The 57,671-nt window shown below is 34.0% G+C and carries 46 protein-coding genes (1 of these 46 running past the window's edge); 33 read left to right on the top strand and 13 right to left on the bottom strand.

Annotated features, from left to right (window positions below; translation table 11 throughout):
- The first annotated feature begins 477 nt into the window (after positions 1 to 477).
- The 20 genes from ACF91D_RS09555 (at position 478) to ACF91D_RS09650 (ending at position 24,169) form a co-directional block, all read left to right on the top strand.
- Positions 478 to 711: a hypothetical protein gene (locus ACF91D_RS09555; RefSeq protein ID WP_119624421.1), complete on the top strand. Its 234-nt coding sequence runs from the start codon at positions 478 to 480 to the stop codon at positions 709 to 711.
- Positions 712 to 1,099: 388 nt separating this feature from the next.
- Positions 1,100 to 1,273 carry a hypothetical protein gene (locus tag ACF91D_RS09560; RefSeq protein ID WP_157946388.1) on the top strand — a complete coding sequence of 58 codons (174 nt, stop codon included), beginning with the start codon at positions 1,100 to 1,102 and terminating at the stop codon, positions 1,271 to 1,273.
- A gap of 248 nt (positions 1,274 to 1,521) precedes the next feature.
- Positions 1,522 to 2,268, top strand: a complete 747-nt coding sequence (locus tag ACF91D_RS09565; protein WP_107527881.1) for a glycerophosphodiester phosphodiesterase family protein — start codon at positions 1,522 to 1,524, stop codon at positions 2,266 to 2,268.
- A 291-nt stretch (positions 2,269 to 2,559) separates the two neighbouring features.
- Positions 2,560 to 3,000 (top strand): NAD(+)--rifampin ADP-ribosyltransferase, encoded by a 441-nt coding sequence (gene arr / locus ACF91D_RS09570; protein WP_107527880.1) that lies wholly within the window; start codon positions 2,560 to 2,562, stop codon positions 2,998 to 3,000.
- A gap of 202 nt (positions 3,001 to 3,202) precedes the next feature.
- Positions 3,203 to 4,144: a mechanosensitive ion channel gene (locus ACF91D_RS09575; protein ID WP_042740504.1), complete on the top strand. Its 942-nt coding sequence runs from the start codon at positions 3,203 to 3,205 to the stop codon at positions 4,142 to 4,144.
- Between the two features lie 624 nt (positions 4,145 to 4,768).
- A complete protein-coding gene (locus ACF91D_RS09580; protein WP_107527879.1) occupies positions 4,769 to 5,227 on the top strand; it encodes a MarR family winged helix-turn-helix transcriptional regulator in 459 nt (152 codons plus the stop codon).
- A 472-nt stretch (positions 5,228 to 5,699) separates the two neighbouring features.
- The gene (locus tag ACF91D_RS09585; protein ID WP_107526857.1) at positions 5,700 to 7,343 is read left to right on the top strand and encodes an alpha-keto acid decarboxylase family protein; all 1,644 of its coding nucleotides are present in this window, start codon (positions 5,700 to 5,702) and stop codon (positions 7,341 to 7,343) included.
- 265 nt (positions 7,344 to 7,608) lie between these two features.
- Positions 7,609 to 8,184 (top strand): PadR family transcriptional regulator, encoded by a 576-nt coding sequence (locus ACF91D_RS09590; protein ID WP_107526858.1) that lies wholly within the window; start codon positions 7,609 to 7,611, stop codon positions 8,182 to 8,184.
- A 30-nt stretch (positions 8,185 to 8,214) separates the two neighbouring features.
- Positions 8,215 to 9,336: an FAD-dependent oxidoreductase gene (locus tag ACF91D_RS09595; protein WP_107526859.1), complete on the top strand. Its 1,122-nt coding sequence runs from the start codon at positions 8,215 to 8,217 to the stop codon at positions 9,334 to 9,336.
- A 253-nt stretch (positions 9,337 to 9,589) separates the two neighbouring features.
- A complete protein-coding gene (locus ACF91D_RS09600; protein ID WP_107526860.1) occupies positions 9,590 to 10,462 on the top strand; it encodes a squalene/phytoene synthase family protein in 873 nt (290 codons plus the stop codon).
- Positions 10,463 to 10,597: 135 nt separating this feature from the next.
- Positions 10,598 to 11,671, top strand: a complete 1,074-nt coding sequence (locus tag ACF91D_RS09605; RefSeq protein ID WP_107512151.1) for a GntR family transcriptional regulator — start codon at positions 10,598 to 10,600, stop codon at positions 11,669 to 11,671.
- A gap of 422 nt (positions 11,672 to 12,093) precedes the next feature.
- The gene (locus tag ACF91D_RS09610; protein ID WP_107526861.1) at positions 12,094 to 13,725 is read left to right on the top strand and encodes a xylulokinase; all 1,632 of its coding nucleotides are present in this window, start codon (positions 12,094 to 12,096) and stop codon (positions 13,723 to 13,725) included.
- On the top strand, positions 13,694 to 14,389 hold the full coding sequence (locus ACF91D_RS09615; RefSeq protein WP_042740496.1) for an L-ribulose-5-phosphate 4-epimerase: 696 nt from the start codon (positions 13,694 to 13,696) through the stop codon (positions 14,387 to 14,389). The genes ACF91D_RS09610 and ACF91D_RS09615 overlap by 32 nt, the downstream gene beginning before the upstream one ends.
- Before the next feature lie 13 nt (positions 14,390 to 14,402).
- The gene (gene araA / locus ACF91D_RS09620) at positions 14,403 to 15,824 is read left to right on the top strand and encodes an L-arabinose isomerase (RefSeq protein WP_042740495.1); all 1,422 of its coding nucleotides are present in this window, start codon (positions 14,403 to 14,405) and stop codon (positions 15,822 to 15,824) included.
- A gap of 55 nt (positions 15,825 to 15,879) precedes the next feature.
- Positions 15,880 to 17,286 carry a sugar porter family MFS transporter gene (locus tag ACF91D_RS09625; RefSeq protein WP_107526862.1) on the top strand — a complete coding sequence of 469 codons (1,407 nt, stop codon included), beginning with the start codon at positions 15,880 to 15,882 and terminating at the stop codon, positions 17,284 to 17,286.
- Between the two features lie 186 nt (positions 17,287 to 17,472).
- On the top strand, positions 17,473 to 18,624 hold the full coding sequence (locus ACF91D_RS09630; protein ID WP_107512147.1) for an ROK family protein: 1,152 nt from the start codon (positions 17,473 to 17,475) through the stop codon (positions 18,622 to 18,624).
- Between the two features lie 149 nt (positions 18,625 to 18,773).
- Entirely contained in the window at positions 18,774 to 20,096 is a 1,323-nt protein-coding gene (gene xylA, locus ACF91D_RS09635) for a xylose isomerase (protein ID WP_107526863.1), read from the top strand.
- A gap of 5 nt (positions 20,097 to 20,101) precedes the next feature.
- Positions 20,102 to 21,592, top strand: a complete 1,491-nt coding sequence (xylB, locus tag ACF91D_RS09640) for a xylulokinase (protein WP_107526864.1) — start codon at positions 20,102 to 20,104, stop codon at positions 21,590 to 21,592.
- 18 nt (positions 21,593 to 21,610) lie between these two features.
- Positions 21,611 to 22,999, top strand: coding sequence for a D-xylose transporter XylE (gene xylE / locus ACF91D_RS09645; protein WP_042740490.1), 1,389 nt, complete (start codon positions 21,611 to 21,613; stop codon positions 22,997 to 22,999).
- 180 nt (positions 23,000 to 23,179) lie between these two features.
- Positions 23,180 to 24,169, top strand: a complete 990-nt coding sequence (locus ACF91D_RS09650) for a Gfo/Idh/MocA family protein (RefSeq protein ID WP_107526865.1) — start codon at positions 23,180 to 23,182, stop codon at positions 24,167 to 24,169.
- 133 nt (positions 24,170 to 24,302) lie between these two features.
- Here the strand turns inward: ACF91D_RS09650 and larC are convergent, their stop codons facing one another.
- The 5 genes from larC to ACF91D_RS09675 form a co-directional block, all read right to left on the bottom strand.
- Entirely contained in the window at positions 24,303 to 25,511 is a 1,209-nt protein-coding gene (gene larC, locus ACF91D_RS09655; protein WP_107526866.1) for a nickel pincer cofactor biosynthesis protein LarC, read from the bottom strand.
- Positions 25,505 to 26,287: a nickel pincer cofactor biosynthesis protein LarB gene (gene larB, locus ACF91D_RS09660; protein WP_107526867.1), complete on the bottom strand. Its 783-nt coding sequence runs from the start codon at positions 26,285 to 26,287 to the stop codon at positions 25,505 to 25,507. The genes larC and larB overlap by 7 nt, the downstream gene beginning before the upstream one ends.
- Positions 26,288 to 26,309: 22 nt before the next feature.
- Positions 26,310 to 27,140, bottom strand: coding sequence for an ATP-dependent sacrificial sulfur transferase LarE (gene larE, locus ACF91D_RS09665; RefSeq protein WP_371130092.1), 831 nt, complete (start codon positions 27,138 to 27,140; stop codon positions 26,310 to 26,312).
- Positions 27,141 to 27,162: 22 nt separating this feature from the next.
- Positions 27,163 to 28,422, bottom strand: a complete 1,260-nt coding sequence (larA, locus tag ACF91D_RS09670; protein WP_107526868.1) for a nickel-dependent lactate racemase — start codon at positions 28,420 to 28,422, stop codon at positions 27,163 to 27,165.
- Between the two features lie 71 nt (positions 28,423 to 28,493).
- Positions 28,494 to 29,630: a glycerate kinase gene (locus tag ACF91D_RS09675; RefSeq protein ID WP_107526869.1), complete on the bottom strand. Its 1,137-nt coding sequence runs from the start codon at positions 29,628 to 29,630 to the stop codon at positions 28,494 to 28,496.
- Between the two features lie 132 nt (positions 29,631 to 29,762).
- Between ACF91D_RS09675 and ACF91D_RS09680 the strand changes: the two genes are divergently transcribed.
- Positions 29,763 to 30,842, top strand: coding sequence for a CdaR family transcriptional regulator (locus ACF91D_RS09680; protein ID WP_107526870.1), 1,080 nt, complete (start codon positions 29,763 to 29,765; stop codon positions 30,840 to 30,842).
- 189 nt (positions 30,843 to 31,031) lie between these two features.
- On the opposite strand, the gene ACF91D_RS09685 is transcribed toward ACF91D_RS09680, so the two are convergent.
- Entirely contained in the window at positions 31,032 to 32,429 is a 1,398-nt protein-coding gene (locus ACF91D_RS09685; protein WP_107589118.1) for an amino acid permease, read from the bottom strand.
- A gap of 1,105 nt (positions 32,430 to 33,534) precedes the next feature.
- Between ACF91D_RS09685 and ppdK the strand changes: the two genes are divergently transcribed.
- From ppdK to ACF91D_RS09700, 3 genes are all read left to right on the top strand, one after another.
- On the top strand, positions 33,535 to 36,168 hold the full coding sequence (gene ppdK / locus ACF91D_RS09690) for a pyruvate, phosphate dikinase (RefSeq protein WP_107526841.1): 2,634 nt from the start codon (positions 33,535 to 33,537) through the stop codon (positions 36,166 to 36,168).
- On the top strand, positions 36,161 to 36,976 hold the full coding sequence (locus ACF91D_RS09695; RefSeq protein ID WP_107526842.1) for a pyruvate, water dikinase regulatory protein: 816 nt from the start codon (positions 36,161 to 36,163) through the stop codon (positions 36,974 to 36,976). The genes ppdK and ACF91D_RS09695 overlap by 8 nt, the downstream gene beginning before the upstream one ends.
- 102 nt (positions 36,977 to 37,078) lie before the next feature.
- Positions 37,079 to 37,501: a VOC family protein gene (locus tag ACF91D_RS09700; protein ID WP_107526843.1), complete on the top strand. Its 423-nt coding sequence runs from the start codon at positions 37,079 to 37,081 to the stop codon at positions 37,499 to 37,501.
- Positions 37,502 to 37,582: 81 nt separating this feature from the next.
- Here ACF91D_RS09700 and ACF91D_RS09705 read toward each other — a convergent pair whose 3' ends face one another.
- On the bottom strand, positions 37,583 to 38,128 hold the full coding sequence (locus tag ACF91D_RS09705) for a helix-turn-helix domain-containing protein (protein ID WP_107526844.1): 546 nt from the start codon (positions 38,126 to 38,128) through the stop codon (positions 37,583 to 37,585).
- A gap of 88 nt (positions 38,129 to 38,216) precedes the next feature.
- Here ACF91D_RS09705 and ACF91D_RS09710 point away from each other — a divergent pair, with 88 nt between their 5' ends.
- The 6 genes from ACF91D_RS09710 to ACF91D_RS09735 all read left to right on the top strand — a co-directional run bounded on the left by ACF91D_RS09710 (position 38,217) and on the right by ACF91D_RS09735 (position 47,393).
- Complete coding sequence (locus ACF91D_RS09710; protein WP_107526845.1) at positions 38,217 to 39,401, top strand: CynX/NimT family MFS transporter; 1,185 nt, start codon at positions 38,217 to 38,219, stop codon at positions 39,399 to 39,401.
- 152 nt (positions 39,402 to 39,553) lie between these two features.
- Positions 39,554 to 41,038 carry a cardiolipin synthase gene (gene cls / locus ACF91D_RS09715; protein ID WP_119624423.1) on the top strand — a complete coding sequence of 495 codons (1,485 nt, stop codon included), beginning with the start codon at positions 39,554 to 39,556 and terminating at the stop codon, positions 41,036 to 41,038.
- A gap of 560 nt (positions 41,039 to 41,598) precedes the next feature.
- On the top strand, positions 41,599 to 42,984 hold the full coding sequence (gabR, locus tag ACF91D_RS09720; RefSeq protein WP_119624424.1) for a MocR-like transcriptional regulator GabR: 1,386 nt from the start codon (positions 41,599 to 41,601) through the stop codon (positions 42,982 to 42,984).
- A 106-nt stretch (positions 42,985 to 43,090) separates the two neighbouring features.
- On the top strand, positions 43,091 to 44,404 hold the full coding sequence (gene gabT / locus ACF91D_RS09725) for a 4-aminobutyrate--2-oxoglutarate transaminase (protein ID WP_107526847.1): 1,314 nt from the start codon (positions 43,091 to 43,093) through the stop codon (positions 44,402 to 44,404).
- 76 nt (positions 44,405 to 44,480) lie between these two features.
- Complete coding sequence (locus ACF91D_RS09730) at positions 44,481 to 45,857, top strand: NAD-dependent succinate-semialdehyde dehydrogenase (protein ID WP_107526848.1); 1,377 nt, start codon at positions 44,481 to 44,483, stop codon at positions 45,855 to 45,857.
- A gap of 147 nt (positions 45,858 to 46,004) precedes the next feature.
- Positions 46,005 to 47,393, top strand: coding sequence for an APC family permease (locus ACF91D_RS09735; RefSeq protein ID WP_107526849.1), 1,389 nt, complete (start codon positions 46,005 to 46,007; stop codon positions 47,391 to 47,393).
- Positions 47,394 to 47,674: 281 nt separating this feature from the next.
- On the opposite strand, the gene ACF91D_RS09740 is transcribed toward ACF91D_RS09735, so the two are convergent.
- On the bottom strand, positions 47,675 to 48,565 hold the full coding sequence (locus ACF91D_RS09740; RefSeq protein ID WP_042740466.1) for a fructose bisphosphate aldolase: 891 nt from the start codon (positions 48,563 to 48,565) through the stop codon (positions 47,675 to 47,677).
- Between the two features lie 122 nt (positions 48,566 to 48,687).
- Positions 48,688 to 49,407 (bottom strand): class I SAM-dependent methyltransferase, encoded by a 720-nt coding sequence (locus ACF91D_RS09745; protein ID WP_107526850.1) that lies wholly within the window; start codon positions 49,405 to 49,407, stop codon positions 48,688 to 48,690.
- Between the two features lie 532 nt (positions 49,408 to 49,939).
- Between ACF91D_RS09745 and ACF91D_RS09750 the strand changes: the two genes are divergently transcribed.
- The gene (locus ACF91D_RS09750; protein ID WP_107526851.1) at positions 49,940 to 51,562 is read left to right on the top strand and encodes a BCCT family transporter; all 1,623 of its coding nucleotides are present in this window, start codon (positions 49,940 to 49,942) and stop codon (positions 51,560 to 51,562) included.
- Between the two features lie 427 nt (positions 51,563 to 51,989).
- Here ACF91D_RS09750 and cudC read toward each other — a convergent pair whose 3' ends face one another.
- On the bottom strand, positions 51,990 to 52,547 hold the full coding sequence (cudC, locus tag ACF91D_RS09755; protein WP_107526852.1) for a choline uptake/conversion transcriptional regulator CudC: 558 nt from the start codon (positions 52,545 to 52,547) through the stop codon (positions 51,990 to 51,992).
- Positions 52,548 to 52,734: 187 nt separating this feature from the next.
- On the opposite strand from cudC, the gene betB reads away from it, so the two are divergent.
- Positions 52,735 to 54,225 (top strand): betaine-aldehyde dehydrogenase, encoded by a 1,491-nt coding sequence (gene betB, locus ACF91D_RS09760; RefSeq protein WP_042740462.1) that lies wholly within the window; start codon positions 52,735 to 52,737, stop codon positions 54,223 to 54,225.
- 62 nt (positions 54,226 to 54,287) lie between these two features.
- Complete coding sequence (betA, locus tag ACF91D_RS09765) at positions 54,288 to 55,973, top strand: choline dehydrogenase (RefSeq protein ID WP_107526853.1); 1,686 nt, start codon at positions 54,288 to 54,290, stop codon at positions 55,971 to 55,973.
- A gap of 204 nt (positions 55,974 to 56,177) precedes the next feature.
- Here betA and ACF91D_RS09770 read toward each other — a convergent pair whose 3' ends face one another.
- From ACF91D_RS09770 to ACF91D_RS09780, 3 genes are all read right to left on the bottom strand, one after another.
- The gene (locus ACF91D_RS09770; protein WP_042740460.1) at positions 56,178 to 56,525 is read right to left on the bottom strand and encodes a MerR family transcriptional regulator; all 348 of its coding nucleotides are present in this window, start codon (positions 56,523 to 56,525) and stop codon (positions 56,178 to 56,180) included.
- Positions 56,526 to 56,605: 80 nt separating this feature from the next.
- Positions 56,606 to 56,935, bottom strand: a complete 330-nt coding sequence (locus ACF91D_RS09775; protein WP_107526854.1) for an ROK family protein — start codon at positions 56,933 to 56,935, stop codon at positions 56,606 to 56,608.
- A 15-nt stretch (positions 56,936 to 56,950) separates the two neighbouring features.
- Positions 56,951 to 57,671 carry the 3' portion of an SDR family oxidoreductase gene (locus ACF91D_RS09780; protein ID WP_107526855.1) on the bottom strand. 38 nt of this gene lie beyond the right edge of the window, so only the last 721 of its 759 coding nucleotides appear in the window; its start codon lies off the right edge, out of view — the gene reads right to left on this strand; it ends in the stop codon at positions 56,951 to 56,953.

Here is a 57,671-nt window from a genome sequence, read left to right on the forward strand (position 1 = left end):
CTCTCTACGTCAATTTGACGCCAGAGATAGGCGACTCCATATAATTATATCATCTATATCTTTTGCAATATATCCACTTCCTATCATTAGCTTATATTACTTCAATTTAAAATCCACAAAACCCACTTTAACTAGTAATTAAACAACAATATTGTATGAATAGGTTAGTAAACGACTTGATCTCTATTTTTTCCGCAACACATAATTAAACATTTGTTAGCTAGTAGGGTAACTCTAATATTTCAATCCACTAAATAGTTACTTGATTTTTGAATTGTTATAAACACAAATTATCCACATCTCAATAGTTTATGGACAATATTTATTTTGTTAAAATATGTTGTGAAAATCAATATCTATTCATTCTATTGATTTGATATTTATATTGATAATAACGGCTTTATAGCCTATCGAAGAACACTTAAAAGTATATTCTTTTAGCAAAATGAAATTGCTATTAAAAGGGGATGATCTTTTTTGAAAAGAGAAGAACATAGTTTTTTAAGTATGATAATCAATATATTTGCTGGAATTTTAGTCTTTATTGCTGTTTTACTTTCGTTTATGAATTCGAATAATAGTCAGTTACCAACATTACTAGCACTTTTAGGTTTTACAATAATGTGTATTCCATCTATTTTGAAAAATAAAATAAGTGGTTGGATATTTGGAATTTTAGGATTAATACTTGTTATTTTAATGTTGATTTAATTTTATTGTTACACCAACATTTTGAGTTGATAAATTTTGGTTTTGAACTATTAGTGGTTAACGAGTTGCATGTTAGATATAAAATAAATCGCAACTGCAAAGAGTTTAAACAGTTTAGTTTTAGAGTGAGTGCACCTGAATATAAAAATTTAGAAAGATTGGTTGAAATCTTTGATATGAGTGTCTGATTTTTGTAAAGAGGACGATAAATGGAAAGTTTTTGAAGACTCACCACTTTGATCAGGTGACACGATAATCGATTGTCAAAGATGTTATTGGTTGAAGTACATATGTGCATAAGTTTACTAAATATTGTAATCATTACGAAACACTAAATTATGAAGATTTGAATTTAATATTAGGCTTCGAGAGAAAGGCTGAATAATGTATGGAAAAGAATCTAGAGACCATAACTAGTGTGATTATTTTAGTAGTAATTATTTTAGTTGCTATTTGGAGTATCTATGTTGGTTCTTATAAAAATTTATTGATTTTATTAATCCTAGCAGTTGTTAATCTTTATTATTTATATAAAGCTAAACGAGATAATGATAATAACTAAATTATTCAATACAAAATCGCCATATGAAAGATGATTTTATATTAGTATAAATATAAAAGAGATTTAATACATTTCGGAATAGCATCTCTATTTTGAGACTGATAATTTATTTCAATATTATTTATTGGAGAAAGTGTATTTGCGCATACAGACAGTATATATGATAACTAAGCAATCGCATTTATTTTGATTATTTGTATTATCATGTTTATCATGATTATAAATAATATATTGAAGGAGTAGAATCTATGTTTACGATATATGGTCACAGAGGTTTACCGAGTAAGGCACCTGAAAATACACTTGCTTCATTCAAAGAAGCTGCTTCTACACCAGGTTTGAAATGGGTGGAATTAGATGTAGCTATTACGAAAGATGAACAATTAATTATTGTGCATGATGATTTTTTAGAGAGAACTACAAATCATAAGGGTGAAATAACGCAGGTTACATATGACCAAATTAAATCTGCTTCAGCTGGCAGTTGGCATAGTACGGAGTTTGAAAATGAAAAGATTCCTACATTTGATGATGTGATTACATTTGCCAATGAAACGCATATGAATATAAATGTTGAATTGAAGGGGGTTTCTGGTTCAGACGGAACACGTTTGTCTGAAAGTATGGTGCAACAAGTTGCTAAGAAACTTGCTTCTCTTGAAGATGGCATTGATGTGATGATATCAAGCTTTAACATACCGTTATTAAAACTCGCGGAAACATACATGCCACAGTACCGTAGAGCAGTTATATTTAAGGCGGTTGCCTTTAAAGCAGATTGGAGAACAATTTTGGATTTCTGTGGATCTAAGATTGTTAATATTGAAGATGCGAAATTGACGCAAAATCGTGTTGAAATGATTCGTAATGCTGGATTTGATTTGAATGTTTGGACAGTAAATAAAAAAGAACGTGCCAATCAACTTGCGAATTGGGGCGCTACAGGTATTTTTACTGATAAAGCTGATGCGATGATACACTTAGAAAGAGATTAATGACAAGATTGGAAGAATAGATGTATTTAACAGAAACAGCAACTAGTTAATTTAATTAAGTCGATTTAGTTAGATTTAATAACAAAACCCTTAGATGAATTTGAACATTCATTTAAGGGTTATTTTTATAAAATAATATGTAGTGATGTACTAAATTAAGATGCAAGCATTGAATATTTATGATTACCTTTGCTTTCATTATACGCTAAAAATTGTTATAGAAAAAGGCTATTAGTTTTTACGTAATCGTTTTATACTCATTATCGAATAAAAATGAGGGAGTGTTGTGCGATGACAAATAATACAGTTGAATCGGTGATTGATAAGGGTCCGTTTTTTCATGGAACAAAAGCTCAATTAAAAGTGGGTGATTTATTAGTGCCGAATAGACAATCAAATTATCAAGATAGAATAATGAATCATATCTATTTCACTGCTACTTTGGAAGCGGCAAAATGGGGTGCAGAATTAGCGGTTGCCCTTTCTAACACAGCAGAAATTCAAGATGAACGTATTTATATTGTTGAGCCGTTAGGTGAATTTGAGAATGATCCAAATGTCACGGATAAAAAGTTTCCAGGGAATCCTACAAGGTCTTATCGGTCGAAAGCACCTTTGAAGATAGTAGGCGCGTTAGCAACATGGGAGCGCCACAGTGATGATGTAATCAATGAAATGTTAGATGGCCTACAGCAATTAAGGGCAACTGGTGCCGATATTATTGAAGATTAAACATTTATACAAAGTGAATGTGATTCAAATAGATATATAATAAAAATTCCAATCACTCTTTATTATTCATTTACTTGTAAATCATGAAATACAATTCCTCAGAAATTTATCACTAAATTTAAAAGTTTTTTCTAAAAAATATATAAAATAAGATTATTTAGAATTTACTAGGGTAAATTGACAAAAAAGGAGGCGAATTATCATGAATAAAGTATTAAGTTCTTTGATGGGAGTAGTGGATAGTATTATTAGCTTTCTCCCTAATATCATTGGTGCATTAATATTCTTACTTATTGCATGGATAATTGCAGTTATTGTTAAAAAAGTTATAGTAAAAGGATTAGGTGCACTTGGTTTTGAAGAGTGGTTACAAAAGAAAGGTCTAGTAGATGCTGGAAAGGGCAAATCTGAATCAGAAGGTATTATTCAAACATTCGGCAAATTAGCTTATTTCTTAGTATTCTTATTATTCCTACCATCAGTATTTGATTCATTGAATATGCAATCAGTATCTAAACCAATTAAAGGTATGATGAGTAGTATACTTAATTTCTCACCTAAAATCATTGTAGCTGTCATTATATTGGTATTAGGTATTTTTATTGCCAAAGTGTTAGGTACATTAGTGAAAAATATTCTAGGTAGTCTCAATGTGAGTCGTTTTAATAAATATGTTAATTTCGGCGAAAATAAAGACAGCATTGATATACCAACTGCAACAGGCTGGGTTATTACAGCGCTAATTGGTTTATTCTTCACTGTACAAGCTTTGAATACAGTTAATTTATCAGTGTTAAATAAAATTGGTGAAGCAATCATTGGTTATTTACCATTAGTTATTTCAGCAGTGATTATCTTAGCATTAGGTTTAATTGGCGGCAATTTAATCTCTAAATTGATTAATAAATCAACAGGTAACGCAATGTTAGCTGAAATTGTTAAGTATTTAGTGATTATTGTTTCTGTATTCATGACTTTAGATCAATTAAACTTTGCGCAAAGCATTGTTAATGTTGCGTTCTTATTAATCCTAGGTGCTGTTGCTGTAGCATTTGCTATCGCATTCGGTATCGGCGGTAAATCATTTGCTGAGAAACAGTTAAATAAATTTTCAGATAAAATCGATTCAGACAAAAAACAATAATTTGCATAATTAAAATTTAACAACGTATTGTGTATTATACGTTGTTAAATATTGAAGCGTCTGGGACATCAATCCCCAGCATGAAGCCCATCAAAGATCAAAATCTTTGGTGGGCTTGTTATTGCTCGCTTACCTAGGGGCTAGGTCTCTCCTTGGTCACGACACGCATCCTACTCCCTCTGGTGTCTCATAAACCATACACATTTCTTATATGTTATTACTACAAAAAATAAGACACTTTTTAAGGAATTAATTGAAACAGAAATTATTACTGAGATAAAACAAGAAATGTATAACGGGTTAAGTGATGAAGATTTAAATAAAATAACATGTTCATTATTGTAATTTTAAATGATTTTTGTGTACTTTATCTTTCGATTTTGATGGATAAACTTACAAATCTAGAAAAACGTGAAAGAATCATATTGTCATAACGATAGAATCAGTGTATTTTTATTATGTAAAGCGAAAATAATGGTGACTAACATTTGAAATGTCTTATGTTAGTCTTTTTTGTTTTTATAGGACTGAACAATGATGTGATTATAAAATGGAGACCAAAATAGTTTGATAGATGGCATAATATAAATAAGAAGAAATATTGAATTAAAAGGAAGGTAAGCCATGCAAGAAAATAATAATGATTATGAAAATCTGTTGTTTTATTTTGCTTATAAAACATTTATCAATACAGCTGATGAAATTATTGAGGCTTATGGATTGAATCGTCAACATCATAGATTCTTATTTTTCATAGATAAAGTACCGGGGATTACTATAAAGGATTTATTGAAAAGTATGGAAATCTCTAAACAGGGTAGTCATGCTGCTTTGAAAAAGTTAAAAGACGAAGCATATATTATAGAGAAACAAACGGAACATGATAAGCGTGTTAAAGCATTATATGCTACGGATAAAGGAACAAAATTGGTCAGAGAATTAAACAAAGCGCAAAATGATTTATTTCAAGATATTCAAAAAAAGGTCGGGAATGATTGGTACGCTATCATGGAAGAATTTGCTTCTTATAGACAAGGATACGCAGAAATTAAACATCTAAAAGATGATTTTGATAAAGACTAATGCTATCGCACACTAACCCATGGTTTAAAGGTAAATTAAAGTATGATTACATTGTAAATTGTCAATGTCATACGTATTATACGTGACAAATTAAAGTTAATCTATATGAGATATAAACAGGTCTGTCTAAATATACAAATCATATATTAATAAATAGGCATTATTGGTAAATATAGGCGATTTACAGATCCGCCGTTGCATATTGCAATATGTAGAATGTCAGTCAATAAAATGTTTATTATCATATTTTTAAAAATAGAATGATCATTGATGTTAAAAAACATCAGTGATCATTTTTTATTACTCCAGTGCTAGGTGAATTGGCAATGATTATAGTTCATTGCTTATTGATAAATGATAAGTTCAAAATAAAAAGTTTCACAATTTAAATAAGTCAATATAGTTGACCTTTTGTTTCATTTTTATTATTTTGGAAGTGTAATTCAATATAGATAAAAAGGGGAAATGAATTATGAGAAGACGTATTGGACAATATTTAATGGACTGTTTAAGTAATGTTGGCGTGGATAAAGTTTTTGGTGTTCCGGGAGATTTTAATTTAACGTTTTTAGATGATATTATCGGTAGAACGGATATGGAATGGATAGGTAATACGAATGAATTAAACGCGAGTTACGCTGCTGATGGTTATGCTAGAATGAAAGGCATTAGTGCAATGGTAACTACATTTGGTGTTGGTGAGCTCAGTGCTGTTAATGGTATTGCGGGTGCATTTGCAGAGCGTGTGCCAGTTATTCAAATTACGGGCGCCCCTACACAAGCAGTGGAACAAGCAGGGAAATATGTGCATCACTCATTAGGTGAAGGTAACTTTGATGATTATCGCAAAATGTATGAACCAATCACGACTACACAAGCATATATTACAGAGGATAATGCACAATTGGAAATTCCAAGAGTTATCAATGCCGCATTAACTGAAAGTAGACCTGTACACATACATTTACCAATTGATGTTGCAGCTAAAGAGATTGAAGTGATGGAAGATTATCACTATAAAATGAGCAAACCTGCTGATGTTTCTCAATATATCGACATGGTTCAAGCGAAATTAAATAGTGCAGAACGACCAGTGATTATTACAGGACACGAGATTAATAGTTTCGGTTTGCATGAATCATTAGAACAATTTGTTAATCAGACAGGTATTCCAGTTGCCCAATTATCATTGGGTAAAGGTGCTTTTAATGAGGAGAGTCCATATTATATGGGCATTTATGATGGTTCAATTGCTGAGGAACGTATTAAATACTATGTGGATCATAGTGATGCGATATTAAATATCGGTGCTAAGCTAACAGATTCTGCAACGGCAGGATTTTCATATCAATTTGATATAGATGATGTAATTATGTTAAATCATCGTAACTTTAAAATGAATGTAACACGAGATGATAATGTAGCTTTACAAGATTTATTAATAGGTTTACAGAGCATAGATTTTCACTTCAATGGAGACTATCCTATGTTTAAAAAACCTGTGCCAAATGATGATGTATTAGATGATACACCGTTAACACAACAAACATATTTTAAAATGATGCAAGATTTTTTAAATCGTGATGATGTAGTCATTGCAGAACAAGGAACATCTTTCTTTGGTGCCTATGATTTAGCATTAACGAAAACGAATAAATTTATTGGTCAACCTTTATGGGGATCAATTGGTTATACTTTACCAGCAACTTTAGGTTCACAATTAGCTGATGGAGAACGACGAAATGTATTGTTAATTGGTGATGGGTCGCTACAATTAACAGTACAGGAAATGGCAACGATGATAAGACTACAGTTGAAACCAGTCATATTTATTATAAATAATGATGGCTATACTGTTGAGCGTAAAATTCATGGTGAAAATGCGTTGTATAACGATATACCAATGTGGGATTATAAAGCATTGCCTAGTGTCTTTGGTGGTAATGACACCGTATCAGTACACGAAGTTGACTCAAGTGTGAGTTTACAACATGCTTTCAATGAAATTAATCTGCAACCTAATCGTATGCATGTCATTGAAGTTAAGATGGGTATGCACGATGCCCCTGAAAAATTAAATGATATTGGTAAAGCATTTGCAAAGCAAAATGGTTAATCTAGCACATCTTGTGTTAAACAAAGCGAGCAATTTCTTTGGATAATGTAGTTTATTTATTAGCAATATATTCTGACTTGTAATTTAAAATATTAGGTCCTTAAATGAAATGTGTTTATTCATTTAAGGGCTATTTTTATTGGGAAATTTAATTGAAAAGACCATGGTTTCGCTGTTTTGTAAATCGTTTAGTGTAAAAAGAAAGAAAAATAACGATATATCGTTGACGTATTTCGATATATCGAAATAAGAAAGGAAGATTAATATGTTTAGAAGACATTTTCACAAAAGACACGCACATTTTGCACATAAGATGATGAATAGAGAAGATTTTGGTTTTGGTAGAGGTATGGATGGATTTGATCCTCGTGCAATGGCAGCAATGGGTAAGGAAAGATTTTTCAAAAAAGGTAATTTACAGTTTGTAATTTTAAAAATGTTGCAGCAAGAATCAAAGCATGGTTATCAAATTATCAAAGACTTAGAAGAACAGTTTAAAGGATTCTATTCACCTAGTCCGGGATCAGTTTATCCTATATTACAAATGCTAGAAGATAGAGAGTTTGTATCAATTTCGAAAGATGGTAAGAAGAAAGTGTATACGATTACTGAAGAGGGACAAACGTTCTTAAATGAAAATATGAATGATGCAATGTTGACTCGATTAGAACAATTAAAGCATATGGATTTTGACAAAATGCAAGAATCTAGAGCACAATTACAGGATTTATTTAGAACGTTTATGCTCAAGAGTAAAGCGTCATTTAACGATGAAGAGAAAAAACGCAAATTTAATGAATTTGTCGAACGTACGAAGAAAGAACTTGAAGATTTATATTAAATCTAAATATTTGTAAGTGGGGGATACAAAATGAATCGTATTGCAATTATTGGTGGAGGTCCTGGCGGTTTAATGCTAGGACTGTTACTTCAACAACGTGGTTACCAGTTTACTATTTTTGAAAAATCTAATGGTCAAAATCATCAGTCGCAAGGTGGGTCATTAGATATACATGGGGATACAGGACAAATACCTCTGAAGGAAGCGGGGCTTATTGAAGAATTTAATAAGCTTGCGCGATTTGAAGGGGAAGATACAAAGATTGTCGATGCAACTGGTAAAGTATATTATGAAGACGATGCAGATGGTCAAGGTGATCGACCTGAAATTGATCGTGGAGTGCTATGTGATTTAATTCGTAGTCACATTGATCCATCAGCAATTAAGTATGGCTATCAGTTTGAAAGTCTAAAGCAATTAGCTGATAGCAAATGTGAAGTTACTTTTTCTAATGGCTATCAAGAACAATTTGACTATGTGATTGGTTCTGATGGTGCATTTTCTAAAGTAAGATCTTATTTATCTGATGTAGATATAGAATATACAGGTATTAGCATGGTGGAGATTAACGTTGAAGAAGTGAGTCAACACTACCCGCAATTGTTACAATACAATAAGAATGGAAAAATGATGGCTTTAGACCAAGATAAAGGTTTGTTAGCACAATTAAATGGTGATGACAGCATTAAAGTTTATGTATCTTACAGAATGGCAGAAGCTGAACTAGAAGATTATAAACAAATGTCGCACTATGAATTGCAAGCACGTTTGTTGAGTGACTTCGAACAGTGGGATGAGCAATTATTAAATTATATAAAAAATATGAGCGATAATTTATTGTTTAGAAGAATATATAGATTACCTATTGGCTTTAAATGGGAAACAAATCAATCTATTACACTAATTGGAGATGCCGCACATTTGATGAGTCCATTTGCTGGTGAAGGTGTAAATATGGCATTGTATGATGCTTATTTATTTGTGAAAGCTCTAGACGAGCACACTGATAAAATGACAATAGCTAAACAATATGAACAAGAGATGAATAAAGTATCTAAAAGTAGTGCGCAAGACTCTCAAGACAATTTAGAGCGCATGTTTACAGAAGGCGCCGCTAAAAAGTTAAGTGACATGTTCACATTTGTAAATTAATATCAATTAAATCATAATTTAACGCGTTTAGGGATGAATAAAAGCCTTGAACGCGTTATTTTTATAATAAGTGTATCATTGTGATATCATATGCGACATAAGTAATAGTTGATTCATAGCTAGACATAATCAAAATGAAAACGGGTAAATATAATTAATATATCAATAAAGTAGTGCGTTACATTTGGTGGTTGCTGTTTAAAATACAACATCTGATAAGTATATAAAGATATTAAATATAAGGTGTGTAAATATGGGAAATTTAGAAAAAGAGTATAAATATTGTCAAAAAATAATGAAAAATTATACAAAGACATTTGCGAATGCATTTGAACATTTATCAACTGAAAAGCGTAATGCGCTATGGTCGATTTATGCACTTTATCATAACGTAGACGAAAGTATTAAGGTGCATAAAGATATAGAATATTTAAATAAAATCAAGCAAGATGTCCAACAAATTTATAATGGGGAGACTAAAAAGTTTCATAGTAATACAAAAATAATGAAACCATTGGCACAGACGATATATTTATATGATTTGCCAAAATCCGCTTTAGAGACATTTATTCAAACAGTTGAGGATGATTTTGTATTTTCTGCAAATGACACTGATCAGCAATTAGAGCAATACTGCTATGGTGTAAGTGGTGTTATTGGAGAATTGCTTAATCCTATTTTTACTCAATCACAAATTGAAACAGCTAAGGTAGCAGAAGCAAATGCGATGAGTATTACGTTAGGAAAGGCTCTCCAATTGACTAAAATATTAAGAAATGTAGGCAAGGACTATAGCAATGGTAAAATCTATATAAGTATTGAAAAGTTGGAATACTACAATGTTGATTTGGATTCAATTTATTATAACGGCGTAACCCCTAACTACGCACATTTATGGGAAAGTTATGCGAACTTGATAGAACGGAATTTCTCATATATTTTGGATCATTTGTATTTATTTGACGATGATATAGAGCCCATCATTGTACTGACAATTAAGACTTATCAAGGATTATTAGAAGAAGTAAGAAAGAATTTGTATGATGTAACAAAACATGCAAATTTAAGTAGTTACAAAAAATCAAAAATTTATCGCAACGTTATGGAAACATATAGTAAGTCATGACTTGTACGCTTGGATAATCATTAAGTAACAAATACCAAGTAAACATCTTACTTTTGCGATAAATTGAATTTAACTTTTATATGATATACTAACAATGATTAAGCATATATCGTTAGAACTAGGAGATTGTATTTTATGAATAAGCCTAAATATCAAGTGATAGCAGATGAGATTAAAAATAAAATTATTAGTAAAGAATTCCAAGTAGGATCATTATTACCTACTGAAAAGGATTTCCAGCATCGATATAGTGTGAGCCGATATACGATACGTCAAGCAATGGAATTATTAGTTGCAGATGGTTATATAAACAAGAGAAAAGGTTCTGGTTCATATGTAAGTTATGAATTTTTAAATTCGGAAACGAACCATAATGCTAAGAAGATTGGCTTAATTGTAACCTATTTATCAGATTATATATTTCCGAGTATCATACGAGGTATCGAAACAGTATTGAGAGAGAATGGTTACTCATTAATATTAGCAAGCACGAACAATAATCATGCTGACGAGCGTCAATGTTTAGAGATGATGTTAAATCAAGGTATCAAAGGTCTCATTGTTGAACCTACGAAAAGTAATGTCTACAATCCGAACTTATCGTATTATTCCTTATTTAAACAACGTAATATTCCTATATTATCCATTAATGCGCAATATGAAGAATTGAACTTACCCTATATTGCCATTGATGATATTAAGTCAGGACACCTTGCAACGAAATATCTTATAGATAAGGGACATGAGGATATCGCTTTAATTACCAAGATAGATGACAATCAAGGTAAGTTAAGGATGAAAGGTTATTTTAATGCCTTTGAAAATAGTAACAAAGTCTTTAAGAGTGAATATATTTATACGTATGATACAGAAAGTAAATTATCTGTGTTAGATCAATTTGTGGAACACGTGGTATCGAAGCAAATACAAGCTTCGGCTGTGGTGTGTTACAATGACCAAATCGCATATTACATTATGAAAAAATTAGAAAAACTAGGTATTGCCATTCCAAATGATATGTCGATTGTGGGGGAAGATAACTCAGTATTGAGCAAATTAGAAGATGTTGATTTAACAACGACATCCCACCCTCAAGAACTATTAGGAGAGAAAGCAGCTAATTGGGTATTGAATACGATTGAAACAGGTAAGGTACAACCTTCAGAACTATTAGATACCTATATTATAGAAAGAAGTTCCGTAAAGTAAATCATATTTAGCGAATGATACGATGCAGTGCGTTTAGTTGAGTGGTATAACTATACTTATAGTATCGAGTATCTTTAAATAACGACAGAGCCAATCCATATAACGGAATTCGGCTCTTTTTTTATTTCATATAACAGTCACTTGTATGGTCTGCGAATTGAAATTAAGACACCTGAACGAATAGGATAATAAGAAATGAGGAGCGAGACCAAGACACAGGCCAAGGATTTAGGTAGGCGGTTCAAATAATTTAGGTTGCCCCTACAAAACTAAGGGATAAATCTTTTGAATTATATATTGTAAGAATTTGTATAAAAGGATGATATCAATTAATATATACGGACAAAAAATATAATATATTGACATGTACGGACAAATACTTTATGATTTATTTGAAAACGATTACAAAAGAGGTGTTTGCAATGCAAAATCCTACTAATATAACCGATAGTTCTGAGTTGTCTATTGGTATTGAGCTAGGGTCAACTCGTATTAAGACGATAGCAATTGATGCACAATTTAACACATTAGCAACAGGTAGCTTTGAATGGGAGAACAGCTATATAGATGGTTATTGGACCTATTCAATAAATGATATTTGGGTTGGCTTACAACAAAGTTATCAAGATATGGCCAAAAATTTAAAAGACAAGTTTGATATAACTATTCGCAAAATCAATAGCCTTGGTATTAGTGCAATGATGCATGGATACTTGGCATTCGATGAACATGAGGATCTGTTAGTTCCATTTAGAACTTGGAGAAATGGCAACACAGTTGAAGCGGCAAAAATTTTGAGAACAGCATTTAACTATAATATCCCGGAAAGATGGAGCATCGCACATTTATATCAAGCGGTTATAGATAAAGAATCTCACGTAAATCAAGTGAATTATATTACGACATTAGCAGGCTATATACACTGGTATTTAACGGGAGAAAAGGTATTAGGCATAGGAGATGCTTCGGGGATGTTTCCGGTAGATGTTGAGCAACAAGCATACAGAACAGACTTATTAGAAGAGGCAGATATATTATTCAATACAGAAGGATTTCATAAAGCAGTTATTGATTTATTACCAAAAATTAAAGTTGCAGGTGACAATGCTGGATATTTAACAGATGAAGGTGCAAGATTGTTGGATCCTGATGGCAATTTAGAAAGTGGCTGTGTCATGTGTCCACCTGAAGGTGATGCTGGTACAGGTATGGTAGCTACTAACGCCGTTACACCACGTTCAGGTAATATTTCAGCAGGAACAAGTGCATTTGCCATGATAGTCTTAGAACAATCTCTGAAAAATGTATATCCAGAAGTGGATATCGTTGCAACACCTTCAAGTAGTGAAGTTGCCATGATTCATACCAATAACTGTACTTCTGAAATAAATGCGTGGATGACTTTATTTGAACAAGTTCTTGAAACTATGGGAGTGCGTTTTTCATCAGATGATTTGTACGGACAAATATTGGAAGAATCTGAAAAAAGTGATGATGACTTAGGTGGATTATTGTCGTATGGATATGTCTCCGGTGAAAATATTACCAAAGTTGAAGAGGGATACCCACTATTCGTAAGAGAGCCGAATCATCATTTTACGCTTGCAAATTTCATGCAAACACAATTGTTTAGTGCCTTTAGTACATTAAAAATTGGCATGGATTTATTAAAAGCAAATGAAAATATTTCAATTAATAAATTAATTGCACATGGTGGCATTTTCAAAACAGAGCGTATTGCACAATCAGTATTAAGTGCAGCTATGGATGCCCCGATTACAGTGATGAATCAAGCGAGTGAAGGTGGTGCTTGGGGCATTAGTGTATTGGCAAAATTTGCAACTATAAATAAAGATATGACATTGTCACAATTTCTAGATGATTTTGTGTTTGCCAATATAGATGAAACAACAATTGAACCTTCTGCGCAAGCAGTTGAAAACTTTGATACGTATATCGATAAGACTATAAAGGGATTACCTATTGAGCGACAATTATCACATTATTTAGAAGGTGAAGCGAATGTTAGAAAAATTAAAACAAGAAGTATATAAAGCGAATTTAGAGTTACCAGAGAGAGGTTTAATTAAATACACTTGGGGAAATGTCAGTGGATTTGACCCTGAAACACAACTGTTTGTCATAAAACCGAGTGGTGTTGATTATGCTCAAATGAAACCTGAAGACATGGTGGTTTGTAATCTAGATTGTGAAATCGTTGAAGGCGATTTGAGACCATCATCAGATATGCCTACACATGCAGTATTGTACAAATCATTTCCAAATATAGGCAGTGTTGTACACACACATTCTCCTTGGGCGACAATTTGGGCTCAAGCAGGGTTAGATGTACCGGCAATGGGGACGACACATGCAGATACATTTTATGGTTCAGTCCCATGTGCAAGATTTTTAACAGCAAGTGAAATTAACAGAGATTATGAGTATGAAACTGGAAATGTCATTGTTGAAACATTCAAAGAACGAAATATTGATCCAAATGCAGTTCCAGCTGTTTTATTACAAGGGCACGCGCCTTTTGTGTGGGCGAAAGATTGTGAACATGCAGTGATGAATGCAGTTGTTTTAGAAGAAGTATGTAAAATGAATTTATTTACGCAACAATTAAACGCATATGCGAAAGCGCTACCAGAAGAGATTTTAAATAAACATTATGAAAGAAAGCATGGCGAAAATGCTTATTACGGACAGAAATAGGAGGAATTTAAAGATGGCTACAGAAAAGAAATTTTGGTTTGTTGTTGGATCGCAAGCACTATACGGTGATGAGGCATTAGAGCAAGTGAAGTCAGACGCACAGGTAATGACGACATATTTAAATGAACAGGCTGATTTGCCTTTTAATATTGAATTACAAACACAATTGGCAACAACAGCGGATGCTATTACAAATATTATGAAAGAAGCAAATTATAGAGATGATATTGCAGGTGTTATTACATGGATGCATACATTTTCACCAGCCAAAATGTGGATTAGAGGGACTAAACTCCTGCAAAAACCATTACTACATTTAGCAACACAATTCTATGACAATATTTCCTGGGAAAAAATTGATATGGATTATATGAATTTACATCAATCTGCTCATGGAGATAGAGAGTACGGCTTTATCAATAAAAGGTTGGGCAAACAAAATAAAATCATTTTTGGTCATTGGAAAGATAAAGCGACTCAAGAAGATATTAAGTCATGGATGCGCATCGCTCATGCTTATAATGAGAGTTTCAATCTTAAGGTGGCACGCTTTGGCGACAATATGAGAAATGTTGCAGTTACTGAAGGTGACAAGATAGAAGCACAAATCCAATTTGGTTGGACTGTAGATTACTTTGGAATTGGGGATTTAGTTGCGTATATAGAAGCAGTCAAAGAAGAGGAAATTACAACTCTGTTTGCTGAATATCAGAATCAATATGATTTTGATTACAGAAATAATGATGAAGCACATTTTAATGATTCAGTTAAAGAGCAAATTAAATATGAAATTGCCATTAAACGTTTCTTAGACGCTGGTGGATACACTGCCTTTACAACAAACTTTGAGGACTTACATGGTATGAAACAATTACCAGGTTTAGCTGTACAACGTCTAAATGAACAAGGTTATGGATTTGCAGGTGAAGGTGATTGGAAAACAGCGGCATTGGATAGATTGTTAAAAATCGCTACAGACAATAAAGCGACTGGATTTATGGAAGATTATACGTATGATATGCGAAGTGATAAACAGCAAATTCTAGGTTCGCATATGTTAGAAGTTGATCCGACATTGGCAGCAACTAAACCAAAAATCGTCGTAGATTACTTAGGCATTGGCGATAAGAACGACCCAGCACGCTTGGTGTTCGATGGCCAAGCAGGTGAAGGTGTTGTTGTGACAATGCTTGATTTAGGTACCCACTATAAATTTATCGTTAATGAAATTACTGCCGAAACATTAACAGAGCCGGCTCCGAATTTACCAGTAGCAAGAGTATTATGGCAAGCAAAACCATCACTTGAAACAGGAGTGAGACGCTGGATTGAAGAAGGTGGCGGCCATCATACCGTACTTTCGTTGACGTTAAACTCAGCACAACTAGAGACGTTAATTAAGATGTTTGAAGCAGAGTATGTAGTGATTAAATAATGGATGAATTGTTGTGACATAGATGTATGCGAAAGGTAAAAAGAGGGTGAATGGGATGAAAACAAACAGTAAGGTGTCCAATAGTTTTATTTATTTCTTTGGTGCATTTGGTGGTATTCTATTTGGTTATGACATTGGTGTAATGACTGGTGCTTTACCATTTCTTAGGGAAGATTGGGGTATAGATAGTGGCTTTATTATAGGATTAATTACATCTTCGGTAATGTTAGGTGCTATTTTTGGTGGTATCTTAGCAGGTAGATTATCGGATAAATTAGGGCGTAGAAAAATGATTCTAATTTCCGCATTAATCTTTGTGTTAGGGTCTGTGTTATCCGGCATTGCGCCACATCATGGCGATTATTTCCTAATTATTTCACGTGTTATTTTAGGTTTAGCTGTAGGTGCTGCTTCGGCACTTGTACCAGCATATATGTCTGAGATGGCACCAGCAAAATTCAGAGGTCAATTGTCTGGTTTGAATCAAACGATGATTGTATCAGGTATGTTATTATCTTATATTGTGGATTTCTTGTTACGTGATTTACCGATCGAATTAGGTTGGAGATTGATGTTAGGCATAGCCGCAGTGCCAGCTTTAATACTATTTTTAGGGGTATTAAAATTACCAGAATCTCCTAGATTTTTAATTAAAAATGGAAAGTTTGATGAAGCAAAGCATGTATTAATGAATTTACGAAAAGTGAAACAAGTTGATGCAGAATTTGAGGAAATTAGAAATACGATTTTAACAGAGAATAAAGTGACAACAAATAATACATTAAGTACCTTATTTAATAGTAAATATAAGTATTTGGTAATTGCAGGATTGGGTGTTGCAGCTTTTCAACAATTTCAAGGGGCAAATGCGATATTCTATTATATTCCTCTAATCGTTGAACAAGCGACAGGTAATTCAGCAAGCTCGGCATTATTATGGCCAATTATTCAAGGCGTTATCTTGGTTCTAGGTTCATTACTATTTATTTGGATTGCTGATAAGTTTAATCGACGAACATTGCTCATGCTTGGCGGTACAGTGATGGGATTGTCATTTATATTACCTACAATTATTAATATTGTAATACCTAATGCTAACCCAATTATAATTGTGATATTTTTAAGTATCTACGTAGCCTTCTATTCATTTACATGGGCACCATTGACTTGGGTAATTGTAGGGGAAATATTCCCGTTAACAATTAGAGGATTTGCATCAGGCGTTGCATCTTCATTAAATTGGCTAGGTTCATTTTTAGTTGGATTATTATTCCCGATTATGACGACGCATTTTCCACAAGAAATGGTATTTGCGATATTCGGTATCATCTGTATTTTAGGTGTTATATTTGTTAAAAAATGTGTTCCTGAATCAAGAGGAAAAACATTAGAAGAAATCGAAACATTTTGTGGTACAGAAGAAAAAGTGAAACTTAATAATGTTAACGTTAAAGAAAGTTAATGTTAGCTAGTATAATGGCTTACATGTTAAAGTGCATGTTTAAGATTACAGTTGCAGAGATTGTGACTGTAATCTTTTTTTATTTATCCTAGATGATTTGGGGTATGCTATAGTTAAATTATTGAATGAAAGATTGAGTGCTATAAAATGAGTACTAAACATTATATTTAGGTGAGGTGAATAGAAATGGAGAAATTAGAAGCTTTAAATTTAGATGAGAATGAACGACAAGTGCTTCAACAAATATTCAACAATCGCTATATTTCAAGGATTCAGATATCAAAAAACTTAGAAATCAATAAGGCAACGATATCCAACTTACTTAATAGATTAAAGCTTAAAAAACTCGTTACTGAAGTAGGACAGGGAGATAGTACTAAAAGTGGCGGTAGAAAACCGATTCTATTAGAAGTAAATAAGCACTTTGGTTATACAATTTCGATAGATATCGCATACCATTCGATAGAAATTTTATATAGTTATTTTGATGGGGAGACAATGAAACATCAGTCTGTTCCTCTTGAAAGTAATAAGATGAGTGATATTATTGCAATGATTAAGCAATACGTGAATGCAGATGCATATTATGAAACAGAATTTGGCTTGTTAGGTGTAGCGATATCGGTTCATGGTATTGTTAATGAACAACAAGAAATTATAGATTTGCCGTTTCATGATTTAGAGGATATATCAATCGTTGAAGCGATAAAGCAAGTCACGAATGTGCCAGTTATATTGGAGAATGAAGCCAATCTATCGGCTATTTATGAGAGAGACTATCAAGGCAATCTCGAAATTAATAATCTGATATCTCTTAGTATACATAAAGGTATAGGGGCAGGATTGATCATCGATAAGAAATTATATCGCGGAAATGCGGGACAAGCAGGAGAAATAGGTAAGACTTTGATTTCAAATGTTGCAACAGACGAACCCACATACCTTAAAATTGAAGATTTATGTTCACAAGAAGCAATTATTCAACACTTAACTAAACAACTCAACACCACAATGACAGTAGATAAAGTGAAAAAACACTATGTAGAAGGTGATTATACTGTTACTCAAACATTGGAATTATTCTGTAAGAGAATCGCTGTATTGGTGCACAACTTAAATTCACAAATGAACCCTGAGATGATTTATATCAATTGTCCATTAATCAATGAAATACCTGAATTGCTTGAAAAAATTAAACATGTGTCATGCAAATTTAATTCTAATAATAACAATGTAGCTATAACCTCTAATGTTCAATATGCCACATTAATGGGGGCAGCAATTGCTATTACGCAACAAATACTGGATGTTCATGATATAAAATTAAATTTCAAATAAACAATTTAGCCTTTTAACGATAATGTTAAAAGGTTTTTTTATTTATATTAAGAAAGCGTTTACAAATATCGGCCGAAGTGATATAGTGATTAAAAAGTTAGTTAGTTTATTAAACTAACTAACCAAGTGGAAAACAGGAGGAATGAATCATGACATATTTTGATATTGAAAAAGTACAGTATGAAGGTCCGAAATCAACGAATCCATTTAGTTTTAAATATTATAATGCTTCAGAAAAAATTGGTGACAAAACGATGGCAGAGCATTTGAGATTTAGTGTAGCTTATTGGCATACGTTTACTGCTGATTTATCAGATCCATTTGGAGTGGGAGCTGCTATTAGAGATTGGGATAATTTAAATGATATGGATAAAGCAAAAGCGCGCGTATCTGCAATATTTGAATTTATGGAAAAAACAGGTATTGAATACTTTTGTTTCCATGACATTGATATCGCTCCTGAAGGAAAAAACTTAGAAGAATCAAATGAAAATTTAGATGTGATAGTTAAATTGATAAAAGAAAAAATGGATGAAACAGGTAAAAAATTATTATGGAATACAACGAACAACTTCACACATGAACGCTTTGTTCATGGTGCGGCTACATCATCAAACGCTGACGTATTTGCATATGCTGCAGCAAAGGTCAAAAAGTCATTAGAAATTGCGAAAACGTTAAATGCGGAAAACTTTGTATTTTGGGGTGGTAGAGAAGGCTACGAAAGTCTGCTAAATACCGATATGAAATTAGAGTTAGATAATTTAGCTAAGTTCTTTAAAATGGCTATCGCTTATGCAGAGGAAATTGGTTTTAAAGGTCAATTCTTAATCGAACCTAAGCCGAAAGAACCAACAACACATCAATATGATACAGATGTAGCAACGGCACATGCATTTTTACAAAAGTACAATTTAGATCATGTATTTAAATTCAATATTGAGGCCAATCACGCAACATTAGCGGGTCATTCTTTCCAACATGAACTAAGATATGCACGTGATAACCAATTGCTAGGCTCAGTAGATGCCAACCAAGGTCATCCTCAATTAGGGTGGGATACTGATGAATTTCCTACGGATGTCTATGACACTACACTTGCCATGTATGAAATTTTGAAAAATGGTGGATTAACGCCAGGTGGCTTGAACTTTGATGCTAAACCACGTCGTACCTCTTTCAAACAAGAGGACTTGGTATTAACACATATTGCAGGTATGGATGCCTTCGCTTTAGGTCTAAGAGTTGCGCATCAAATGATTGAAGATAACTTTTTTGAAAATATAGTAAGTGAAAAGTATGTATCTTATCAAAGTGGAATTGGTCAAAAAATTCTAAACGGCGAAGTCACATTTAAAGAGTTAGAAAAATATGCTTTAACACTTACTGAAATTACAAATGAGTCGGATCATTTAGAAGTAATAAAGTCACAAATTAATCAATATATTTTAAATATTAATAGTAAAGGTTGATTGCGATGAACAATGTCATTGGTATGGATATTGGTACGAGTGGATTGAAGACAATTGTAGTTGATGGGTATGGACAAGTAATCGATAGTTATAGTGTTGAATATAAGACCGAACATCCACACACAGGATATAGCGAAATAAATCCGAATATTTGGTATGAAGCTGCTTTGGAAAGCTTAGCCTATGTCTTTGGAAAATATAAGTCCTCTGAAATAGCAGGACTTAGTTTTTCAGGGCAAATGCATGGTTTAGTGGTAGTCGATAAGCAAGGTGAAGTGATTAGACCGGCTATTTTATGGAATGACACTAGAACGCATAAAGAAGTCGAATGGATAAAATCTGAATTAGGTTTATCGCTACTATTAAAAGAAACGCAAAACACAGTTTTAGAAGGATTTACTTTACCTAAACTTATATGGTTGAAAAATAATGAACCAGAGCATTATCAACAAATAGATCGATTTATGTTACCTAAAGATTATGTTGCTTATAAATTAACTGGCAATATTTTCACGGAACCATCAGATGCATCTGGAACAATAATGTTTAATGTCAAAAAGGGTCAATGGTCTACAACCATATTAGATAAATTAGAAATAAATCCACACATCTGTCCTGACATCATACCTTCACATGGCTATAATGGTGCGATAAAAGAATCGATTATGCAAAAACTAAATGTAAATGGTGATATAAAGGTTTATCAAGGTGGTGCAGATAATGCTTGCGGTGCTTTAGGTGCAGGTATTACTGATGCACAAAAGCGTTTAGTAAGTATTGGTACATCTGGAGTTGCATTAGCTATTCAAAATGATAAGACTTATGAAAATGACGGTAAGGTACATTACTTCCATCATTGTGTACCAGAACAAAAGTACATAATGGGTGTTACTTTATCTGCAGGTTATAGTTTGCAATGGTTGAAAAATGTATTGAATAGTAAAGAAAACTTTGATCATTTTTTAAAGGAAATCACATCATCTCAGAAAGGTTCAAATGGGCTGTTATATACACCCTATTTATTAGGAGAACGTACACCTTATAATGATTCTTCAGTAAGAGGCAGTTTTATAGGATTAGATGCGAATACAACTATGGCAGATATGAAAAGAGCGGTGTTAGAAGGTGTAACTTTTTCAATAAAAGATAGTTTGGAAATTATCAAAAATGATGTACATGATAGTAGAGAAATTGTATCAATCGGTGGCGGTGCAAAAAATAAGACATGGTTGCAAATACAGGCGGATATTTTTGATACTGACATCACTACGAGAACAGAAGAACAAGGTCCAGCATATGGTGCGGCAATGTTAGCTGCGATGGGAGTGGGCTGGTTTGATTCTTTCAAAGAACTTAGCGCTGCTTGGATTGCATACAATGATTCCATATCAAGTAATAAAGCAGACGTTCAAATGTATAAAGACATTTATAACGTATATACAGAAGTTTATGAGAATACACAAGCATTGTCGAAAAAGTTAGTTCAATTTAAGTAGTGTTAAGGGGATGGGAGCATGTCATCTTATAATAATAAGAAATTTATTTTTACAATTGCACTAATTGCTACATTAGGTGGTTTGTTATTTGGGTATGATACGGCAGTGATATCAGGTGCTGAACAATCGTTGCAACGTTATTTAACAGCTCAATATGGTAGTTTTATTCATGGAATGACAGTATCTAGTGCGCTCATTGGATGCGTGATAGGAGGGTTTTTATCTTCGTATTTTTCTAGTCGATTTGGCAGAAAACGATCGTTACAAATTGCAGCGATACTGTTTATTATCTCTGCATTATTGTCAGGTTACCCAGAATTTATATTTTTCGAACCAGGACAAGCCAGTTTAGGATTATTATTGACGTTTAATTTTTATCGTATATTAGGTGGAATTGGTGTTGGATTAGCGTCTGCGATTTCTCCAATGTATATCAGTGAAATTTCACCCTCTTCTATCCGAGGTACATTAGTATCTTGGAATCAATTTGCAATTATTTTTGGTATGTTAGTGGTTTATTTTGTGAATTATGGCATAACGTTTGGGCAAAGCCAAGCGTGGATAGATCATGTTGGTTGGCGCTACATGTTTATGACCGCAGCAATTCCAGCTGTAGTTTTCTTTCTGTTATTATTTTTAGTACCGGAAACACCTCGATATCTGACATTAATGAATAAAAATGAAGCGGCATTAACTGTGTTGAACAGAATTTATAATTCAAAGAACCATGCACAAACAGTATTAAATGAAATATTGTCGACTAAAAATAAGACAAAGGATGTCAAAGCACCGTTATTTAGCTTTGGTAAAGCAGTAGTGATTATTGGTATTGTACTATCAATATTCCAACAATTTATAGGTATTAATGTTGCATTATATTATGCGCCGCGTATCTTTGAAAATTTAGGTGCAGGAAGTAACGCATCAATGATACAAACAGTAGTTATGGGGCTTGTGAATGTTATTTTTACAATCATTGCAATCATATATGTTGATAAATTTGGCAGAAAACCACTACTGATGATTGGTTCATTAGGGATGGCCATAGGTATGATAGGAATGAGTCTGTTAACTGCAAATGGTGCTTTCGGAGTAATTACGTTAGTGTTTATGGTTGTCTATACGGCATCATTTATGATGAGTTGGGGACCGATTATTTGGGTGTTATTGTCTGAAATATTCCCTAATAGAATTAGAAGTTCAGCTATGGCTATTGCAGTAGCAGTACAGTGGTTAGCTAACTTTACCATCACATCTACTTATCCATTTATGATGGATATCAGTGGAACGATGACATATGGATTCTATGCTTTAATGAGTATACTATCAGGTATATTTATTTGGAAATTTATCCCTGAGACTAAAGGTAAGACATTAGAGCAAATAGAAGCAATATGGAAATCATAAATTTTATAAAGTGAAATATTAATTTGTATGCTTCAGATAAATGATAACCTTCGTTTATATCTGAAGCATATTTTTATGCTTTTTAAATACTAAAATAATATGAATTGACAAATATTGTATAAAGATTATGCTTATTTATAAGTTGATTAAAAATTCCAAGGGGAAGAAGGGGTAACAATGATGAATATTGGTATTGTTGGTGCAGGGAAAATTGTTAAAGAAGCATTGCCTGTATTGGAACAAGTTTCTGGCGTTGTATTTCAAAGCATTGTCACGACGGGAAGAAATCCACAAAATGTTAATGAATTACAAAAACAATTTAATATCAAAGAGGTATATGAAAATTATACTCAATTTTTAGAGGATGAAGATTTAGAGGTGGTCTATATTGCTGTGCCGAATCATTTGCACTACTATTATGCACAGCAAGCGATAGAGCACGGTAAACATGTCATTTGTGAAAAGCCTTTTACACTTACCAAGGTAGAACTTGAAACTTTAAAAGAACTCGCAGAAGCGAAACAAGTGATTATTACAGAAGCAATCACGAATCTTTATTTAGGCAATTATGATGTCTTGAAACATACACTCCAAGAAATTGGAGATATCAAGCTTGCCCAGTTTAACTATTCTCAATACTCTTCAAGATATGATAATTTTAAGCAAGATATAATTCAACCAGCATTTAATCCAGAAATGGGTGGTGGCGCGTTAATGGATATCAATGTCTATAATGTCCATTTAGCAGTGGGGTTATTTGGCAAACCTAAGGGTGTTGCATACTTTGCAAATGTTGAGAAAAATATAGATACATCAGGTATCTTGCAATTAGATTATGATAATTTAAAAGTAGTCTGTATCGGCGCAAAGGACTCTAGTTCTGATAACCATTCCTATATTCAAGGTGATCAGGCAACGATACACATTGAAGGTCCAACGAACGAATTACAATCATTTGAAGTTAATCACATTGGTGGCGGAACACAGCTTTACCAATTAAACCAATTTGAACATCGTATGCATGAGGAATTTGTAAAAATAATAAAAATGATTCAGGATAAAGATGATGTCTTAGCTAAACGTCAATTAGAACATAGTATAGCTGTCGTTGAAGTCCTAGAGTCAGCATTAGACAGTGCAAATATAACAATTGGACCTTCAAAGTCATAATCAAATACAATAATTATCATAGATAGCATAAAACTAAGGTAGTTTACTTTCAGTATCGAATGAACACTATATCAATCATAGATATGTGCTTGCGTTCAATAGTGAGGTAAACTACCTTATTCATTTTCATCATTTAATTGTTTAAGATATGTTGGTGAATTTCAGCTTCAATATCTTGATAAACACGCATGAATGGTACATTCGTCTGTAATGCAGCGCGTTTAACATCTTCAAATTCTGGCTTCGCTTTAATAATTTGGTTGTTTAATAAACCTAGCTTTACTGTAATAACACCATATTTTGTTGTTAGTGATTGGAACTGTCGAACTAGAGTTTGGCGTTGAATAGTGCTACTGCGCACGCCTAGTGTTGTCGTGTGCTGTAATAGATAGTCTTCAAATTCTGCAGCATCTTCAATTCTACAGATCATTGTAATTAATGTAGCTGGGCGACTTTTTTTCATAATTATAGGTGTGTAATATACATCTAAAGCCCCTTTGTTGAATAAAGCTTGTAGCAGAAAACCAAGTGATTCTGCAGTCATATCATCAATTTGACATTCTAATTGTTGAACGTAATTAGGTGTAGTATCTTTAGTTGTATTAGTAGTATTTAGCGACGCTTTATTTTCTGTAAATTCAATTACTCTCATAATGTTAGGGAAATCAAAGTCCTTGTTACCGCCACCATAGCCGATACGATTTATTGTCAGATTTGGCATAGGTCCTATATCCTTTACCAACGCTTTGATAAACCCAGCCCCAGTTGGTGTAGTTAATTCTGCAGCAACATCGAAATGTGCAAGTGGAACACCAGTTAATATTTCAGCAGTCGCTGGGGCAGGAATGGGATAAATACCATGAGCAATATTGATTCTTCCATGACCAGTCGGGATAGGAGAGGCATAGAGATTATCAATTGCTAAACTTTCTAAAGCGAGACAACTGCCAATGATATCAATAATTGAATCCATTGCGCCTACTTCATGGAAATGTACGTCATTAACATTCATGCCGTGTATCTTTGCCTCAGCTTGTGCAATAACCTCAAAGACACTGTTACTGCGTTCCTTTACACGCTGTGGTAAGTCACTATTGTTAATAATTTGATAAATATCTTTTGCTTTGCGGTGGTGATGGGATTCTTCGAAATCAATTGTTAACGTCAACGCTTGTATACCTTTCTTATCCTTTTTAGAAAAATGCAATTCAAAGTGATTTAGAGGAAGTGACTTTAACTGATTGATAATATAGTCTGCATCTGCCCCCAAGTCCACCAATGCTGAGAGAAACATATCACCTGCAATTCCTGCATGACAATCTAAATAAAGTGATTTCACCATAGCGATTCCTCCGATTGTTGTTCTTGTTCGAGCATGTGGATCAGCATGGCTGCATTATATCCGCCACCGAAGCCATTATCTATATTTAATACACTTGTTCCAGGTGCACATGAATTAATCATTGCTAGTAATGTGGTAATACCATTTAAATTTGCGCCATAGCCGATACTAGTTGGTACGGCATAGACTGGATGGTCTACTAGGCCTGAAATAACACTAGATAATGCACCTTCCATGCCAGCGATAACGATAGATACTTTGCAATTACGAATGGTTTCAATATGATCAAATAAACGATGGATACCAGATACACCAACATCATATACTCGTTCAATTTCTGTACCCATGACTTGAGCAGTCAGTGCTGCTTCTTCAGCGATAGGTAAATCAGAAGTTCCAGCACAGATGATGGCTGCCTTGTATGTTGATTTAGGTATAGATGCAATCGGTGTTGTTAACACTTTAGCTTGTTCATCATATTCAAGCTGTGGATAGTGATTTAGGACATGGTTCGCTTTATCTGCGTCAATTCTTGTTACTAAAATAATTTCTTTGTTTGATAATAATGTTTGAATGATGTCAGTTATTTGCTGTGCAGTTTTTCCTTCACCGAATATAACTTCTGGAAATCCTTGTCGGTGTTTGCGATGTAAATCAACCTTTGCAAAACCAATATCATTGTATTGCTTCAATTGTTTCATAGCCGATGCTACGGAGAGTGTATTAGACTGTACCGCCGTCAAAAGTGTTTCAATGGTTTTCTCGTTTTCAGTCATTTATAGACCACCTTTTTGCAGTTTAGGATATGTGATAATCAGTATTGATTACTTCGTTCATACTACCTGTACGATAACCTTCTAAATCAACTGTGACATAATCGAAACCAAATTCCTTTAAGTGTAAGGCAATTTCATTTCTATGTGTTATAACTGTTTGTATCGCTTCGTCATCTACTTCAACTCGTGCAATATTATTATGATATCGAACACGGACATGCTCAATTCCAAGGCTGGCAATATATTTTTCGGCTTCGTTCACTTTATTGACTTTACTAAAGGTTAATGGCTCACCATATGGAATACGTGAAGCAAGGCTACATAGTGCTGGCTTGTTCCACACTGGAAGATGGTATTGCTTGCTAAGTTTACGAATTTCATCTTTATATAATGTAGCTTCTTGTAATACACTACGAACATTAAATTCGGTTCTTGCCTTTAGTCCAGGTCTAAAGTCAGCTAAATCATCCATAATCATCCCATCTAGCACATAATCAAAGCGATATAAGTCACGTAAACGTTCGAGCTCACCATACAGTAGACGCTTACTGTGATACCAACTTTCAGGTGTGTTTTTGATAATATATGGATCCTCTAATTCTGCAATTTCAGTTTCTATAATTTCTACATTTAAAGACTTTCCTAATGTTCTTGCTGCATTAAATTCTTCCTCTCTGAATAATTCGGATTTAACGATTACACCTTTAACATTGTACTTACCTAAGACATCTATGGCTTTCTTTAAGACGAAACTACTATCTACTCCACCTGAAAATGCAACTAAAACAGTACCTAGTGGCTTTATAATTTCTGTTAACTTTTGGTCTTTTTCTATAATTGTTTGTTGGTCCATCATTGTATCCTCCTCAGTATAATTACTCAACGTATGGAATAGTCAATGGTCCTAAGGGCATAACGCCAATAGTCATATCAGGGCCATATTTTTCTCTCAGTTGAGCTAATGTTTCCTTAATATCATTTACTGGATGTAACATAGCATCTGTAGTTTGTTGGGCGGTAAGTGTTGAATAGAGATATACATCAGCAAATGTTTGAATAACGGCTTGCTTTTGTACTTGCCATTGGTCTAGCATTCCGAATTTAGGGTCATTTATCATATCCAATAACCCTTGAGGCGAATCTGCCATTTTTAAAATTTCAGCGAAGTTACCGTGGTTTGGGTAACCATCACTGCATTCAGAGAACATAATAATACTGCCACCTTCTTTAACCACTTTATGTGCAGCACTCATCCCTTTAACTGTCTGATATAAATTTTGATCTAAAGGATAACCAGAATTCGAAGCAATCACCACATCAAACCGTTCTTGGCATTTAAACATGGCGTGTGATTTTGCGTAATCACATCCAACGTCATGTGCTTCGTATAGTTCACCAGCAAAAACAGCAGTGATATCTTTAGATTTATTTAAAGTGACATTGAGCATGAAATCCGGTTTACACATTGCATTAATTTCCCGGGTCATATCTTGTACTGGATTATCTTCCATATTGCCCCATGTGGATCGCATATCTCCAATCATTTTAGCGTTATGGAAGGTCATTATTGTTTCAATACCAGCAATGCCAGGCATGATTCCCTTAGGGCCACCTGAGAAACCGGCGAAAAAGTGTGGTTCGATAAAGCCTGTAACTATTTTAAAGTCAGCATCGACATAATCTTTATTTAAATATACATCACAACCATATTTACTATGACCCACTTTTTTTAAACTAGACTTGTCATTACAATGATTATGTACGATATTTACTGAGTCTACGATATCTTCGCCCAACATTTGAATCAGTTCTTCTCGGGTTTGATCTCTATGAGTTCCCGTGCCGTTAATAATGACAAAATTTTCTGTTGGAACATGCTTTAGACAATTCATAATCAAAGGAACAAGGATATGATTGGGGGTAGGTCTTGTGATATCACTAATAACAATTGCTACTGTCTGATTAGATTTAACCATTGTTGATAGTGGGGGTGTGCCTATTGGTGATGCTAAGGCCTCTTGAATTACCCGTTCAGGTTGATTCAGAGCAGGTTGGTCAGTGGGTTCTATTCGAACTGTGTGATCAGGCAAATCTAATTCGACACTAGATTTGCCATATAATATATTGGCTTTCATTTGTGATGACCTCCTTATTTATCACAACAGGGTAATTCGTTGCGATTTATGTTTATGCGCTATCATTAGCACTATGTTTTGGAATAGAAAAAGGTAGAGACAATATTTTTGGTTATTCCTTGTAAAAGTTGTTCCGAAATAGCGAGTGTATCAGCCAATGATTTTGGTCCATTGACTAAACTAAATGCGCTTAGAATGCCGTGCTCGTGAAGCTTTTCTATAGCAATATCTACGGTGCCTCCAATTAAGATGACTGGGACATTAAATCGTTGTGCGCATCGTGCAACCCCTATGGGTGTCTTGCCATATAAACTTTGATGGTCAATCTTTCCTTCACCCGAGAGTATTAAATCAGCATCAGCTAAATAGGAAGTTAATTTACTGTATTCAATTACAACGTCTATACCATTACGAAATTCACACGGGAAAAAGGCTTTGAAAGCACCACCCAAACCACCTGCTGCCCCCGCGCCAGGGAAATCATGGATATGAATATTTACCTGTGATTCAACGATATTAGCAAAATGTAATAAATTATTATCGAGAAGTTGTAATTCTGTATCCGAAGCCCCTTTTTGTTTACCAAAGACGAACGAAGCCCCTTCAGGTCCAACCAAGGGATTGTTAACATCACTAGCGATAATAAAGGATGCTTTAGCAATTCGATTATCGAATGTAGATAAATTAATAGAATCTAGATCTGCTAGCGACCCACCTCCAAATGAGATTGCATTACCTTGTGCATCTAAGAGTTGAGCCCCTAATGCCTGTAACATGCCTGCACCTGCATCATTTGTAGCTGAGCCTCCAATTGCTAATATAAATTGTTGGTATCCTTTATTTAATGCTGATAATATCAATTCCCCTGTACCAAATGTTGTTGTTTCTAAAGCATTGAGTTGCGATTCATTGAGGTGTCTGAGTCCAGATGCTTCAGCCATTTCCACTATACAAGTTTTACCATCACCTAATACACCATAAGTAGCCTGTACCTGTTCACCTATAGGGCCAGTAACAGATTCCGTAAATAGTTGACCATTGGTAGCATTGATAAGTGCTTCCATAGTTCCTTCACCACCGTCGCCCATTGGTAATGACTGCACTGTGGCATTAGGATAGAGTGAGGTGATGCTGTTGTGCATTAACTTTGTAACTGTGGTAGCAGACATACTACCTTTAAATGAATCGGGTGCGAGTATGATATTCACATGCAAACCCTCCTTGAAAACGTTTACTATTGTTTGTTATTCTATTGTATCGATTTTAATTGTCAGAAAATAGAGTTAAAATATACAAATATAAAGCATATATTTTGTATATAAATGATAGGTTGTGAGTGGATGGAAATATTAACTGAGGAAATAGCGGCATTGATTGTAGAGGAAACAGTAAATCGCACAGGCAGTAATATTAATATAATGAACTATAACGGAGAAATTCTTGCTTCATATAATAAAGAAAGAATCGGGACGATACATTATGGAGCGAAACGTGCTATTGAATTGGAACAGACTATTACTTTAACTGAGACAGAGTGTAAAGAATTAGAAGGTACACAACCAGGTATCAATTTGCCAATTATTTTTCAAGATGAGATTGTGGGCGTGATCGGGTTAACAGGTAATCCTGCACAGTTAACACAAATTGCAGATGTAGTTAAGATGTCTACAGAGCTATTGTTATCACAAAGTTATTTTACTTATGAATTAGAAGGTAATATTCGTAGTCAAGAGTTACTAATTGAGGAATTACTTAAGGGCGAACCTTCGAAGACGTTTATTAGATACCTAATACAACAATTAAATGTAGAATTATTAACATTACGGAAATGTATTATCATTAATATAGAAAAGCAAATATTTTCAAAAAATAGTATCGTTCGTATGCTTTCTACGAGAATAAATAGACAATCATTTGTAATCGCATTTACTAATTATAATCGCATTGTCATCTTAATTACTGATGATGATAAGACGAAGCTAAATGATAAAATAACCCAAATATATCAAGTGTTTACTCAATTGAATTTAGCAATTGAAATGGCATCTAGTCTTGTATTTACGAGTTTAAATGATTTTAAAAAAGCATATGAAGAATGTGAATTAGTATTTATGTTAAATGAACATGAGCGAGCAGTTGTCTCATTTGAAGATGTTGAAGCACAAACATTGTTATATCAAATTAATAAAGAAATTAGAATGCGTTATAGAAAAAGAATATTAGCCGATATTGATAATCAAACGATTGAAACTTTACAGTCGTTTTTCGAGCATAATTTGAATATTGCACAAACTGCTAAGGCCTTGTATATTCACCGCAATACTTTGTTGTATCGTTTAGCAAAATGTCAGCAAATCACTGGACTTAATCCAAGAATATATAATGATGCTGTTAAGTTACAACTTGCGATGTGGTGTTAATAAGTTGACTATACATACATAATCTTAGGTTAACAGTTGATAGATGTATTCCTACAATAACCTTATATAAGTTGAACATGAAAAGTGTCTTAGCTGATATAGATTTGTTCGCTATAACCAATGATTAAATAAAAAACTGCCGACACATGTATAAAGCATTGTCGGCAGTTAAATTATGATATAAATGGTTTAAAAATCTTGTGATGTCGTTTCTATTTCCGGTTGTTTTGCTGGAGCACGTTTGGTCTTTATCAATATATAACTCGTATTTAAAATGACAAAACCTAATCCAATAAATGCGGATATACGTGTATCTGGATTGAATAACATACCAATTACGACCGCTATTAACATAATAACTGTAATGATGTTTGAATAGGGTGCAAAAGGCATCTTAAATGGATGATCTTTTATTTGTTCCTTTTTACGGAAACCAATATGACTTAGTAAGATTGCAAACCATGGTACAAATCCTGGAATTACACCTGCACTGTAAACATAAACGAACAGGTTCGTATCCTTACCTAAGATTAATGGCAAGACAATACTTAATACTACGCCGCCAACGATTCCACTACATACAGCAATGACTGCGTAGTGTGGGACGCCGTTCTTGTTGACTTTCTTAAAGATGCGTGGCGCTTGATCTTGTTCAGCGAGTGTATACAATAATCGACTTGTACTAAAGATGCCTGAATTACAACCAGACATTGCAGCTGTAATTACAACAAAGTTTATAATGGCTGCCGCTGCAGTAATTCCAACTTTCGCAAATGTTAATACAAATGGTGAACCAAGAGAACTTATTTCATCCCATGGATAAACTGAAACAATAATAAATATTGAACCGATATAAAATATTAGTATTCGGTAAACTACACTATTGACTGATTTTTTAATCGTTGTTTGTGGATCTTTGGCTTCTCCAGCTGTAGTACCAATTAATTCAATTCCAACATAAGAACCAAATACAATTGAAAGTGAGAAGAAGAATCCACTGAAACCATTGGTGAAGAAACCGCCATTAGACCAAAGGTTGGTGATACCAACTGGGTTAAAACCATTTCCAAAACCAAAAATGATAATACCTAAACCAGCTACAATCATTAAGATAATAGTGATTACCTTGATTAAAGCAAACCAAAACTCAAATTCACCAAACCATTTTACAGAAATTAAATTGGCCGATAATAATATAATAACGGCAATTAATCCTGGTATCCAAATTGGTAAATCTGGCCACCAGAATTTCATATAGGTGCCGACAGCAATGACTTCACTCATCCCGACGACTATCCAGTTAAAAATACTACTACTTGCTGTTATGTATCCAAACGAAGGGTGAATGTATTCAGTCGCAAACTTAGCAAAAGAGCCAGTCTCCGGATATGTATATACCATTTCTCCAAGCGCTCTCATAATTAAAAATACAAATATTCCTGCTATCATATATGAAATTAATACCGATGGACCAGTCCACTTTATGGTACTTGAAGCTCCCATAAATAATGCAACCCCTATGGTTCCCCCTAAGGCTATCATCTGTATCTGTCTAGATGATAAATCTCTTTTTAATTCAGTTTTCATAAGAATTCTCCTGTTTAATATATTTATATAATTATTAACTTAATAAACCCCTTTGGAAAGTTAATGTAATTATTATATCATTTGTTAAAGATATTAATCTAATATTGATATGTAATAATATGAAAAAATTACTGAAAATTTTGATTATATAAAGGACTAATGTACGTGTATTATAGTGAATTTTGAGAATCTAACAGTTTATATTCTGTAAAACAGTAAATAAATATAATTCGATATCCGTATTAGACTATAGAAAGATTATTTAGAATAAAAGCTAAAATCACTTTACAAAATTACTAGTAATAAATATAATTAAATTAAGTTATTGCTTAATAATTCTATAATTTAATTATAAATATTTTTAAGACGAAACGTTTCTATAGCATATATCAGCACAAATAATATACCGGTATTGAATTGTTGAGTAATGACAATCAAGGGTAGATGCATTTATTCCTGAATTTTATAGATTTATGAGGAGGTATGCAGTATGTAAGCATATGATTCCTATAATTGTAGTTATTTAATTAAATTAGTATTTCGATAATAGATATTTTGTACGAACTGAATATTTATTCCTCAAACGTTATGAGTTGTAAAGATAACAAACCTGCCACTTCTTCCCAATTCTAATGATTATATATGATTTTTTAATTGTTATTTTTAACTCTAACTGGTCATTTCTGAATGACAAGACACTGAAAATTTTTAGACCACAAATGAATTCTATCTATTTAACTCACTCTATTTTCCATTTAATTTAACTATCAGTTTTTAACATAAGATTTCATTTTTATAGATTGAACACTTAAGCATAGCCTTGCTTACAGTGAATTAAATAAACGATAATTAAGTTAATTTAATAAGGTGATTTTCAAACTGAGAAACCATACATGATTGAGATCATTCAGGAAGTGACGAAGAACTGATAGAAGCGACCCAAGTAGTATGTAACTTACTACTTGGGTTTTTTTATGTAATTAAATGTCACGGTAAAAATAAATCTATTGTGTGAAAATTCAACTTTTTAGTTGTTATTCATCTGATAATGTGACATACTCTATAGAAATTAGTATAACATATTAACTATTAGAGGTGATTTAGTATGACACAATATATTTATGCATTTGATGAAGGTCAAAAATCAATGAAAGATTTACTTGGAGGTAAAGGTGCCAACTTAGCAGAGATGAAACGTATAGGTTTACCTGTGCCAGATGGTTTTACGATTACTACAGCAGCATGTATTGAATATTTACAACATGGGTCGAAATTATCTTCTGAGTTATTATCAGAGTTAGATAACCAATTATCAGCATTCTCAAAGCGAACTCATAAATCATTTTCTGCAGGTTCGGATTTACTATTAGTCTCTGTACGAAGTGGCGCAAAAATTTCTATGCCTGGTATGATGGATACAATTTTAAACTTAGGGTTAAATGATGAAAATGTTTTGACGTTGGCACGTAAGACCGATGATGCACGTTTTGCATATGATTGTTATAGAAGATTGCTACAGATGTTTGGTGAAGTTGTTTATGATATTCCAATGGCGTCATTTGATACATATTTTGAGCAATATAAAGCTCAACATGGTTATCAAAATGATGCAGACATCCCTGCCGAAGGTTTACAAGAAATATGTGATTACTACAAGGATGTTTATTTAGATGAGGCAAATAAACCATTTCCACAAGAACCAACTCAACAACTTACTGAAGCGATTGAGGCAGTATTCAAATCTTGGGACAATCATCGTGCGAGAGTCTATAGAAATCTAAATGATATACCACATGATATTGGTACAGCAGTAAACATACAAGAAATGGTGTTTGGTAATAGTGGTGCGCGTAGTGGAACAGGTGTTGCCTTTACACGTAATCCTGTGACAGGCGAAGCAAAATTGTTTGGTGAGTATTTACTGAATGCACAAGGTGAAGATGTAGTTGCAGGTATTAGAACACCATTAGATATCAATGTATTAAAGGAACAGATGCCAGAAGTTCATCAACAATTTGTAGCGGTATCACAAAAATTAGAAACGCATTACAAAGATATGCAAGATATTGAATTTACAATTGAAAATGAACAATTATATATTTTGCAAACACGTAATGGTAAACGTACGGCAAATGCAGCCATTCATATAGCAGTTGATTTAGTCAATGAAGGTGTAATTTCTAAAGAAACTGCTGTGCAAAATGTCGATGTTAAGTCAATAGATCAATTGTTACATCCTAACTTTGATGAAGTTGCACTTGCTGAAGCTACGGTCATTTCAAAGTCAGGCTTGCCAGCAAGTCCAGGTGCTAGTAGCGGGAAGATTGTATTTTCTGCAGAAGAAGCTAAAATCCAAGCTGAAATAGGTGAAAAGGTAATCCTCATGCGACCTGAAACATCACCGGAAGATATTGAAGGTATGGTGGCAAGTGAAGCAATTGTAACGACACATGGTGGTATGACATCTCATGCAGCAGTTGTTGCTCGGGGTATGGGAAAATGTTGCGTCACTGGTTGTGCAGAATTAGAAATTAACATTAAAGACAAGGTGGTTTCTTATCCTGGAGGTAAATTGTTTGAAGGCGACGTTGTATCAGTGGATGGTGCAAAAGGTGATTTATATTTAGGAAAGGTCGCTACCATGAAAGCAGAACGTAGCGAAGCATTTAATCAGTTTATGCAATGGTCAGAAGAGGTGTCTAGATTAAATGTACGCATGAATGCTGAAACGCTACAAGATATCGAAGTCGGTTATCAATTTGGTGCCACAGGTATAGGATTGGTAAGAACTGAGCATATGTTCTTTGGTCCTGAACGTTTAGTAGAAATGAGACGTTTTATTTTAGCAGATAGTCAGGTATCTCGCATTTCAGCACTCAATAAAATACGTGATTACCAATGTGAAGACTTTGAGCATATCTTGAAATTATCTGGCGATAGACCTACGATTATTAGACTATTAGATCCTCCATTGCATGAATTTTTACCTCATTCTCAAGAAGAAAAGGTGAATGTAGCAAATCAACTTGACGTTACTGTGCCGGTACTTGAACAATATATCGGTCAATTAGAAGAAGTCAACCCGATGCTCGGTCATAGAGGATGTCGCTTGGCTATAACGTATCCTGAGTTATATATTATGCAAGTAGAAGCTATTATAGGGAGTGCGATAAAGTTAAAACAGCAAGGTATAGATACTAAACCTGAAATTATGATACCACTCGTGTCCACAGTGGCTGAGTTTGAAATATTGAAACAACAAATTATTGAGTGTATCGATCGATTACAGAATGAGGCTGATGTTTCCATACCGTATTTAATTGGTACAATGATTGAAACGCCAAGAGCGTGTCTCATTGCTGATCAATTGGCGAAAACATGTGACTTTTTCAGTTTTGGTACCAATGATTTAACACAGTTAACGTATGGCTTTTCAAGAGATGACGCAGGTAAGTTTATCAACCAATACACTGAACAAGGTATCTTAGAGATTGACCCATTCCAAACGATAGATATTGACGGGGTTGGGGCATTAATTAAATCAGCTGTACAACAGGCTAAGGTAGTAAATCCACAGCTTAAAATAGGCGTTTGTGGTGAATTAGGTGGAGATAGTAAATCAATAGCATACTTCAATCAGCTGTCTATTGATTATGTATCTTGTTCTCCTTTTAGAGTGCCAGGAGCCTTATTATCAACAGCACAAAGTGAAGTTAAAGGCGGTAGAATCAATGTCTAACGTACAAAATAACGGTAAGCTCATTATATTTGTGATTTCAGATTCAATTGGGGAAACAGCGCAACGTATGATCCATGCAACACTGTCACAATTCCCAGATATTGCAGAAGTTGAAATTAAGAAATTCCCTTATATTAAAGGTGAAGAGGAATTACTTCGAATATTAGAAAGGGCAAACGCACGTGCGGCAATTGTTGTAACTACGCTAGTCAACCCGGAATTTAATCGTATAGGCCAATCCTATGCGGTAGAACATCACATTCCTTATGTGGATTATATGTCTGACTTAATTCATATTATTCAAAATCGTACACACTCAAATCCAATATTGGAAAGTGGTGCATTACGAAAGCTAGATGAGCAATATTTTAAACGTATAGCAGCGATTGAATATTCAGTGAAATATGATGATGGTAAACACTATGAAGCTATTGGCGAAGCGGATGCATTGATTGTCGGAGTGTCTAGAACATCGAAGACACCGCTCAGTATGTATCTAGCCAACAAAGGTTATAAAGTAGCGAATATTCCGCTAGTACCAGAGGTAGAGATTCCAGATGAAGTATTTAATTTTAAAAATTTAAAGGTCTTTGGACTTACTGCGAGTCCAGAGTATATTTTAAATATTAGAAATGAACGTGTTAAGGTTTTAGGTTTACATGGACCGACAAATTATAATAGTGTTGAGCGAATTAGAGAAGAATTGCTCTATGCAGAAGAAATTTTTGCTAAATTAAATGCTCGGGTAATCAATACAGAATATAAATCTATTGAAGAATCAGCATTTTATATAGAGCAATTTTTATAAAATAATAGTTTGCGAGCTAGATATTTGATAGATAATTATAGATCGTAAGTGGGTATTGATATAGAGCAACTTTAATTAAATTGTCACAGAGGAGTGGTTATTATGTTGCAAAATGTCACACCATATTTATTTTTTAATGGAAACTGTAAAGAAGCGCTAGACTTTTATAGTAATGCATTAGGTGGAAATATCAAAGGTATTATGACCTACGGGGAAGCTAATGAAACGTCAGCAGATGATCCAGACCGTATTATACATTCGCAATTAGATATTGATGGTCAAACATTTATGTTATCTGATATTCCGAAAGATGATCAAGCAGCTATAAAGGATAGAAATGTTTATATTGTATTAGAATTTGATAGTGAAGAAGCTGTAACAACTGCGTATGAGCAGTTAAAGGAAGACGCCCAAGTTTATATTGAACTTGCAGATATGTTTTGGGGTGCAAAGTATGCCAAGCTTGTAGATAAATACAATATTGGTTGGGATTTAAATTACACATATCCACAAAATGAACAATAAAATAAAGAAATAACTAAGTTGACGGAAATCATGTTTTTGATTTCCGTCATTTTTATTTAATAGTACTAAGTTGAAACATACTTATTGATAATAAATTGTAGCAGTGAAATTCACAGGTGTGTCATGTGGGTTTCTGTATGTGTGTGGTACATCACTTTTGAAGCGTAAGGCTTGATTATGGTTAATTGAATATATTTGGTTATTTACTTCGATTTCTAGTACACCAGTATTAACGATAATGTATTCTTCTGAATGTTGATGGTGTGCTGCAGAAGTCATTTTGCCGTTACCTTGTATTTCCATTTTGAACATTTCAAATTTTTTATGCTCATCATAAGGAAAATATGGATAAATTGTTACTTTATCATCTTTGATTGGGATAATATCTGTTTCATCGATAAAGTCGATATCATTCTCACTTTCGGCAGTGAGCTGAGATAAAGACAAATGTAGACCGTTAGCAATTTTCCATAAAGTAGTGATGGTCGGATTAGAAACACCTTTTTCAATTTGACTTAGCATGTTTTTACTAACACCAGTTAGCGTAGAAAGCTTCTCTAAACTAAGTTGGTGGCGTTTGCGGTAATTGGCAATGTTTTGTGCCACTATATTTTGAATATTATACACTTCAATCGCTCCTATTTACAATATTACGTACGTATTGTACCATATAGTGTGTTGTTTTTAAAAAATATCTCTACTAAAGGTGGTTTAAATGGATAAGAGTCGTTCATTACAACCGTTTAATTGGTTGTTATTTATAAGTGTATTACTAGTGGGCGCTAATCTGAGGGCGCCAATCACCTCAGTAGGTGTAGCATTACCCAATATAAAAGAAGATTTGATGTTATCGAATAGTGCAGTAAGTGTAATCACTGTAGTACCGTTATTATCATTTGCAGTTATTTCGTTAGTTGCTGCTAAAACAAGCTATCGATTCGGTTTGGAACAGACCATATTTGGAGCATTGTGTCTTATCTTTATAGGCGTGGTGGTACGTTCGATTACAGGTGTTTCTTGGCTGTACATAGGGACTATACTCATCGGTATTGGTGTAGGTTTCGGTAATGTACTAGCACCAGCAGTTATAAAGACCAAGTTTCCGCTACGTATTGGTATTATGACTGGTTATTATACCGTTGTAATGAATGTATTTGGTGGACTGTCTTCATATACAACTGCACCACTCGTAAAGACGTTTAATTATAATATTGCTTTAGGTCTCATAGGAATTGTAACCCTAATAACAATAGTGATTTGGTCAGTACAATTAAAGGGTAAGGAACAATTAACCAAGACATATAATGAAAGTAATATTAATGTATGGAAATCACCATTGTCATGGCAAATAACTATATTGATGGGCGGACAATCACTCATCTTCTATTCATTAATCAATTGGATGCCGGTATATCTATCGCAAAGTGGTTTATCCGTACATGAGGCAGGACTGTATTTATCTGTAATGCAGATTGCTATCATACCATTTACCTTTATCACACCTATATTTGCTACAAAAATGAAGTCACAGTTTGGCCTAACATGCTTTACAGGTATATTATTTGTGATTGGTGTAGCAATTATGTTGTTTATACCTAAGTATGCAATTGTTTCTACTATACTCATAGGTGTAGCTGGTGGCCTTGCTTTTGGATTAGTTAATACGTTCTTTAGTTTGAGAACAGAAGAAGGACAAACTGCAGCGAAATTGTCAGGTATGGCGCAATCTATTGGTTATCTATTTGCAGCACTAGGTCCATTATTATTTGGTATCTTACATGATATGACAGGAGAATGGTATGCCTCATTAGCTATTCTATTAATTACAGCTATTGGCTTAACGTTATTTGGTTCTCAAGCAGGACGAAACCGTACGATTGAACAGTCACTAAGAAAATAGCTTGGATGGTTAATCTTGCTCCTATATACAGATATATAACAATTTCTTACCTATTATTAGTAACTAATATTGAAAATAGCATGGTTTATGATTTAAAGTAATGGGGAAAGTTAATCATTATTTTATTAAAACTTAGACCACGGGGGGAAATTATGCAGTTAATATTTGATGCTAGTGTGAGTCCGATTTATCGCGGTGTGCTTGCATTTTTCTTTGTGATGAATATAGTGCTTGCACTTATTATCGTATTTTTAGATAGAGACCGTAGAGACGCGACAGCAACATGGGCATGGTTATTCTTATTATTTGTAATGCCTATCTTAGGATTTATAGTATATATATTCTTTGGACGTGCTGTTAGGAAAAAAAGGGAAAAAGGCTTCCAACATAATCAAATAGATGATGCTTTAGAACGCGTTAAGAAACAATTAGACGATTCAACGAACCATATCGAAAATTCAGATAATCCGATTGTCAGAAAGCATGCGGATATTGCACAAACACTCATGACTAAAGAACCTTCGTTTTTAAGTAACAATAATAAAGTTGAAATTTTTACGGATGGTCATGAATTATATCGACAAATGAAAGAGGACTTGCGCAATGCACAAACATATATTCATATGGAATACTATGTTTTAGAACTTGATGGGCTCGGCACGGAAATTATCGATATACTTGAGGAAAAATTAGAACAGGGTCTAGAAGTTAAATTATTATATGATGCAGTCGGTTCTAAGACAGTTCATAAATCGAATTTCAAGAAGTTTCAACAGCTTGGTGGGCAGGTTGAAGCATTTTTCCAAGCTAAAATTCCATTCATAAACTTTAGAGTAAATAACCGTAACCATCGTAAGATTGTAGTTATTGACGGTCAAATGGGTTATGTAGGTGGATTTAATATTGGTGACGAATATCTTGGTTTGAATGATAAATTTGGTTATTGGAGAGACACTCACTTAAAAGTTAGAGGCGATGGTGTCGATGCATTGCAATTGAGCTTTATACATGATTGGAATTCACAAGCTAAACGTGAACAATTAGAGTATAATGACAAATATTTCCCAGATAATGCTAATCAAGGTGGCGACGTATCGATGCAAATGGCAGTAAGTGCACCGAGTGATAATTGGCATCAAATTGAATTTGGCTATATGAAGATGATTATGAATGCGAAGAAATCAATTTACATGCATAGCCCGTACTTTATTCCGGACAAAGGTTATATTAATGCACTACGAATCGCCGCCAAGTCGGGCGTCGATGTACAATTAATCATTCCCAATAAGCCTGATCACATGTTTGTATATTGGGCAACCATTACGAGTGTCGCACAATTGATTAGAGATGGTGTTAAGGTTTATACCTATGAAAATGGCTTTATTCATTCTAAGATGATGATTATTGACGACGAAGTATCAAGTGTGGGTTCTTCAAATATGGATATACGAAGTTTTGAATTAAACTTTGAAATTAATGCCTTTATGTATGATGAAAATGTTGCTAAACAATTGAAGCAAGCATTTTTTGAAGATTTAAAGGTATCTAAAGCTTTAACAATTGAAAGATATGAACAACGTTCAAATTGGATTAAATTTAAACAATCCATCGCTAAATTAGCATCACCAATTCTTTAACCTGTATACAGTGTATAGGATTGCTGCAACAGATTTGATATAGTTCATCTGCGCTAAAAAGCTATTTATCTTCATAGCTATGCTTTGAGATGGAAGATGAAATATTTGTTTAAAAGCATTTATTTTTATTGTGAAAAACTTCGATAATGAAATAATTTGAGATATAAATGATGGAGAAACAACCACCCCGAAAGATAGAATCTTTCGGGGTGGTTGTCGTTATAATAAACTTGAGTATTATTAACCTTCGTTGACCTAAGGCATTGGGTCATTCCTTGACCTCGACATGCATCCTTATAGCTCAACAGTCTCACACAATACTTAGCTGTTGAAAGTGACAACAATAACGAAACAAGTCACTTTTTACTATTCAATCAATATAATTAAAGCAACGTCTGTCCAATTTCGGGAGCATTTGTCCTTTTTCACTATCTTATTCAATTCCTTTTTTACTCAAACAATTTTCCAAAATGTGTTAAAGCATTTATATTTATTTATCAATGTATTCTAACTATGTGTATAATTGTTTAATTATAAGGTATTTCAAGGGGAGGATTTGTATGCAAGGTGAAACAAATCAATATATTTATCGGCAAATTTATACGCGATTAAAGGAAGATATTTTATCCTTTAAATATGAAAGTCACGAAAAGTTGCCATCTAAAAGGGGAATGGCAGAAACTTTAAATGTAAGTGTTAACAGTGTGAAATCAGCATATGAACAGTTATTAGCAGAAGGTTATATATATGCCAAAGAACGTAAGGGTTATTTTATCGAACCGCTAGATCAACTTATTGTTGACCCAGATGCACAAAAGACATTAGGGCAGTATAAAGAAGGCAAGCCACAATTATATGAATATTCCTTTTCTCATATGAGCACGGATATGTCTGAATTTCCGGTAGATGTTTGGACTAAGCTACTGAAACGTGTATTTGATAATTATGAATATTACTTATCAGCAATTCCAAATATTAAGGGGCCGATTGAATTACGTCAATCAATTGCTAAACTCGTTTCTTATCAACGAGGTATCCAGTGTCATCCAGAACAAATTATTATAGGATCTGGCACAAACACTTTGTTGAAACGCTTAATGCAACTGTTACCTACTGAGGTGAAAATTGGGGTTGAAAATCCAGGATATTCTAGATTCCGTAATTTGTTAAATGAAGGAGGCACAACAACAATTCCTCTTGAATTGGATGAAAAAGGTATATCCATTAATCAAATTAATGCAACACAACCAGATGCAGTTATTGTTACACCATCACACCAATTTCCGACTGGTATTATCATGCCTGTTTCGAGAAGAATTGATTTATTGAATTGGGCGAGTACAACCAATAGTTATATTATAGAAGATGATTATGATAGTGAATTCAAATATCAGACGGATAATATTCCCTCATTATATAGCTTTGATAAAAATGAAAGTGTGATATATTTGGGGACATTTTCAAAAACATTGATGCCAGGATTAAGACTGAGTTATATGATTCTACCACCTGCACTTGTGCAAAAATTTGAAACGCATAACTTCGATATGATACCTGATTTTTCTATGTTAAATGCACTGACACTTAATCTTATGATTAAAGAAGGATATTATGAGAAGTACGTGAAAAAGATGCACCAGCACTATGGCAGAAAAAGAGAGCAATTAATAGTAGCCTTACAACAAGCATTTCAAGATAAGGTGAATATTAAAGATACCGAAGCGGGATTGCATTTTATGATTGAGGTAAAATCACCATTTACATATGAGGAAATAGAGCAACGTGCTAAAGAGGCAAAGTTAGAATTATATACGATTAATCGTTTCGTTGTGAAAGCGCTTGAAGAAAATAATGGTGTTAAAACGTTGATTATAGGCTTTTCAAAAATAAAGATTGAACAGCTTGATGACGCGGTTCGTTGTCTTAAAAAAGTATTGCTCGGTTAAACTGGTTCCATTATTTTATGAAAAACTGGTACTTTACACAATACCAACTATATTTTAAATTTTTAGATAACGATAATACTTTATCGAAAGGTTAAGGGGGCTAATTATGACTGAACAATTCGAATATTATAAAGCAATACGTGAACAATATGTAGCTAGAGGGGTAGGAAACGGTAATTTACATGTAGCAGATACAGCAAGTGGCGCAACGATTAAAGATATCGAAGGCAATACTTTTATTGATTTTGCAGGTGCAATTGGCACATTAAATGTTGGTCACACACACCCTGAGATTACGAAACACTTAAAGGAACAATTAGATAAATTTATACATCCTGGTTTTAATGTCATTATGTATGAAAGTTACTTAAAATTAGCACAAAAATTAGCAGAAATTACACCAGGCAACTTTGCTAAAAAGAGCATTCTTTTAAATTCTGGCGCAGAAGCAGTGGAAAACGCCGTGAAGATAGCTAGAAAATATACTGGCAGACAAGCAGTAGTTTCATTTGTTAGAGGGTTTCATGGACGAACAAATTTGACAATGTCAATGACGAGTAAGGTTAGACCATACAAGTATGGTTTTGGTCCATTTGCGCCTGAAGTATATCAAGCACCCTATCCAAATGTTTCAGAAAAGCCTAATACACTTTCTAATGCAGAATACGTAGATCAAGTTATTCAAAAGTTACATGATTTCTTTATTGAAACAGTAGATCCTAGTGAAGTTGCTTGTATTGTTATGGAGCCTGTACAAGGTGAGGGTGGATTTATAATTCCGGATCGTAAATTTGTGCAGGCTGTGAAAGCAATTTGTGAGTCTAACGGTATTGTATTTGTGGCAGATGAGATTCAAACAGGTTTTGCAAGAACAGGTAAAACCTTCGCAATAGAGCACTTTGACGTTGAACCAGATTTGATGACAGTTTCCAAATCATTAGCGGCAGGATTTCCACTCAGTGGTGTTGTAGGTAAAGCTGAAATAGTGGATAGCGCAAACCCAGGTGAATTAGGAGGTACGTATGCTGGTAATCCGTTAGCATGTGAAGCCGCATTAAAAGTTATCGAAATTATTGAAAAAGAACAACTTAATGAAAAAGCAGAGACAGTAGGTCATAATATCGAACAATTCTTACAAGAATTAACGCATACTTATGACAGTATTGGTCCAATTAGACGACTAGGCGCAATGGTAGCAATGGAGATTATTAATCCAGAAACAGGAGAACCTGACAAAGTACTTACAAGCAAAATAGTGAAAACGGCAAATGAGCACGGCTTGCTATTATTGTCTGCAGGTATAAAAGGGAATGTCATTCGCTTCTTGGCTCCATTAGTAATTACTGATGATGAGTTAAGCACTGGGTTAAAGATCTTACAAGATGCGTTTGCAAAAGTAGCCTCTACACAACCATCGTAAAGCAGTAAAATATTTTTCAAAAAGGGTATGGCATAGTAGTGCTATGAAATTATTTTATCAAGAGGAGAGATTCAAAATGACACAATTAGATGTATTGAACCCTGCTACAAATGAAGTCATCGAAAGTATAGACTATACAAGCCATGAAGACATTGATGCAAAGATTGAACGTGCATACAATGCGTTTCAAACATGGCGGTTTGTCGATGCACATGAGCGCTCAGCAAAATTATTTAAATGGGCTGAATTAATAGATGAACATCAAGATGAATTAGCGAAATTAGTAACACTTGAAGGTGGTAAACCATTAGCTGAAGCCAAAGGTGAAATTGTATATGCTAATTCATATGTGAAATGGTACGCAGAAGAAGCCAAACGTGTATATGGTCGTACAATACCAGCAAATAATTCATCAAAAAAGATTGTCGTTGATAAATTCCCAGTTGGCGTTGTAGGTGCAATTACACCATGGAATTTTCCTGCAGCTATGATTACTCGAAAAATGGCACCAGCATTAGCGGCTGGATGTACGATTGTTTGTAAACCCGCAGTTAAAACACCATTAACAACAATTAAGTTAGTGGAACTTGCACATGAGGCAGGTATACCAGAAGATGCCATTTCTTATATTATCGCTTCAGGTAGAGATGCAGGAGACATCTTCACCAAACATCCAAGAATTAGTAAAATCACATTTACAGGTTCTACTGGTGTTGGTAAAAAGTTAATCGAACAATCTGCTGACACAGTTAAAAATGCGACGATGGAACTAGGTGGATTGGCACCGTTTATCGTGCACAAAGACGCTGATATAGATGCTGCAGTGGATGGGACGATTGCTTCTAAATTTAGAAATGCTGGTCAAACGTGTATTTGTGCTAATAGAATTTTTGTGCATAAAGCAATTGCGGATGAATATGTTCAAAAACTTACTGATAAAGTGCATGCATTAACTATTGGTAATGGATTGGAAGAAGTAGATATTGGCCCATTGATCGACGATGAAGCAGTAGAAAAAGTCTTAACACATATTACAGATTGTGAAGCGAAGGGTGCAACGTTATCAAGAAGTGTTGACGAAGTTAAATCACTTGGCGGTAATTTCTTAAAGCCAGTCGTCATTTCCAATGCTACGTTAGAGATGAAACCGATGTTCGAAGAAACCTTTGGTCCGATAGCGCCAGTAATGACATATGAAGATTTAGATGAAGTTATTGGCATCGCAAATGATACTGAATTTGGATTGGCATCGTATTTCTTCACTAATGATTATCGAACAGGTTTGAAATTATTTAATGAACTTGACTATGGTGTGATTGGATGGAATGACGGTGGTCCTTCTGCTGCACATGCGCCATTTGGTGGTCTAAAAGAAAGTGGATATGGTCGAGAAGGTGGAACAGAGGGTATTGAGCCTTACTTAGAAACGAAATATTTATCAGTTGGATTATAGATTACATTTTAAAATTTTGTAGTAACAACTACTTTATTAGCATTAATGTAGTTTGAATGTGAATAGGTTGGAGTGACACGCAAAACTTAGGTCATTTCAACCTATTCTCACATATTAAATTTTAAATTCATTAAAAGGGGTATGCTGATGAAATCACAATTTAATAAAACAATGAATGTAGTAGATGTCTTATTTTTAGCGATAGGCGCCATGTTAGGATGGGGATGGGTTGTCTTATCTGGAGAATGGGTGTCTACTGCAGGCTTTGTTGGTAGTATTATCGCATTTGTCATTGGTGGTATATTGGTCATCGTGATTGGTTTAACATATGCAGAACTTGCTTCTGCAATCCCGGAAACAGGTGGTGGGTTTGTATTTGTAAAGAAGGCATTTTCACCGGGGATTGCATTTATCTCAGGTTGGTCTGTACTATTTGGCTATGTTTCAGTGATTACATTTGAAGCGGTGGCACTGCCTACCGTTATTGACTATGTCATCCCATTTAAACATCAAGGTTTGATGTGGAACATTGCAGGATGGGATGTTTATTTTACATGGGTGTTAATTGGATCTGTAGGTAGCATTATATTAACATCATTAAATTACTTTGGTGTAAAACCAGCTGCAATTATGCAAACCGTCTTTACTATTTTTATTGTTGCAGTAGGTCTATTGCTCGTATTTGGTGCAGGATTTAACGGTAACTTTAGTCATTTAACACCATTTGAAAATGGACTTGGTGGTACGATGTCAGTACTTATGATGATCCCATTTTTATTTGTTGGGTTTGATGTTATTCCACAGATTGCAGAGGAGGTTAAGGCACCTTCTAAGAAAATTGGAGGTATTTTAATATTATCCATTATCGCCTCTGTGATTTTCTATTTATTAATTGTCTTTGGTGTAGCTGCTGGACTATCGCCAAAAGCACTTACGACAAGTAATTTGGCAACTGCTGATGCAATGGTTAATCTTTTTGGACACAGTGGCTTTGGTGTGTTACTTGTATTAGGCGGTGTCGCAGGTATTATTACTAGCTGGAATGCTTTTATTATAGGTGGTAGTCGTATCTTATATGCAATGGCAAATAATGGTATGATTCCAAAATGGTTTGCTTATATTCATCCTAAATATAAAACACCAACACACGGTATTATCTTTTTAGGCGTACTTGCCTTTGTAGCACCACTTCTTGGACGTCCAGCATTAGTTTGGATTGTCAATGCGGGCGGTATCGGAGTAGTATTAGGATACTTATTAGTAGCGATTTCATTTATTAAACTACGTAAATCACAGCCAGATTTAAAGCGTCCATATCATATTAGAAATGGCATGTTTGTCGGTATAGTGGCTATTGTTTTAAGTGTTGGGTTCTTATTAATTTATATGCCTGGAATGCCTTCTTCACTTGCTTGGCCATCAGAATGGTTGATTGTTATAGCTTGGTATTTAATTGCACTCGTATTATACATGACACAAGGTAGTCGTAAACACAGTGATGAGCATGTAGCATTTACGAAAAATCAAGAGCAATAGTAACTTTGATATGAATTGAATCATAGAAAAAGTCGATTGAGCAGTGAGTTCAATCGACTTTTTCTTGTTAGTATATTTATTTATGCTGTCTCTATCTATGAATAAATCATGCTCATGAAAAACGTCAATTTCTATAATAAAACAGAAATTGACGTTTTTTATTTGAATCAGAACTATTTATGTCTCAAACAGAACGCATATTTAAAATTGTCTATTGATTTACAGTACTTTCCATTTCCTGGGAAATGTGTATCGGCAATCAATATTTAGCAGTTCAATGATTAACCTTTATTAACAGATGCATCATAGATAGAATCGATTGTGTCACCTAAAACTTTATCGAACTCTTCATCTGATTGATTTACATTTAGATCATTGATTAATGCACGAGAGAAGCTTGCGATTAAACCATTATTTTGTTTAAGTAATGCATTAGCATCCTCTCTACTATATCCACCAGATAGAGCAACAACACGTACTACGTTTGGATGATTGATTAATGATTCATATTGATTTGCATTTGTAGGAATTGATAATTTCAACATCACTAATTGATCTTCTGTTAAGTTGTCTAACTCTTTAGCGATTGCTTCTGCTAAATAAGCTTCGATTTCTGCCTTGTCTTCAGAATGAATATTAACCTCTGGTTCAATAATCGGTACAAGGCCTGCAGCAATTATTTGTTTAGCGATATCAAATTGTTGTTTAACAACTGAATCTATGCCATCTTTGTTGAATTTAAGGATATTTGAACGCATTTTTGTACCGAAAATCTTATGATCATTAGCACGGCTTAATAATGCATCTAAATCAGGAATAGGTTTCATAACTTGTACACCATCTTGTTCGTCAGCCAAACCTTTATCAACTTTCAAGAATGGTACAATTCCTTTGTCAGCTAAGTAATCTCCAGTATGCTTACCTTCGACTTCACGATCCATCGTTTGTTCGAAAAGAATAGCCCCTACAATTTTATCTGAAGTGAAGGCAGGTGATGAAACGATACGTGTACGCATATCGTGAACAAGTTTAAACATTTCGTCTTCACTATTATATTGATCTTCAGTAACGCCATAATCACTAAGCGCTTTAGGTGTGCTGCCGCCACTTTGGTCTAATGCAGCGATGAAGCCTTTACCATTTTTTACTTTATCCAATTGTTCTTTGTTCATTCTTACCACTCCTTTTACTTATTTCAACTATAGTATGATAAAAATTGTGTTAGAACGCAAGCCGTTAACACTTTGATACGATAACTGTCATAAAATATCCACGAACTGTAATAACTTTAAAGTCAGGATTTTGTGACGGCAATTAAAAATATAGGGGTAGGATTATAAAATTGATCTTGCTCTTGATAAATACGTTGGTAAACAGTTTCATCGACATGAATGGATGATAAACCAAGTTGTGTTAAAATCGTTTGGTCATAATGAGGGCGACGGTATGAATTGATTGCGATTCCGTTCTTTAATGTTTCACTTTCATGAAGCATTTGTTCACCTAGTTTATGATGCGCATGATCATTAGGAATGTCACTATAAGATTCAAAGGATGTATTACCGTAATCTGCATCAATGTTAATTAATGTACCGTCTACTTTTAACACACGTAACCATTCTGAATATGCCTTGGTAGTATTAGGCAATAACCAGGTCACATTTCGTGCAATAACAAGATCGAACGTGCAATCTTCAAACAATAATTGTTCTGCATCCATAACTTCAAATGTGACTTGTTGATTGAATTTTTGCTTATTCTCTTGAGCAGCCTTAATCATATCTGGGGAAAGGTCGATACCACATACAGTTCCGCCTGCTTGAGCACAAAGAATTGCTAAAAATCCTGCTCCAGTACCAATATCTAAAATACGCATGCCGGGTTTTATTTTTTTAATTCTATTTATTTCATTGAGCCATTTTTGGGCATGGTGACTTTCTAATTCGGCTACTTTATCTGTGCTAAATGATGCGGCGCGTTTATCCCAATAATTAATAATATTCTTTTTGGTCATTGTAAGCTCCTTTAATTTTAATAATTATCTGTCTTTCTTCTATTATATAGTATTGGTATAAAAAAGTTTGTTTATAGAAGTACTTTTAAATAGGGTGAATCATACTGTTATTTTGACTGTTAGTTATAGAATAATTAAGTCATAAAATTCATGCGCTATTATATGATTTATTATTTGTTGCTAGGGGATAATTTATTAAAATATTCTGTTTTTTTATGCCACGAAATAAAAAAATATAAACAAATATTTATACGTTATATCTGCATAAAAATACATAATGTTAAGTTTGTAAGATTTGTTCATTTTGTTAAGTTTAAATTTAACACTGTGATTGTGGCGATTTTCTAAAGATGATAAATAATTACATTTATATAATTATTCATCTTTTTGAATTGTGTTTTTTGAATGTAATTTGCATTATTATTTAAAGTTCGTTAGGCTCATGAATGTGAATAATTAAATGGTTTAGCAAAAATGGACGCGAATTTCGTTAAACTTTTACATACTATTCAATTATGAGGAGTGCTCAAAAGTGAAAAAAAATAGAGTTATGGATTGGACCACTTTTATAGGGACAGTTGTTGTATTGTTATTTGCAGTTATTCCTATGATTGTGTTTCCTAAAGCAAGCCAAGAAGTTATCACTAACTTAAACAAAGCAGTTTCGAATTCTCTTGGCTCGGTATATTTATTACTTGGATTAGTAATTTTTGGTTTTGTGCTATATATAGCATTTGGTAAATATGGAAATGTCACATTAGGTAAGGCTACAGATAAGCCTGAATTTAATAATTTCAGTTGGGCATCAATGTTGTTCTGTGCCGGCATCGGTTCAGATATATTATATTGGGGTGTCATTGAATGGGCGTATTATTATCAAGTGCCACCACATGATGGAAAAGGTATGACAGATAGTGCATTAGAATACGCAACTACATATGGTATGTTCCATTGGGGGCCTATTGCTTGGTCAATTTATGTATTGCCAGCGTTGCCAATTGGTTACTTAGTATTTATTAAGAAAAAACCGATTTTCAAAATAAGTCAGGCTTGTCGTCCGATATTAAAGGGACAAACTGATAAATTTTTAGGAAAAGTCGTCGACATTGTATTTATCTTTGGTTTATTAGGTGGTGCAGCAACATCACTTGCATTAGGTGTGCCATTAATTTCAGCAGGAATTGAACGATTGACTGGTCTAGATGGTCATAATATGGTTATGCGCACCATTATATTATTATTGATTACGCTTGTATTTGGTATCAGTTCATATAGTGGATTGAAGAAAGGCATTCAAGTGCTCAGTGATGTGAACGTCTGGATTTCACTATTATTACTAGCGTTTGTCTTTATTGTAGGTCCGACGGTATTTATTATGGAAACTACGGTGACATCATTTGGTGATATGTTGAAAAACTTCTTCCAAATGGCGACGTGGCTTGAACCGTTCGGTGGTATTGGTGGACGTAAAGATACCAACTTCCCACAACAATGGACGATATTCTATTGGTCGTGGTGGATTGTTTATGCACCGTTTATCGGTTTATTCATTGCGCGTATCTCAAAAGGGCGTACTTTGAAAGAAATTATTTTAGGTACAATTGGTTATGGTACATTAGGTTGCATTATGTTCTTCGGTATTTTTGGGAATTTTGCAGTATATCTACAAATTACAGGGAAATTTAATGTGATCAATTTCTTAAATAGTCACAGTGCAGAAGCAACGATTATTGAAGTAATGCATCAATTACCATTCCCAAATGTAATAGTTATTTTATTCTTGATTGCAGCATTCTTATTCTTGGTAACAACATTTGACTCAGCATCATATATCTTAGCTGCTGCAACACAAAAGAAAGTAATTGGTGAACCTTTACGTGCTAACAGATTATTCTGGGCATTTGCATTGAGTTTATTACCATATTCATTAATGCTTGTAGGTGGAGAACATGCGTTAGATGTCTTGAAGACGGCATCTATATTAGCTAGTGTGCCACTGATTGCTATATTTGTGATGATGATGATTTCATTTATGCGGACATTAGAGGGAGATAGATTGAAACTCGAAAGACGTGCGGATAAATATCGTGAAGTAGAACGTCGATCACTGAGAATTATTCAAGTTAAAGAAAAAGAAGAAGACGATAATTTATAATCCGTTTTTTAAACCATAAAACATAATAGTCACTTATTTATAAGTGTTAATAGATGTATAAGCAGGTTGGAACATTTTAAATGTTCCAACCTGCTTTTTTAGATTTAAGCGTTAGCATATAAAATAATGAATCATGTTTAAAGAGACATGTTTGTGATGAAGGTACCATATGTTTCAGTACCTTTATACATGATGAAACAAAGGTGGAGATAAATTCGTTTGTACCTTTCTATGCATTTTTGTAATAGTAAGTGGTAGGTCGTAGTAATCAAGGTGGCTTATATAAGTACTAAGAAGATATATTAAAGCATAAAAATAGCCCCTCAGTTCCATTGATATGAAATAGGGGCAGCGAATACGTCCTGTTAACTAAGTATCATGCAGTTAAATAAAGTAAATATGAATAGTAATACATAAAGTGTCAAAGTTAATATTTATACTTTTGTTCAGGAATAGGGTAGTGTTTATAAATTTCACCAGTTTCAATTGCATGGCTAATATTTTCTAGCCATTCAAAATATGGCAAAGTATCAATTAATTGCTGTTTGATATCGTTACCTTCAGCTTTTACGGCTTCGTCTATACCTTCTCTGTCGTTAAGTGTGTCGATAATTGCTATTGCTTCGTGAACAGCTTCTGTATTGATTACAATTTCACGACGCCATTTTCTTGGAAAAAAGTTGCTAAAGAAATTGAAGAAATCCTTTTCTGCTATAAAGTGTTGTTTGCGACTACCACGAGTGAATTTTTGCTTGACGATATCAAACTCTTGTAGTCTTTTAACACCTGCACTCATGCTTGGCTTACTCATCTGTAATTCTTCACGCATTTCATCTAGCGTCATGCTGTCTTCGAATAACATTGTGCCATAAAGGTTTCCTACACTACGATTAATGCCATATAAGTCCATCGTCTCACCAATTGCATTAATGAAAATATCTTTTGCTGTTTCTAATTGATGTTCAGGATCATTTATTTTTACCACGACATATACCTCCTACCCATTATTAAAATTTATCTATGTGGGTAAAGTTTTTATGAGAACGCGTCATATGCGTTGAATTAATCATTTATATTTAAACGCGTTTGACACCCTTTCAATTACTATGCTAACATAAAATCTATAAAATTCGTTAAATAAAAATTTAACAAACTTAACGGAGGTAATTTTAATGGAACTTGTAAGTAATTTATCTCGTCGTCAATTTATCGATGGTGAGTGGGTTGAAAGCTCAAATAAAGAAACAAGAGAAATTATTAATCCATATAATCAAGAAGTGATTTTTGAAGTTGCAGAAGGTACAGCAGAAGACAGCGAACGTGCAATTTTAGCGGCAAGACGTTCATTCGAAAAAGGTGAATGGGCAAATGAAACAAGTGAGAATCGTGGCAAGAAAGTAAGAGCGATTGCTGATTTAATCGTAAAACATCGTGAAGAATTAGCGAAACTTGAAACGCTAGACACTGGTAAAACGTTAGAAGAATCTTATGCTGATATGGACGATATTGCTAATGTATTTAATTTCTTTGCTGGTTTAGCAGACAAAGATGGTGGAGAAATTGTTGATTCACCAATTCCAAATACAGAAAGTAAAATTATCAAAGAACCAATCGGTGTTGTTACTCAAATCACACCTTGGAACTATCCATTACTCCAAGCTTCTTGGAAGATAGCACCTGCATTAGCAACAGGTTGTTCATTAGTCATGAAACCAAGTGAAATTACTCCGTTAACAACGATTCGTGTATTTGAATTGATGGAAGAAGTAGGATTCCCTAAAGGGGTAATTAATTTAGTATTAGGTAAGGGTTCAGAAGTCGGTGAGCCATTATCATCACATAAAGAGGTAGACTTAGTATCGTTTACTGGTGGTATTCAAACAGGTAAACATATTATGAAAAATGCTGCAGACAATGTGACAAATATTGCATTAGAATTAGGCGGTAAAAATCCAAATATTATCTTTGATGACGCAGATTTCGATTTAGCTGTTGACCAAGCGTTAAATGGTGGATTCTTCCATGCAGGTCAAGTTTGTTCAGCTGGTGCGAGAATTATTGTCCATAATGACATCAAAGACAAATTTGAGGCTGCATTAATCGATAGAGTTAAGCGTATCAAATTAGGTAATGGATTTGATGCTGAAACTGAAATGGGTCCTGTGATTTCAGCTGAACACCGTGAAAAAATTGAAGGCTATATGGAAGTAGCGAAATCTGAAAATGCAACAATTGCTGTTGGTGGTAAACGCCCAGAACGTGAAGACTTAAAAGATGGATTCTTCTTTGAGCCAACTGTAATCACTGATTGTGATACATCAATGCGTATCGTGCAAGAAGAAGTATTTGGCCCAGTTGTAACAGTAGAAGGCTTTTCAACTGAAGAAGAAGCTATTGAAATAGCTAATGACTCTATTTATGGCTTAGCAGGCGGCGTATTTACAAATGATATTTCTAAAGCAGAACGTGTGGTAAACAAATTGAAGATGGGTACAGTTTGGATTAATGATTTCCACCCATACTTTGCACAAGCACCATGGGGTGGCTATAAACAATCAGGTATTGGTAGAGAACTTGGTAAAGCTGGCTTAGCTGAATATCAAGAAGAAAAACATATTCTACGTAACACAAACCCAGAACCTGTGAATTGGTTTGGTAAATAATACTTTTATGAAAATATAAATAAACACAAAGTTAGAAATAAATTTTAGGAGGCAATATAAAAATGAGAAAATCTTATGATTATATTATCATTGGTGGCGGAAGTGCTGGTTCAGTATTAGGAGGCAGATTAAGTGAAGATGCTTCAAAAAACGTACTTGTATTAGAAGCAGGACGTAGTGATTATCCTTGGGACCTATTAATTCAAATGCCAGCAGCATTAATGTACCCAGCAGGTAACAAGCTATATGACTGGATTTATGAAACAAATGAAGAACCTCATATGGATGGACGTAAAGTAGGACATGCACGTGGTAAAGTATTAGGTGGTTCAAGTTCTATCAATGGTATGATTTATCAACGTGGTAACCCAATGGACTATGAGAAATGGGCTAAACCAGAAGGTATGGAGAAATGGGATTTTGCACATTGTTTACCATACTTTAAACGATTAGAAACAACTTTCGGCTCAACTAAAGATGATCCATATCGTGGACATTATGGTCCGATTAAATTACGTCGTGGCCCAGCTACAAATCCATTATTCCAAGCATTCTTTAATGCAGGAGTAGAAGCAGGATACAATAAAACACCTGACGTTAATGGTTTCCGTCAAGAAGGTTTCGGACCTTTCGATAGCCAAGTACACAACGGACGTCGTGTATCAGCATCAAGAGCTTATTTACACCCAGCAATGAAACGTAAAAATCTTGACGTACAAACACGTGCATTCGTTACTAAATTGAATTTCGAAGGTAATAATAAAGTGACAGGTGTTACATTTAAGAAAAATGGTAAAGAACATACTGTAGAAGCAAAAGAAATTATTTTATCAGGTGGGGCAATCAACTCTCCACAATTATTACAATTATCTGGTATTGGTGATTCAGAACACCTACGTTCAGTTGGTATCGAGCCACGTTTACACTTACCTGGTGTCGGTGAAAACTTTGAAGACCATTTAGAAGTATATGTGCAACATGCATGTAAAGAACCTGTATCAATGCAACCAAGTTTAAATAAATTGAAAATGCCATTTATTGGTTTACAATGGATCTTCGGACGTAAAGGTGCTGCAGCATCTAACCATTTCGAAGGTGGCGGATTCGTACGTTCAAATGATGAAGTAGATTATCCAAACTTAATGTTCCATTTCTTACCAATTGCTGTAAGATATGATGGTACAAAAGCGCCAACAGCACACGGTTACCAAGTTCACGTTGGTCCAATGTACTCAAATTCTCGTGGTCATTTGAAGATTAAATCTAAAGATCCGTTCGAAAAACCAAACTTTGTATTTAACTATCTATCAACAGAAGAAGATAAACGTGAATGGGTAGAAGCAATCAAAGTTGCAAGAAACATCTTGTCTCAAAAAGCATTAGATCCATTTAACGGTGGAGAAATTTCACCAGGACCTGAAGTTCAAACAGACGAAGAAATTATCGAATGGGTTAAGCGTGATGGTGAAACAGCATTACATCCATCATGTAGCTGTAAAATGGGACCTAAATCTGATGAACTGTCAGTTGTTGACCCAGATACATTTAAAGTACATGGTATGGAAAACCTACGTGTAGTAGATGCATCTGTAATGCCACGTACGACTAATGGTAATATTCACTCTCCAGTACTAATGATGGCTGAAAGAGCAGCTGATATCATCAGAGGTAAGAAACCATTAGAACCTGAATATATTGATTTCTATCGTCATGGTGTACATGACAAAGATGCTGGAACTATTAAATAATTCCACTCACCAATAGTGATTATATAGCATATATAAATAAAGCAGTGAAGCTGACGTTATAACTAACGTGACTTCACTGCTTTTTTGGTATGGAATTTGGGTACAAGAAATGATGATTGATTTAATAGATAAGCATTTTGTTACTGCTATTCAAGGTCGACTTCGTTTTATATATTATTTTATATTAAATTCTCCCAAACGATGTTATTCCTTTTCAATAAGCGTAAATTTATGTTCTAAAGTGTTTAATGCTTCTTCGATTAAGGTACTTTGTTGCATGAGATTTTGTTGGTGTAGCTTCAATATTTCAATCCTATCGTTTTTAGTTGCTGGACCTTGATGATAGAGTTCTGCAATTTGTTTGATTTGTGCAATAGGCATATGTGTTTGTCTCATACACTTCACAAATTCTATCCAATAGAGGTCTTCTTCCTTAAAATCTCTATTACCATTTTGATCGCGTTCAATAAATGGAAATAATCCGGATTTGTCATAGTATCTAATTGTGTGTGCACTCATGCCAATTTTTTCTGCTGCCTGCTTTACATTCATTATAAACGCTCCTATATTGCAATTGCGGTGTTTTTTAGTTAATCATTGTTATGGTTAATTTAATAGATTTAATCTAGTTGTTATTTATGCTGGATAAGAGATTGGACTAGATTATCATGATCATGATCAATGTACGCACTGAAGCCGAATTTACTTTCTAAATCAGTTTTTAATTGTGTTAATTCTGAATAATTGATAACACTGATATCTGTGATGCTAAGTCCGATTGCTTTAATATCATCATGATATAAGTGATTTTCGTGAGACAGTTCAATGATATACTCTGCAAGCTGGTTGACATACTCTGTTGGTTCTATTCGTACGGTTTGTTGATCAATAATTTCACCTTGCCCGTCAATGATGCTTAATTGCGTATTTGGATTTAAGAAATCTGCTACAAAATATTGCATCTTTAAAACCTCCATTTATCTTGTCGTATAACCCCCATTTGCAAATAGCGTTTGACCATTAATCCACCAACCTTCTAAAGTTAGAAATTTGACGATTGGCGCAATATCTTCAATTTGTGTGAGTTGATTGTGTAATGCTTGCGATTTATGAAAAGCAACAGCATCGTCAGATTCTTGCGGATAAAAGAAAGGTGTATCCATTGGGCCTGGTGCCACATTATTTACAGAAATACCACGTGCCATAAACTCTTTAGAAGCAGCTCTTGTATAATGTTCTAGTGGTGCTTTTTCACCTGCATACGTTGAGTAGAAACCTGTATATGCTGCTAACAATGACGTTGCAATTGAAATGATTTTCCCATCATCATTCATATACTGTTCTGCATATTTAATAAAAAAATATGCCTGTTTGGCATTGATAGATTGCATTATGTCGAAATCTTCTTCACTGGTATCTGCAATTGGTTGTTTTAATACTTTACCCACTGTATTGATAGCGATATCAATTTTTCCGAAAGTTTTTTCGGCAAATGCAAATAAAGCTTGGATATTTTCGATTTGAGTTAAGTCTCCAGAAAAGATTGCGCCGTTACCTCCTAAATCTTTGACGGTTTCTAAAGTATGGTTAGCTTGCTTTAAACTGTTATCATTATGATGATGAATGATAATAGTTGCACCCTCTCTTGCATAGGTTTCACTTAATAAGCGACCTAGATTTTTTGCTCCCCCTGTAATG

It is taken from the genome of Staphylococcus sp. 231237_7MaSpsaltlick (assembly GCF_043107035.1).

Excerpts from the sequence above, each read along its gene's own strand:
- ACF91D_RS09560 (WP_157946388.1), top strand. The coding sequence starts at position 1,100 with ATGGAAAAGAATCTAGAGACCATAACTAGTGTGATTATTTTAGTAGTA.
- ACF91D_RS09565 (WP_107527881.1), top strand. The coding sequence starts at position 1,522 with ATGTTTACGATATATGGTCACAGAGGTTTACCGAGTAAGGCACCTGAA.
- arr (WP_107527880.1), top strand. The coding sequence starts at position 2,560 with ATGACAAATAATACAGTTGAATCGGTGATTGATAAGGGTCCGTTTTTT.
- ACF91D_RS09575 (WP_042740504.1), top strand. The coding sequence starts at position 3,203 with ATGAATAAAGTATTAAGTTCTTTGATGGGAGTAGTGGATAGTATTATT.
- ACF91D_RS09580 (WP_107527879.1), top strand. The coding sequence starts at position 4,769 with ATGCAAGAAAATAATAATGATTATGAAAATCTGTTGTTTTATTTTGCT.
- ACF91D_RS09585 (WP_107526857.1), top strand. The coding sequence starts at position 5,700 with ATGAGAAGACGTATTGGACAATATTTAATGGACTGTTTAAGTAATGTT.
- ACF91D_RS09590 (WP_107526858.1), top strand. The coding sequence starts at position 7,609 with ATGTTTAGAAGACATTTTCACAAAAGACACGCACATTTTGCACATAAG.
- ACF91D_RS09595 (WP_107526859.1), top strand. The coding sequence starts at position 8,215 with ATGAATCGTATTGCAATTATTGGTGGAGGTCCTGGCGGTTTAATGCTA.
- ACF91D_RS09600 (WP_107526860.1), top strand. The coding sequence starts at position 9,590 with ATGGGAAATTTAGAAAAAGAGTATAAATATTGTCAAAAAATAATGAAA.
- ACF91D_RS09605 (WP_107512151.1), top strand. The coding sequence starts at position 10,598 with ATGAATAAGCCTAAATATCAAGTGATAGCAGATGAGATTAAAAATAAA.
- ACF91D_RS09610 (WP_107526861.1), top strand. The coding sequence starts at position 12,094 with ATGCAAAATCCTACTAATATAACCGATAGTTCTGAGTTGTCTATTGGT.
- ACF91D_RS09615 (WP_042740496.1), top strand. The coding sequence starts at position 13,694 with ATGTTAGAAAAATTAAAACAAGAAGTATATAAAGCGAATTTAGAGTTA.
- araA (WP_042740495.1), top strand. The coding sequence starts at position 14,403 with ATGGCTACAGAAAAGAAATTTTGGTTTGTTGTTGGATCGCAAGCACTA.
- ACF91D_RS09625 (WP_107526862.1), top strand. The coding sequence starts at position 15,880 with ATGAAAACAAACAGTAAGGTGTCCAATAGTTTTATTTATTTCTTTGGT.
- ACF91D_RS09630 (WP_107512147.1), top strand. The coding sequence starts at position 17,473 with ATGGAGAAATTAGAAGCTTTAAATTTAGATGAGAATGAACGACAAGTG.
- xylA (WP_107526863.1), top strand. The coding sequence starts at position 18,774 with ATGACATATTTTGATATTGAAAAAGTACAGTATGAAGGTCCGAAATCA.
- xylB (WP_107526864.1), top strand. The coding sequence starts at position 20,102 with ATGAACAATGTCATTGGTATGGATATTGGTACGAGTGGATTGAAGACA.
- xylE (WP_042740490.1), top strand. The coding sequence starts at position 21,611 with ATGTCATCTTATAATAATAAGAAATTTATTTTTACAATTGCACTAATT.
- ACF91D_RS09650 (WP_107526865.1), top strand. The coding sequence starts at position 23,180 with ATGAATATTGGTATTGTTGGTGCAGGGAAAATTGTTAAAGAAGCATTG.
- larC (WP_107526866.1), bottom strand. The coding sequence starts at position 25,511 with ATGGTGAAATCACTTTATTTAGATTGTCATGCAGGAATTGCAGGTGAT.
- larB (WP_107526867.1), bottom strand. The coding sequence starts at position 26,287 with ATGACTGAAAACGAGAAAACCATTGAAACACTTTTGACGGCGGTACAG.
- larE (WP_371130092.1), bottom strand. The coding sequence starts at position 27,140 with ATGGACCAACAAACAATTATAGAAAAAGACCAAAAGTTAACAGAAATT.
- larA (WP_107526868.1), bottom strand. The coding sequence starts at position 28,422 with ATGAAAGCCAATATATTATATGGCAAATCTAGTGTCGAATTAGATTTG.
- ACF91D_RS09680 (WP_107526870.1), top strand. The coding sequence starts at position 29,763 with ATGGAAATATTAACTGAGGAAATAGCGGCATTGATTGTAGAGGAAACA.
- ACF91D_RS09685 (WP_107589118.1), bottom strand. The coding sequence starts at position 32,429 with ATGAAAACTGAATTAAAAAGAGATTTATCATCTAGACAGATACAGATG.
- ppdK (WP_107526841.1), top strand. The coding sequence starts at position 33,535 with ATGACACAATATATTTATGCATTTGATGAAGGTCAAAAATCAATGAAA.
- ACF91D_RS09695 (WP_107526842.1), top strand. The coding sequence starts at position 36,161 with ATGTCTAACGTACAAAATAACGGTAAGCTCATTATATTTGTGATTTCA.
- ACF91D_RS09700 (WP_107526843.1), top strand. The coding sequence starts at position 37,079 with ATGTTGCAAAATGTCACACCATATTTATTTTTTAATGGAAACTGTAAA.
- ACF91D_RS09710 (WP_107526845.1), top strand. The coding sequence starts at position 38,217 with ATGGATAAGAGTCGTTCATTACAACCGTTTAATTGGTTGTTATTTATA.
- cls (WP_119624423.1), top strand. The coding sequence starts at position 39,554 with ATGCAGTTAATATTTGATGCTAGTGTGAGTCCGATTTATCGCGGTGTG.
- gabR (WP_119624424.1), top strand. The coding sequence starts at position 41,599 with ATGCAAGGTGAAACAAATCAATATATTTATCGGCAAATTTATACGCGA.
- gabT (WP_107526847.1), top strand. The coding sequence starts at position 43,091 with ATGACTGAACAATTCGAATATTATAAAGCAATACGTGAACAATATGTA.
- ACF91D_RS09730 (WP_107526848.1), top strand. The coding sequence starts at position 44,481 with ATGACACAATTAGATGTATTGAACCCTGCTACAAATGAAGTCATCGAA.
- ACF91D_RS09735 (WP_107526849.1), top strand. The coding sequence starts at position 46,005 with ATGAAATCACAATTTAATAAAACAATGAATGTAGTAGATGTCTTATTT.
- ACF91D_RS09740 (WP_042740466.1), bottom strand. The coding sequence starts at position 48,565 with ATGAACAAAGAACAATTGGATAAAGTAAAAAATGGTAAAGGCTTCATC.
- ACF91D_RS09745 (WP_107526850.1), bottom strand. The coding sequence starts at position 49,407 with ATGACCAAAAAGAATATTATTAATTATTGGGATAAACGCGCCGCATCA.
- betB (WP_042740462.1), top strand. The coding sequence starts at position 52,735 with ATGGAACTTGTAAGTAATTTATCTCGTCGTCAATTTATCGATGGTGAG.
- betA (WP_107526853.1), top strand. The coding sequence starts at position 54,288 with ATGAGAAAATCTTATGATTATATTATCATTGGTGGCGGAAGTGCTGGT.
- ACF91D_RS09770 (WP_042740460.1), bottom strand. The coding sequence starts at position 56,525 with ATGAATGTAAAGCAGGCAGCAGAAAAAATTGGCATGAGTGCACACACA.
- ACF91D_RS09775 (WP_107526854.1), bottom strand. The coding sequence starts at position 56,935 with ATGCAATATTTTGTAGCAGATTTCTTAAATCCAAATACGCAATTAAGC.